The organism is Aetokthonos hydrillicola CCALA 1050, assembly GCF_017591665.1.
GTDB classification, from domain to species: domain Bacteria; phylum Cyanobacteriota; class Cyanobacteriia; order Cyanobacteriales; family Nostocaceae; genus Aetokthonos; species Aetokthonos hydrillicola.
In genome coordinates, this window is record NZ_JAAKGC010000042.1 from 1 (window position 1) to 57,671 (window position 57,671).

Sequence of the window (57,671 nt, forward strand, 5' to 3'; positions counted from 1 at the left end):
CTCAGCCTACGGTGAACCAAAATGCGATCGCGCAAAGCGCAGGGGCAAAGGCGATCGCGCAAGTCGCCGAAGAAACGACCCAACAAGCATTTACTAGCCAGCCAATCGCAAAAACCATAGAACCAGAAACTGTTGTATCAGAGACTTTCCCTGAACCAGTTCTCGAAACTGTAGCAGTAAAAACAGAACCAGAGGTTATTGTTACTCCAGTATCGAGTGGAACTATAAATTTAGCTGACTTGGGTAAAAACTTGTTAGCTATCACAAGTGAGAAAACTGGCTACCCAGTAGAGATGCTGGATTTAGACATGGATATGGAGGCTGACTTAGGAATTGACTCCATTAAGCGGGTAGAAATTTTAGGGGCAATACAAGAAATGTACCCTGATTTACCCAAACCCAATGTCGAAGAACTTGGAGAATTACGGACTATTGGTCAAACTGTTGAGTATTTGCAATCCCAAGTTGCTAAATCCATGTCTGTAGAAAGTACTGTTTCTACACCTGAGCCACAGATAGAAAATCATACCGTCGCAGCGGATGTAGAAAGTAAAGTCATGGATTTTGTGAAAGATCTAGCGCAAGCTTCGTCGGTAGATTTCACAGATAAGCCATCTGTTGTTGCTTCTGCTTCGTTTGAACCTATCACAGATGATTCACCTGCTACCAATGACTTAACTGATTTAGGTCAGACGTTGCTAGCAATCACCAGTGAAAAAACAGGTTATCCGGTAGAAATGCTGGATTTGGACATGGATATGGAGGCTGATTTAGGGATTGACTCCATTAAGCGGGTAGAAATTTTAGGGGCGATGCAAGAAATATACCCCGATTTACCCAAACCCAATGTAGAAGAACTTGGAGAATTACGTACTATTGGTCAGATAGTACAGTATCTGCAAAAGCTAGTTGGTGGTGAAAAAAAAAAGCCTCAGCAGCCATCTTGTGACCAGCCAATACAACTAAATAATAATACTCTACGCCGCCAAGTGAAACTTAAAACCCTACCTCAACCAGATTTTCTAGATTTCACTTTACCAGAAGGTTACATCGGCTTAGTTACAGATGATGGTACTCTCACAACTTCTAAGCTAGCGAAATCGTTAATAGACAAAGGCTGGAAAGTAGTTGTTTTAAGTTTCCCTCAATCCCTGATCCCACAACAAGCACCGTTACCAGCAGGAGTTAGTCGCGTGACGCTTTGTGAACTTAGTGAAGAGCATCTACAACAACAACTGTCTGCGATCGCAACTACCTACGGTTCAATTGGTGCTTTCATCCATCTCAATCCTGTATTCGGGGTGAGCCATAACGGTAAAATTCCCTATCTCGAAGAGGAAAAACTAATTGTTAAGCATGTTTTCTTCATAGCGAAACATCTAAAACAATCCCTCAATCAAGCGGCGCGTCTTGGACGCAGTTGCTTCTGCACCGTAGTTCGTCTTGATGGAGCATTTGGGTTAGGAAGATATGTTAACTTTGGTCCCATTAGCGCTGGTTTATTCGGATTAACAAAAACTCTAAATTGGGAATGGCAACAAGTCTTCTGTCGTGCCATTGACTTGAACCCTACCATTAACGCTGACGAATCAGCGCAAAATATCGTTGCTGAACTACACGATCCTAATCGTCATCTTACAGAAGTTGCTTACGGTTCACAAGGACGAGTTACATTAATCAGCGCACTTAAGTAAAAAGAGTCAGGAGTCAGGAGCCAGGAGTCAGAATTCAGGAGTCATTATTCTCCCCCTGCTCCCTTGCTCCCCTTGCTCCCTTGCTCCTCTGCTCCCAACTTTTGACTTTTGACTTTTGAACGCCAGGTGCTTTAAGCCGGGAAACCCGTCCAACGCACTGGCTCCTTTTGACTTCCCCCACAGGGGCTGCTCCCCTCATTTGAGCCCATGCCAAAAAATCAAGGAATTAATTTTCTTGGTCGAGTTGTTGATCAACACAAACACGCTCCAATTAGTGGAGCTAAAATCTTACTTAATTTCCCTGGTGCTCCATCTGTTGTTTACTCAGATTTAGAAGGCATTTATAGATTTACAGCTAAATTTAATGGCAACAGTAGCCTTGATGGAAAATTAACCATAGAAGCTAAGGGATATGAAACTTATGAATCTTTTATTACACTACTACCTGATAAAAAAGATCTTGTTGATATTCAGCTTGTCAGCGGCAATGTAAGGAGTAGGACGGTAGAAACTAGACCAGCAGAAACTAGACCAGCAGAAACTAGATCAGCAGAAACTAGATCAGCAGAAACTAGACCAGCAGAAACTAGACCAGTAGAAAACAGAACAGTAGAAAATAGGGAAGTAAGGTCTAACGAAAGTAGTATGCTACTACCAATATTGCTGACTGTTTTAACAGCATTAGCCCTACTTGTTGTAGTAGCAACTAAACCTTCAAATCAGCGACCAAGCCCTGAAGAAACACCTCAAGAAATACCTCAAAAAATAGATAAAAAACCACGGAAATCTCGAAAAAATCGTAATTATGTATCTGATAATTTAGTTTCTCAAACAACGATTGATCAAGAAAGAGTAAAGAACAGGGAATTTCCATAATTACGAGGATATTTCAGCATCGATACATTTTTTGTACTAGGCAATTTCTGTTAATTACACACTTTATTTTCCCGTTCCCTTAACCCCCATCACCCACCCCCCATCCCCGAGGAGAATTTATGACACTAGCCAACCAGATTCGTTCTTCATCAGTTTTTCTGGTAAGCGGAGGTGCAAAAGGTATTACAGCAAAATGTATTATTCGATTAGCACAAAACTATCCCTGTAAATTTATCCTTTTAGGTCGTTCGGAACTCTTAGATAAGGAACCAGATTGGGCTCAGGATTGCTTTGAAGAACCAGCACTAAAAAAGCGCATTATGGAAAACTTGCTCTCCCTTGGAGAGAAACCCACACCTATAAGCGTACAAAAGTTGTATAACAAGATTATCTCTGATCGGGAAATCAAACAAACACTAAAAGCAATTCAACAAGCTGGTGGTGAAGCAGAATATTTAAGTGTTGATGTTACTGATGTTCAGACACTACAGCAGAAACTTGCTACTGTAATTCAAAAAACGGGAGCAATTACTGGGATTATACATGGTGCTGGTAATTTAGCTGATAAATTAATCGAAAAGAAAACAGAACAGGATTTTGAGAAGGTTTATACAGCTAAAGTTAAGGGGTTAGAAAATCTTCTGTCTTGTGTAAAACCCAGCCAGCTAGAGTATTTAGTTTTGTTTTCTTCTGTAACGGGTTTTTACGGTAATATCGGACAGTCTGATTACGCGATCGCCAACGAAATCCTCAACAAATCAGCCCATCTAGTAAAGCAACGCTATCCCTCTTGTCATGTAGTCGCAATCAATTGGGGCGGATGGGATAGTGGTATGGTAACACCAGAGTTAAAAAAAGAGTTTGCTCGCCGAGGGATTGACATTATTCCAGTAGACACTGGGACACAAATGCTCGTTAACGAACTCCACCCCACAAATCACGAAACTGCACAAGTCGTCATAGGTAGTCCACTCTGTCCACCACCAGCACCATTAGATCCTGAACTGCGAAGCTACCGCATCCGTCGCCGTCTTTCACTAGAAGCAAATCCATTTTTACAGGATCATGTGATTGCTGGTAAGGCAGTTCTACCAGCCACTTGCGCTGTATCATGGATTGTCGATGCGTGTGAACAACTTTATCCTGGTTATAGATTCTTTAGCAACACAGACTTCAAAGTCTTGAAGGGAATTAATTTCAATGAATCCGTAGCCAAGGAATATATTGTAGATTTGCAAGAAATTGGTAAAACAGATTCTCAAGAAATCCTGTTTCAAGCCAAAATCTGGAGCCAAACCCCAGAAGGGAAAATCAATTATCACTTCAGTATTGATAAGGTTCAGCTTTTGCGAGAGCTTCCCACATCTCCTACTTATGAACCTTTAAATCTCAAAGAAGATAAAATCATCACCAATACTGGTAAAGAATTTTATCAACACGGGAAATCAACACTATTCCCATTATTTCACGGTGCTTCCTTTCAAGAACTAAAAAGAGTCATCAATATCACTCCTGAAAAAATCACGACTGAATGTGTTTGGCACGAAATTACAGATGAACAACAAGGACAATTTCCCGTTGCGTGGGTAAATCCTTATTCAATTGATTTAAGTACTCACCCCTTATGGATTTGGATGCAGTATTTTCATCAAGAAATTTGTTTACCAGCAGGGATTCAAAAATACGAACAGTTCTTAGAAACCCCTTGCAATACTCCTTTTTACGTTTCTTGCGAAGTTAAGACGAAGACAGCTACTAGTGTCATTGCCGATTTCATCGTACATGACGGGCAAGGGAAAGTCTACTCGCGCCTGTTAGGAGGTAAGGGAATTATTATACCTACTCAATCCTTGAAAAGTTGATAGAGTTTTGGATTTTGAACCCCAGAAGAAATTTGTTGTATCGGGAGCATTCTAAATGCGTGAAAACCTTGATAACCCTCATCCCCTACCCCTTCTTCCAAACTTGGGAGAAGGGGAACAAGAGCCATTTCACCCCTCTCCCATATTTGGGAGAGGGGATGGGGGTGAGGGCAATACTGGGGTTGTCATTAAAATAAGGAAATAAAAAATGGAAAAAATAGCGATTATTGGATATTCATGCCTTTTTCCCGATGCTAAAAATCCTGAAGAATTTTGGCAGAATCTCATTCAACAAAAAGATTCAACAGTAACACTGAGTATCGAAGAAACAGGAATAGACCCGAATGTTTTTTACAATCCAGAAAAAGGTCAAGCAGATAAAATCTATTCCCTTAAGGGAGCGTTCATCCGTAATTTTAAGTTTGATCCCACTGGATATAACCTGCCAACAGAATTTTTAGAGAGCTTAGATAATACCTTTAAATGGTCACTTGATGTTGCTAAACAAGCTTTGCAGCACAGTGGTTATTTGGGTAAAGAAGATATTCTTTCAAAATGCGGAGTCATATTAGGGAGTCTTTCTTTACCTACTAAATTCTCTAATCAATTATTAAGCCCCATTTATCAGGAAGTTCTATCATCAGCAGTTAGAGAACTTTTGCAGTATGAAGACTTTGATTTGGCTTCTTTGAGAAGTTCTGCAAATGCTTCTACTTACAATGCTATGATATCAGGCTTGCCAGCAGCTATTATTGCCCAAGCCCTTTCTTTATCAAGTATTCATTTTTGCTTGGATGCTGCTTGTTCATCACCACAGTACGCTATGAAGCTAGCATCACACTATTTGTGGACGCATAAAGCTGATTTGATGCTGGCTGGTGGAATCAGTTGTGCAGATCCTCTGTTTATACGGATGTTATTTTCTGGTATCCAGGGGTATCCAGAAGACAATGACATTAGCCGTCCGTTCGATAAGTCATCTAGAGGATTAATTACCGCCGATGGTGTTGGGATGGTGGTACTCAAACGATACAGTGATGCTGTTCGAGATGGCGATCGCATTTACGGTACGATTTGCGGCAATGGGCTATCCAACGATGGTAAAGGAAAACACCTGCTTAGCCCTAATTCTAAAGGACAAATCCTCGCATTTGAGCGCGCTTACCAAGAAGCACAAATCACTCCTAAAGATATTGATTACATGGAGTGTCATGCTACCGGTACATTGTTGGGAGACACAACCGAATCCAGTTCTGTAGAAACCTTCTTTGGTAAACATCAAGCAACCCCATTAGTAGGTTCTGTCAAAAGCAATGTTGGTCACTTGCTCACTGCTGCAGGTTCGGTGAGTGTGATTAAAGTACTTTTGAGCATGTCTAAAGGTGTTATTCCAGCAACTATTAACGTCGCTAATCCTATAGGTGACCAAAATAGTGTTATTTCACCTCAACGAATTGTCACTAGCACTACAAACTGGTCTAGTAAAACATCTATCAAACGTGCAGCTATTAGTGCTTTTGGTTTAGGTGGAACCAACGCTCATATGATTCTGGAGGAGGGAACCACAGGACAAATCGTAGGCTCAAGCGAGCCTCTACAACCTGTAAAAATGGCAATTGTGGGTATGGATGCCTTTTTTGGAGGTTGCAATGGATTAGATGCTTTTGAACGCAGTATTTATGAGGGTAAACAGCATTTTATTTCTCTTCCCCCTAACAGATGGTATGGTATAGACAATCAAGAAGACTTACTGAAGAAGTATGGTTTAACAGACGGTAAACCGCCAGTAGGAGCATACATTCAAGAGTTTGAAATTGATACCATCTCTAGCAAAATCCCTCCTAACGAGCTTTCTAAACTGAACCCACAACAACTGTTACTTCTCAAGGTAGCAGAACGTGCTTTGAAAGATGCGGGAATTAAAGAGGGTGCAAATGTAGCAGTGCTTATCGCCGCAGAAACAGAATTTTCTGTTCACCAGCTACAACAAAGGTGGAATTTATCTTGGCAAATCGAGCAAGGTTTGAAGAGTGATGGAATTTCACTACCAGCAGAAACAACATCACAACTTGAAACCGTTGTCAAGGATGGTATTCACAATCCAGTAGAAAGCAGCGAATATGTGAGTTATATCTCCAACATCATGGCGAGCCGTATTTCTGCTTTATGGGATTTCACTGCTCCTTCTTTCACTATCACCGCTGGAGAAAATTCTACCTTTAAAGTATTGGAAATCGCTCAGCATTTACTGACAACTGGGGAAGCAGATGCAGTGTTAGTAGGTGCTATTGATTTAGCTGGTGGGGTGGAAAATGTATTATTGCGGAACCAGTTAGCTGCAGTGAATACAGGTGTTGCTACCTTGAGTTATGATCAAAAGGCGAATGGCTGGATAGTTGGTGAAGGTGCAGGAGCAGTAGTTCTCAAGCGTCATGAAACTGCCAAGAAAGAGAGCGATCGCATTTACTCGGTTATTGATGCAATCAGTTTTGCTCAAGACAATCAAAAATCTGAGAACCTGCAAAATCGCCTAACAACACCCGACGCAAACGCTATTAACTCTGTATGTCAACAAGCTTTGCAAACGGCGGGTATTCAAGGGACAGACGTTGAATATCTAGAAGTATTTGGTAGTGGAGTTAAGAGTGAAGACGAAGCAGAAATTCAAGGTTTACTCCAAGCTTACCCGGGAGATAGAAATAATCTAAGCTGTGCGATTGGGAGTGTAAAAGCTAATATTGGTCACACTTATGTAGCGTCGGGAATCGCTAGCTTGATAAAAACCGCGCTGTGTCTTTACTACAGGTATATTCCAGCAACTCCTAAATGGTCTGGGGTTAAAAACACAGAACAATGGCAAGATAGTCCTTTCTATGTTGCTACAGAATCGCGACCTTGGTTTTTAGCGAAAGATGCGAATAAGAGAGTCGCTGCAGTTAATAGTATGGGAATAGATGGCAGTTATGCCCATTTAATTGTATCAGAAGAACCAGACCAACAACAGCGCAATAGTCGGTATTTGGAGCAGATGCCTTTTTATCTGTTCCCACTTGCTGCTAGCGATCGCGCTGAGTTATTAGAGCAACTGAGCGCACTGCAAACGACTATTGAAAATTCTACATCTTTAGGTGTTGCAGCAAAGCAGACTTTTACCACCTACAAACAGCGTTCTGATGCTAATTATGCCTTAGCGATTCTTGGAAGGAACAAAAACGAATTAACGAAAGAAGTTGAAGCTGCACGTAAAGGGGTAAATAATGCCTTTGAGCGTTCTGAAGATTGGCAAACACCTCTAGGTAGTTATTTTACAGCTAAACCACTTGGTAAAAAGGGAGAAGTTGCTTACGTCTATCCGGCTGCTGTCAATTCTTATATTGGCATTGCAAGGAATCTTTTTCGTTTATTTCCCAAAATCCATGATGATATAGCGATCAAAAGTCTTCCCAGCTTGGTTGCTGATATTTCTAAGCTTATTTTCCCTAGAAGCTTGAATAAATTATCAACTAGGCAACTAGAAAGCCTTGAAAAACAGCTACTAGATGATTCTTTAGCAATTTTTGACACTGACATGATATTCACCAGATTCATCACTGCGATTATGCGTGATGATTTCCAAGTCAAGCCAAAATTTGTTTTTGGCTATAGCTTAGGTGAAACTAGCATGATGTCTGCTGCTGGGGTATGGACTCATTTTAGCCAAGGAATTGAAGCCTTACACGCATCTCCTCTGTTTGTTGACAGGTTATCTGCTGATAAAAACGCTGTACGTGAGTATTGGGGATTGCCATCAGTACAAGAATTCCCGGACAATAATTTTTGGAGTAACTATGTCATTTTGGCAACTCCTTCTCAAGTTCTGGAATATCTCAAGCATGAGAATCGCGTTTATCTAACTCAGATTAATACACCAGAAGAAGTTGTTATTGCTGGTGATCCTACCGCTTGTGAGAGAGTTATTAAAAAGCTAGGTTGTAATTTCTTCCGCGCACCGTTCGATCATGTGATCCATTGCGATGCGATGCGCTCAGAGTATGGGGAAATTGCTAGAGTTAACACTCTACCGGCTAATGATAAAATCTCGGATATTGTTATTTACTCTGCATCTGAGTATGCGCCGATTAAACTGGAGAGTCAGGCGATCGCTCACAGTATAGCTAAATGTTTGTGCGAACAACTTGATTTTCCACGATTGGTTAACCGAGTCTACGAAGATGGAGCCAGAATATTTATCGAAGCTGGTGCTGGCGGTGTTTGTTCTCGATGGATTGATAAAAACCTTGAAGGTAAAGAACATATCACCGTAACTCTCAACAGAAGAGGTGTAGATGACCATGCTTCTATCATCAAAGCACTAGCAAAACTTCTGAGCCATCGAGTTTCTTTAGATTTATCACCACTTTATACTCAGTCTCAAGAAGCCAGTCGCCAAAGTAAATTGACAACAAGAACAGTGGTTTTAGGCGGAAATTCGATTACATCCAAGATTTTGAATGAGGAAAATCTCAAACTTTTTGAGAATATCTCAAACAACCTACAACTTTATCGTTCTGCCGTTCCACTGACAGATTCTCTTCACAAAACAAGCAATGTTGCGGCTACTGATAGCAATACATCTCCACTAAATAGTCAGCAAGAGGAAGTTAACATGAAACATGCTTTCGATAACAGTTTTGAACCGAAAGAAGAATTACAATTTGATGAGTCATATGTAAATCAACACCTAGATGGTGTTACTCAGCAATATGGTTACTCAGTTACCTCACCAGAATTTATTGATTCTCATTATCAAAAACTAACTACTAACAATTCTAGAGTTACTAAAGCTCATGCAGCATTCCTAAAATCTAGGCAGGAATTTAGCCAGCAAATTAGTGAACTTATTCAATTGCAAATAATTTGCGCTCAGAATTTACTAAATCGATGAAAAAGGAGTCAGGAGTTAGTAGGTTGGGTTGTAGCTTGCTTCCCCGTAGGGGTACGGAGTGAAACCCAACTAGATCCCAAAAATGTTGGGTTTCGTTCCTCAACCCAACCTACTACTGGCTCTATGTAAATTTTGGTAAAACGACTTGAAGGCTTGCAGTTGAGCTTGAGTGCGCTAAAGCGCAACTACGAACAAACAAAATAAATGAAGGAATAGCTATCGTGATGACTGTAGATGTGGGAATCAATGAACACGATAATGGTCTTGGGTTTTATAGCAATTTCAATAACAACCAAATCTGGCAAGGCTCTTTAGAGAGAGTATCTTTTAAGCGCTCGGATATCAAGGATAAATTGCTCAATATAGATAAACCATGTTACGTCGTTAAAGTAGGAGACAAAATCGGCGTTACTCATGAAGGTTATATTGCTCCTGTAGAGAATGGTAAAGTAGGACAAGTAAAACTGCTGACAGCTATTCCACCAATCTCCACTCAAAATTTAGGAGACCCAAGCTTTCTAGACTTTCACAACGTAAAATATGCTTATAGTACTGGTGCAATGGCTGGCGGTATTGCTTCAGAAGAAATGGTCATCGCACTAGGAAAAGCGAAAATTTTAGGTTCATTTGGTGCAGGTGGTTTAAGTCCAAACCGGCTAGAAGCAGCCATTAACAACATTCAAGCACAACTAGGATCTAATCCTTACGCATTTAATTTAATTCACAGTCCCAACGAACCTGCTATTGAACGCGGTGCAGTTGATCTATACCTTAAATATGGCGTAAGAACAATAGAAGCTTCTGCGTTCTTAGACTTAACTCCTAACATTGTCTATTATCGTGCGGCTGGACTTAGTTTAAATGCAGCCAACCAAATTGAAATCAAAAACAAAGTTATTGCAAAAATTTCACGTCGAGAAGTTGCGACTAAATTCTTACAACCAGCGCCAGCAAAAATCCTTAAAGAACTTGTTGAACAAGGACTCATCAGTGAGTTACAAGCGACTCTCGCAGCAAAAGTCCCTATTGCTGATGATATTACTGTCGAGGCAGATTCGGGAGGTCATACAGACAATAGACCACTAGTTTGTCTTTTACCTTCCATTCTGGCTTTAAGAGATGAAATTCAGCAAAAATACCGCTATCCAAAACCAGTGAGAGTTGGAGTAGCAGGAGGAATTGCCACTCCACAATCAGCCTTAGCTGGTTTTATGATGGGTGCTGCTTATGTAGTTACTGGTTCAATTAATCAATCATGTGTTGAAGCTGGGAGTTGTGAACATACCAAGCAGTTATTAGCACAAGCAGAAATGGCTGATGTGATGATGGCTCCGGCTGCTGATATGTTTGAAATGGGTGTAAAACTTCAAGTACTCAAAAGAGGAACAATGTTTCCTTTACGAGCCCAAAAATTATATGAGCTATACAGAACTTATAACTCAATTGATGATATTCCTATTGCAGAAAGGGAGAAGTTAGAAAAACAAGTTCTTCGCAAAACTGTCGACCAAGTATGGGAAGAAACTGTGGCATATTTATCCCAAAGAAATCCTGAGAAATTAGGAAAAGCAAGTAATAATCCTAAAATGAAAATGGCTGCGATTTTCCGCTGGTATTTAGGATTATCTTCTCGTTGGTCGCATTCTGGCGAAAAGGGTCGAGAAGTTGATTATCAAATTTGGTGTGGTCCAGCGATGGGTAGCTTCAATGACTGGGTGCGCGGTTCCTATTTATCTGAACCAGATAATCGTCGGGTTGTTGATGTCGCTAACCACATTATGACAGGTGCAGCATTTTTATACCGCATTCAAAGTCTGAAAATCCAAGGATTACAAATCCAGGATGACTACAGTCAATATTGCCCAGTTCGATCTACGTTAGAGGTGTGTGAATAATGGCTATAAAACAGTCTCATACAGCAGAAGAAATTCAAGAATGGTTATTATCTCATCTTGCCAAAGCACTAAATATAGAACCTAGTGAGATAGATATTACAGCATCTTTAGACAGCTACGGTTTAGATTCAGCACAAGCAATGTCTCTTGTGACTCAAACAGAAAAGATGCTGGGGTTTGAAATATCGCCTACTCTACTTTGGCATTACCCAAATATTGAAGCACTTTCTCAACGTCTAGCTGAAGAATCACAAGAATTAAAATCACCTGGGCAGAAAAACGTTGCTGTTATTAAAACTACAACCCTCAATTTAGCTGCTGAAGCTGTTCTAGAATCGAGTATCCGTCCTAGCTCGAAATCTTTTGAATTTACAGCTACCTTGGATAATGTCTTTTTAACAGGAGGAACAGGCTTTTTAGGGGCTTTTATCATCAACGAATTGCTCCACGAGACTAATGCAGATATATACTGCCTAGTACGTGCTTCTCATCAAGAAGAAGGTAAGCAAAAGCTCAAACAAAACTTACAAAGATATTTTGTTTGGGAAGAAGAGTACAGTCCGAGAATTATCCCAGTTTTAGGAGACTTAAGTAAACCCCTCTTAGGCATTAGTTCTGAAGGGTTTGAAATGCTAGCAGCGAATCTGGATGCTATTTATCACAGTGCTGCTATGCTGAATTATGTTTATCCTTACTCAGCACTCAAGGCTGCTAACGTTCTAGGAACACAAGAAGTGTTGCGGATGGCGAGTCTGTATAAGGTTAAGCCTGTACATTACGTTTCTAGCGTCGCTATTTTTGAATCACCAGCTTATGCTGGCAAGGTTGTTAAGGAACAGGATAATTTCGACCATTGGGAAGGTATTTTTCTGGGATACTCTCAAACGAAATGGGTATCGGAAAAGTTAGTTAAGATTGCTAGCGATCGCGGACTTCCTGTGACTATCCATAGACCACCTTTAATCTCAGGACATAGCAAAACTGGTATTTGTAACACGGATGATTTTATCTGCTTGATGATTAAGGGCTGTCTCGCCATGGGGTGTTTTCCAGATGTGGAATACATGATGGATATGTCACCTGTGGATTATGTGAGTAAATCCATTGTTCATCTATCAAAGCAGAAAGAATCAATAGGCAAGGCTTTCCACTTACAACATCCTAACCCTGTTCCTTTCAAGAAGTTAATTGATTGGATGCGCTCTTTTGGTTTTCCACTTGAATTGATTCCTTATGATCAATGGCAAGCGCAATTAGTTAATATTGCTTCTGTGGAAAATCCTCTCTATACACTGCGACCTTTCTTACTTGAAAGATGGTCAAAAGAACAACTAACAATCCCAGATTTGTACTTGCAGTCAAGAAGACCTATCATCAGTTGTCAAGATACGTTAGACGCACTTACAGGCAGTTCTATCGTCTGTCCGCCGATAGATTCGCAATTGTTTATGACGTACTCGGCTTACTTGATTGAGAGCGGGTTTCTGAACGTTTTCTAATAGACATTTCTATAAATGATGTAGGGGCGTTCCCCTTTAAGGGTTCGGTGCAGGGTACAACGTACTCTGCGAGAAGCCAGAGGCTACGCCCTTAGCAAGGATTTCAAATAATAGCTATTTATTGGTTGGGTTGAGCCAAAGCAAAACCCAGCCATTTTTGTATGGTGCGTTAGGACGAAGTCGTAACGCACCATTTAATTTTGATAAAAACCTTTGATAACGGTGCGTTACGACTTTCCGTAAGAGCGCACCCTACCAGATTTACCAGATCTTATCCGTTATCTAATCCATTGGTATACTCCCAAAGCTTTAACTCCAAACCAATACCCTCTGCAGCAACAGCAGCAACGGTATTTTTTACAGGTACTAACTCAAATAGGCTCCATTGTTTATCTATATTGAGCTTTGCTGGTTCTGTTGGAGTCAGGAAGACCTCTATCTCCTCTAGCTGTGCAATCCCTGCTCCAGTCGCTTTTAAATAAGCTTCTTTGCAAGTCCAGTAGCGGAAAAATACCTCTTGCATTTGGTGAGAAGGAAGCGATCGCATAACTGAATATTCTGCTGGTGAAAAGTACCGTTTGGCAAGGTTGAGAACATCAGAAATTGGTCGGAGATATTCCAGATCTATCCCAACTAAGCGATCGCAACTCACTACACACAAAGCTAAACCTTGAGAATGTGTTAGATTAAACTGTAGCTTACTCTGACGCAAGTTTTCAGCTAAAATTGGTTTCCCAAGCGATTCATAGCAAAACTGCAACTGTTGCGGTTCAATACCCAAGTACCGACTTAATATAGTCCTGAGTATACCGCGACCAGCAATAAAACGATGTCGATGCTGCTCTTTATAGAAGCGCTTAGCTCGACTCAGTTCATCACTCGATAAAATTTCTGTCAAATGTTGCAGTTGTGTTTCTGGTAAGTCAAGGTTGACGCGCCAGATATGTACATCATCTTGCAACAAAGTTAAATCCGCCGCCCCAGGCAGCCACTGATGATTCACAGCAGTCATTGAGTTAGTTACACAGTAACAACAATTGCGTGGATTTTGAATGCCGGGATTTTGGAGGAGACTAGCGAGGTATCCCTCACTCGATGCCGTTTGCTTCCCCTGAAAACTACCTTCCCCTACCAAATCTCCGATGCTTTACTATTCCTACAATAAGATATTTAGGATAGGTGAGATGCTCTCAACTTCCTCATATCAGGGTATTAAGTATGGAAACCCTAATCTCAAATCTCAAATTGTTGGTTAAACAGCGTTATCGGTTTCAAAATCAAAAGTGCGTCGTCAAAATCTCTTATGCTTTTTGACTTTCCCGTAATTATACAATTTTTCAAGGGGTTATTCTCACCATCAATTTATAAAGGATTGTGAAGTTTTCCTGGGAACTGTGCCTTGTAAGAGGGCTCTCTGAGCAGAGGAGCAGAGGAGCGAATAATACTCAGTCCTCCATGCCCCAATCCCCAATCCCCAATCCCTTTTTGCCTATTTCCTCGTGCCTATTTAGATTCTTCTTACTCTCTGGGAAAGAATTGTGATATTTTTGCCAGAGTACGGGTGTGGGGAGTTGCTGGTAGAACAGCAAAAGGAATTTAAAAGCATGAGACGTGCTTTTTCTAAACGTCGTGGGCTTCATCTTCTACTGCTGTTGATTTGGACAGTAGTCGGTTTCAATTTACGCTTTACGAATCTTGCAGACAAACCACTATGGACAGATGAGTTTTCTACTATCGTGTTCAGCTTGGGTAACAGCTTTCTGTCAGTGCCATCGGATCAGATTATCACACTAAAGGAACTGCTAAGCCCTCTTGTGCCTGATCCTCAAGCAAATGTCAGGACAGTGATCAATCACTTACTCGTCGAGAGTAACCATCCCCCTTTGTATTTTATCCTTTCTCATTTCTGGCTGAATTTATTCGCGACCTCAGATGGAATAATATCAGTATTCGAGGCTAGAACTCTACCTGCGCTTTTAGGAGCCGTTTCAATTCCACTAACCTTTCTTTTAGGATGGCTAGCATTTCGCTGTCTTATAGTAGCGCAAATTGCCGCCGCGTTTATGGCCGTATCTCCTTTTGGAATTTACTTAGCACAGGAAGCGCGTCACTACACTTTAGCGATTATTTGGGTCATTGTTTCTCTCTACTGTATGTTGAGAGCAACTCAAACGATTCACAATCGCATTCCACTTCCGCTCAACATCTGTGTAACTTGGGTTGTTGCAAATGCGTTGGGGCTAGCTACCCATTACTTTTTTAGCCTAACCTTAGCAGCGGAAGCTCTGGTGGTGGGCGGTTTAGGAATTGTTCAAATTTGGCAACAGCGTGGGAGTGTGTATACTGGTACCCATTGGAAACGAATTTGGGGAGTAGCCGCAGGAACGATCGCGACGGTATTGGTTTGTTTACCTTTTTTCCTACCTACACTTTCTAACAATGAGCTAACCCAATGGATTTATCACACTAATCGCTCAGGACTAGAGTGGTTAAACCCCATCATACAAGCGATCGCGGGTTGGATTACCATGCTGTATTTGCTGCCAATCCAAGCCAAATCTCACTTAGTCGTGATTATTTCAGGTGTGGTACTCGTATTATCAGTGATTTGGACGGTTCCTAAACTCTGGTGGGGATTAAAAGTTCAACTGCGCAAGCAAGAGAGCCAGCGCTTAGCAGTCTATGTTCTTCTAAGCTTTGTAGGGGGAGCCGTTCTCCTGTTCTTTGGTATTGTCTATTTTCTTAGTATTGACTTGACCAGTGTGTTTCGCTACCATTTTGTGTACTTTCCAGCAGTCATCGTTTTAGTTGGGGCTGGACTGGCAAGTGCTTGGAAAACTCCTCAGGTAGCTACCAATGGGTTAGCTAGAGTGTTATTGAGGCTCATCAATATTAGTGATAAGAAAACTGTCATTCTCATTTGGTTACTGAGCTTACTAGGCGGATTGACTATTATTACAAACTTAGGCTACCAGAAAACTCACCGCCCAGATGTAGTTGCTAAAGCAATTCGACAGGAATCTGAGGGAACAGTTTTGATAGCGATCGCTCATCACCATCATGGGCAGACAGGTAGACTGATGGGTATTGCACTCTCATTACAGCAACACGCTTCTAATAAAGCAACACCCCTAAACCCCTTATTCTTGTTAGTTCATTCTGGTGAAGATTCCCATTCAGCAATTAACACACTCAATAAATCCCTAGATCAGTTACCCCATCCTTCTGATTTGTGGCTAGTTAATTTTCAACAAGTACCAGACGAACTGCTCAATACATTTCTCAATCAACACAATTGTATTCCTGGTAATCATCCACGATCTGTCGATGGCTACCGGTACCGACTTTATCGTTGTGAGTGAATAGAAAAGAATTGGAAACTTACAACTTGATTCATAAATAACGATAAAAATATTTTTAAGGTAAGGTAAAGAGCAACAAAAAATACCTTCGCTATCCTGCGGTAACGCGAAGCCCGAACAAATCCTCTTAATTTATTTATGGGGATTTTTTGTTGCCTATTTGCCTTGAAGACTTATGATATTAACATGATGAAGATTCTCTATTAAACATAGGGGTCTAAGGTTATGGGGGTGAAACCCCACGAATGAATTGGCTCTTTTTCAAATAAGATTACTATTCTATTAGTCAATTATTACCGCTATTTTCAATTAATAGAGTGAGGGGTGAGTGCCTATCTGTTAAAACATTTTGAACAAGAATTTATCTGATTTTCCTGTTTATCTTACTGCGAGCTGTAAATGGAATTGAGAGAACTTTTATTAGTCAGGGAGCATTACGTGAACATCGACGAAGATCGTGGTAGTGGTAGATTTACTGTTCTAAACTCTACACTTTAAATAATTGCTTGATTTGGCAATTTGGCAACATCTTGTGTTTAGGGAAAAGTATTGTGTAAATCAATGAGTCTTAAATAACAAGACGCATAGCAAAAAACAGAAATCTCTTCTCCTGGTTGGCTCCCAGGAGATCTTTTAGATACATCCAAAAATTATCTCCAGGCTGACTACCCTACCTGGGGATTTCCTTTGGAATACTAATTGAAGGATCGATGATCCAAACCTTCAATCCATTGTAAAATCCGATTCCATGCCCACCAAGGGTCAGGGTCTTTTGTTAGCTGCTGACCCAATGTGCTACTTAAATAGCCAATATGACCGCCGTGACGAGTCAGTAACAAATCTATTGTGCTGGAGTTTGCGCAGGCAGCTTGCAAATCAGGCAAAATGGCTGGATCAAACAACGGATCGTTTTCAGCATATATAATAAGGGTGGGTTTCTCTAACGTTGGCAGCAAATGTAAAGCACTACTTGCCTCGTAATACTCTTCCACAGAGTTAAAACCCAACCGATCAATCACTAACTCATGGTCAAAACTCCAGATGCTATGAATCCTTTGAATTTTCTCTGGATCGATACTTCTAGGATGAGCATCGTGAATCCGCCATGCGAGTTTTTTTAGTGCTATAGCGATCGCTTTCTCAATATACTTACCCACTGGTTGTTTGACTAAGTAAGCAAGCGATCGCTTAGAATCTAAGCTCGGACAAATTACTGCTGTACCACCGATGTCGTTGTCTTTTAATCCTAAATTATCATCACCCCTTGTTAGCTCCACAGCAGCTTTAATAGACCATAGCGCCAACTGTCCCCCAAGGGAATATCCTGTAAACCAAAATTTCCCTGGACACCCCATAGCTTTGGCAGCAGCTGCAATACGAACAAAATCTTCTCCCTCGTATAAACCATCGCTAGTTAGGGTTGGTGATAATTCTGCCGTTTTGCCATGACCTCGCCAGTCAAACAGCACCACAGCGTACCCTTGAGCGTATGCTTTGCGCCCGAATAGACTTAAATACCATTGATTAGCCAATTCACCTGTAATACCATAAGTGCCCACAACTGTTCCACGGGCGTTTTCGGGAATGGCAACCAACCCAAAAATTGGCACTCCTTGAGCACCGATAAATATTTTTTGCTGATAAGGTGGTTCTGGATGCTTTATAGTACTTTCCCAGTTACGCCTTCCCCAAAAAGTAGTATAGAGAGTCATTGCTACACCGTTTTTGAGAAACCAGGGCGCTTTGTATGAGGCGTAACACATGGTAATCTAAAAATTTAGTACAGTCTTGTCTTGGTTTTACAACTAAATCTTAATCTTTATGTTATATTTTAGATATTTTTTATAATCAATGAAGCAATCTTTGTATCTACCAAAGGTTCTTCCTTATCCTTCACAAGCCGTCACATATCTTAAATAATGCCGAGGATTCTTGTCATAGACGACGACCCAGCGATTTCAGAACTCGTTGCCGTTAACCTAGAAATGGCTGGCTATGATGTTAGCCAGGCAGAAGACGGCATCAAAGGGCAAGCGTTGGCTCTCCAACTACAGCCGGATATGATTATTCTTGATCTGATGTTGCCTAAGGTAGATGGATTTACCGTATGCCAACGTCTACGTCGGGATGATCGCACCGCTGAAATTCCTGTACTAATGCTAACGGCTTTAAGCCAAACTCAAGACAAAGTGGAAGGTTTTAATGCTGGTGCAGACGATTACCTGACCAAACCATTTGAAGTCGAAGAAATGCTAGCAAGAGTGCGAGCGCTTTTGCGGCGTACCGATAGAATACCCCAAGCCGCAAAACACACTGAGATTCTCAATTATGGACCATTAACCTTAGTTCCAGAACGGTTTGAAGCTATATGGTTCGCTCACACAGTCAAGTTAACTCACTTAGAATTTGAGCTACTCCACTGCTTACTGCAACGACATGGTCAAACAGTCTCGCCTAGCGAAATCCTTAGAGAAGTCTGGGGATACGATCCTGATGATGACATAGAAACGATTCGAGTACATATTCGTCACCTACGAACTAAGCTAGAACCAGATCCACGTCATCCCCGCTACATCAAAACCGTATACGGTGCTGGATACTGTCTTGAACTTCCCAGCGCCCCTGCTTCAACTGAAGACGCTTCAACAGCAGGAGGAGTTGAATAACCTCTTAAACCGAAAACAGGATCTGACTTTTCACGACATGTGGAAAAATCGGAGGGAAATCGGAATTGGACTTCCCTAAACCCTCCAAGCGAATCATAAAAAACTCCATCCCCTTGTGGGTGGAGTTCTTTATTTCTGGGTCAATTTCTGCAAAGAAATAGCACAATAAACGGTAAAATAACTATACCTATGAGTGATTTGCGATATGTCCGCACGGGATATTTATCATGATGTCGTGAAGACTGCACTGATCAAAGATGGCTGGAAGGTGACGGCTGATCCATTGACATTGAAATTTTCGACGCGCTACAAATTGCAGATTGATTTGGCAGCTGAGGCTTTGGTTGCGGCAGAAAAGGACAATCAGTTCATCGCTGTAGAGGTGAAGAGTTTTCTAGCACCTTCAACCATTTCAGAATTTCATGCGGCGCTTGGACAGTTTATTAATTATCGGATTGCATTGCGATTGAAACAGCCAGAACGGGTGCTGTATTTGGCGGTGCCACTGTTTACCTACGAAGAGTTTTTTCCAGAAGAGGTCGTCCGAATAAGCATTGAGGAAAATTCAGTGAAGTTGCTAATTTTTGATCCAGATTTACAGGAGGTTGTGCAATGGATAAGCTAGAACAATACCGGGTTTGGATTAAGCGGATTTTGACGGAGCATAGTCGGTTGAAGTCTTCCTATGGCGAGATTGAGGAAGTTGTGTTCTTTGATGATGAGCGCGATCACTATCAGTTGTTCAGTGTGGGTTGGGAGAATCGGCGACGGGTGTTTGGTTGTACGATTCATATCGATATTATTGAAGGGAAGATTTGGATTCAGTATGACGGGACGGAAGTAGGAGTAGCGAATGAATTAGTGGAATTGGGGGTGCCTAAGGGGGAGATTGTGTTAGCGTATCAGCCTGTGAGTGGGCGGAAGTTAACAGAGTTTGCAGCGGGGTGATGGGTTGGCTCGCGCTTGGCTTGGTGAGACGAAAACAGCCGAATTATAAATTTGAACCTGTCGTATATTCATTTCCTGAATGGGCAAAGGATAAACCTGCACTTTGGAGAGTTATACCTAAATAGTCATCAAGGACAAATTTGGAGTGGAGTACTCAAGACGATAAAAAATTTACATAAAATCTGGTAACGAAATATACCATATCCGCCTCAAAATCCCTGGGTACAGCTATAGATTATTACTCCAAATAAGAGTGGTGCGTTAACGTAGTTTAATGCACTATTAATACCGTTTCTATACTGTTTGATAAAAGTCAAAAGAAAAAGAAAGTAAATTGGTAGAAGTTCCAGAACGGTTTGAAGCTATATGGTTCGCTCACACAGTCAAGTTAACTCACTGTTTAAATGTGGATCCTGTTTTCTGTTGCTTGACCAATAGTTCTTGTAAAGAATTACAGTTTTTTTAAGACGTTAAATTTCAGTCAAGGCGGAAACAGAAAAATCCTTTTGTTATGTTGATAGCACTACACTTTAAAAGTAATTAAAAACTTGCTCTAATTTCACGTCAGAATGTGACCAAAGTGTACTAAAGTAATTCTTACCAGATGAAGAGAAAGTTCTTGATGAAGGTTAAAAGCTTGCTATTATTCTGCTTGGGATTCCTACTGACAGCATTTTCCTGTGTATCAGTAACCGCAAATCTCCCAACCAGAGTTACAGTTACCAAAACTAATTACCAAGGCTGGGAAGATTCTTATATTAGTACATGTGTACGCTGCGTAAGCCCTAAATTGTTACAGAGGGCTGACCAATAAAAAAAAGGGATGCAAGCCCCTTGATTTATTTATGGGGTTGTTACTTTTGAACGCCAGATTCCTACGGAGGGAGACCCTCACTTCGACAAGCTCAGTGCACACACAGCCTGCAGAACTGGCTCCTTTTAACTTGCAACACAGCGTCTCCGTAAGGAGAACCAACTGACCCTGGTATGATTCATTCTGATTAACAGAATCGAAGTATCCAGGTTGCTCTGGTTTTGCAAAAATTCTGGAAGGTTAGAGAAATTCGAGTTCTGGTTTATGAAAAAGAGTTGGCAAATATTTTTATTCTTTTTGTTGTTATTCGTTGTATTAACAATTCCATTAGTAGACAGTTGGAATGACAAATCTAGAATGGCAACAATTCAATCACTAGTTGAACATGGTACTTTTGCAATTGATAATTCTCAATTTTTAGGCACCGGTGACAAATACTTTTATCAAGGCCATTTTTATTCTGACAAACCTCCAATACTAGCAATGTACGGCTCAGTTTACTATTTTTTTCTGAAAATATTTGGTATAACTTTCAGCCAGTATAAAAACCTAACATACTATTTCTTGACACTATTAACAGTTGGAGTTTCAACATGTGTTGGTATGGTTTATTTCTACAAAATTCTCAATCTATTAAAAATAGAAGAGAAGTGGGCTGATGTAGTTGTACTAGTTACCGGTGCAGGAACTCTTTTGCTACCGTACTCAACGGTGTTTAATAACCATACTGTTTCTGGAGTTCTTTTGTTGATAGGTTTTTATTGCTTACTCAAAATAAAAATACAAAAAAGCCTGAAAGATGCATTTTTTATAGGTTTTATAGTTACATTGGCAGGTAGTATTGATATAACTACTTTTTTGTTTCTTCCTTTTTTCACTATTGCTTTTTTCAATAAGCAGATAAAATCAAAACTCGCCTTTATCCTTGGTTGTGTTCCAGTGGTGTTTGTTTATTTTGGGCTAAACATATATACTTCAGGTAGTCTAATACCCCCGGCAATGAATAAAGCTTTATGGAACTATCCAGGATCATATTTTGGGGAAAATAGCCTTTCTGGTGTAGCACATTTTTCTGACATTCCAAGTCTACTTAACTACGCTTATCATATGCTGTTAGGTAACCGGGGTTTAATTAGCTACACACCTATTCTAATATTTTCTTTTTATGGTTTCGTCAAGTTGCTCTTCAATCGAGAGTTTAAATACCGTAAAGAATATGTCTTAATGTTTGTAGCATCATGCAGCTATGTGCTGTTATACATTTTTCGCTCCAATAATTTCAGCGGATGGGCTTATGGAGTCAGATGGTATGCTGACCTGATGTTCCTTTTGTGTTTACCAATAGCACATATATATTATGAGATACATAACTTAAAGGCTGTCAGAATATTATTTTTTATAACAGCATCTATCTCCATTTTGGTTTCTTTTGTAGGTGCGATTTATCCGTTCACAGCAGCAGAAGTGCCTACTTCTAGCTCATTTCTCAATGCTTTTATTTATTATGTACTTGAAGCTAATCAATATATACCTGAAGGTGATATTAGAATTTTATTTAAACAGAGATTTATTATGATTACAATTGTAGCTTCATTCATCTTAGTCAAATTTATTTACAATTATAGAAAATTCATTAAAAGCTCTATAAAGACAATAAATCCATAAATTAGGAATAAACCAAATTTCCAGAATTCACGGGTGTAAGGATCGTCGCCCAATCATTATCTATACTGTGTGTGTTGGTTAGAGAATCATGTATTGTTAAGTATCAAAAAATATCAATATTAAGCGCGGTCACTCTTTTAGGAAAACTTTTTGGTTCACTGTGAATGTTAGTGTAATATAAAACTATGTTTTAGAAATAACCTATGAAGGCTAAAAGCTTGCTATTACTCTGCTGGGGATGCCGACTGACAGCATTTTGCTGTTTAGCAGTAAGCGCATTTATCCCGTTGCTACCCAGAAACTACTTGCATCAATAATACCATTTTGTAAGAGAAAGAGTAATGAGAATGTTGTATTTCAGTAAAAAAAATTACAATTATACGATATTATTCGTCATAATATTAGCAATTTGTGTTCGGTTACTAGGGCTTGATAAGGGAATATGGGGAGACGAAGACTTTTCCATAGCAATGATTTCTAACAAAAGTCTTTGGCAAATGCTTCAAGACTTAAGAACTGACACTCACCCACCTTTACATTATATATTTCTTTACTTATGGAGTAAAATAAGTCATAGAGAAGAATTTCTGAGATGTCTGGCATTAATTTTTGATTTAGGCACATTAATATTAGTAGTTAAATGGTTAGAGAAATATTCTTATTTAGCTGGTATTCTAGGGGGAATATTTTGGGCAACAACACCAATGTCTCTAAGATTTTCTCAGGAAATACGCTCTTACTCATTACTTGTTTTCGCTACAGCATTGGTATTTTTCTTTGCGTCGCGTTTAATAGATAAACCAGAAAAAAGCTCAGGATACATTGGTTTAGCATTCAGCTTAACAGTAGCTGTATCTACCCATTTGGTGGGAATTATGCTATTGGCTCCTATATGTGTATTTATTTTATTAATGAAAAAAGAGAAAAGAATTCATTTTTGCAAAGCTGTGATGGCATTGTCTATTCCAGTAATTGTATTTTTATTTTTCGATTTATTTTATCTTTTTCAGTTATCAAATCACACAGCCTACTGGTGGATGCCTAAAGTTTCTTTTCAGTTAATTCTTTCTAACATCGATTATGTTTTAGGATTTTCATCTTTAAATTTACCAAGTTATTTAGATCATATTAATGAGTTCATAATTTTTGGTTTCTTTAGTATTTTAGTAGCTTTTGGAGCATGGCAACGGAATTTTCCTTTTCTGATAACTGTCATAATTTATTGGTTAGAGGTTATTATCTATTCAATTGTTAAGACTCCAATATTTTGGTATAGAAATTTACTGCCTAGTCTAATACCATTAATCGGTTTCATTGTCTTGCAAATTACAACAATACAGAAAAAAAAGATAAAAATAGCATGTCTTATTGTGTTTATGACTTTCAGTTTAATTTTTCTTCAAAACTGGATAACTAATCAAGCATGGAAACCAATAGAAGATTTTAAACCAGTTGCTCAATTAGTCCAATCAAGATGGCAGAAAAGGGATTTAATTTTGTTTTATCCAGGCTACATTACCCACCAAATTGTACATTACTTTACCGAATTACCTTCTGAGTCTATCATTGAAGTCACCCCTGGTAATGACCTGAAGGAAGTTCAATTAGAAATTAACCAAAAAGTAGCTACAATAAATGAGATGTTGATACGAAATAATAATATTTACTTAATTATTCGGGTTGATTTACTAGTACCTAAAGAATTAGAAAAATATTCTCAGTTATTAGAGATTATTAAATCAAAACTAAAAAGAACATTAGAATTAAATGTTTTTTTGATTATTAGTCATGATTTAACGATAGTTAGAGACTTTGAGACAGTTCCCAAAATGTTAAACATTTTAGAGTCTAAATTTGGAAAACCATCATCCTATAAGGACTTCAAGTCTTATATAGAATCACACTACAAATTACCTTCCCAAAACATATCCTATAGCTGAATCAAATTGATTGTTAGCTCAGCGTTCTTTTATTAAAGCGGCGAGTTCCACCGCTTTAATGAGAATACCATACACGGCGAGCGCCTAACATTCGGTTAAAATCCCTAGAATCACACCATTGAGAGGGTTCGGGAGAATTCATTCATAGGTATTGACTTTAAACTGTCCCTATCAAAATAAAGGGTTATCAATAAAAAACTGAGTCTAGTTTCACATCAGCCTATTACTAGATTGTAGTAAAGTGATTATTATCCAATGAAGAGAAAGCGTTTTTGATGAAGGCTAAAAGCTTGCTACTATCCTGTTTGGGATTCTTACTCACAGCATTTTGCTGTTTAGCAGTAAGCGCAAATATCCCGCTAAAAATTACAGTTATCAAAACCAATTACCAGCATTGGCAAGAGTCCTATATTTTAAGTAACGGTCAAGTAGAAGCGGTTATAGTTCCAAAAGTTGGACGGATAATGCAGTTTCGCTTCAAAAATGGCGAAAATACATTCTGGGAAAATACCCAGCTGTATGGTAAATTACCTAACGTTAAATTCGAAGAATCGGGTTATTTTAATTCTGGGGGTGATAAAACTTGGCCCGCGCCCCAATCTGAATGGAAAACAATCACTGGACGAAGTTGGCCTCCACCAGATACATTTGATTCTGTATCAGTCACAGCAGGAGTTAATCGCAACGGGGTAACGCTGGTTTCTCCTACTGATCCGTTTTATGGCATTCGTGTATACCGTAAAATTACTCTTGAAGCAGGGAAACCTGTAATGGAAGTTATAACGACTTACGAAAAAGTCAACGGTAAGTCACAAGATGTTTCTGTATGGACGGTTACACAGTTAGGTGAGCCAGTTGCAGTTTACGCAGCACTACCCGAACCGTCGATTTTACCTGAGGGGTATAATAAGCAATCTGAATATTTACCGGCGAAATTAAAGGTAGACAAAGGCTTATTGTCTTTGAGACGCGATCGCACTAAATCTCACAAGATAGGTTGCGATGCTAGTACATTATTATGGATAGGCGAAAAAGTCGCAGTTCGCATTGACTCACCAAGAGTACCTGGAGCGAGTTATCCTGACAACAATAGTAGTGCTGAGATTTATACAAACTCAGACCCCACAGCTTACGTAGAATTAGAATTCCTCAGTCCCCTAAAAACACTACGAGTTGGTGAAAAAATCAGCCTTACGACTACATACACTTTAATTCCTCGCACAACTACCAACATTGAGCAAGAAGCTAGGAAAATCCTGGGAATATAATTAACCTATTGATTGCTGCTATCATAAACTGCTTGAATAAATAATACCAATTCTCTATGGGGTGGTGCTATTTTTTTCTATGAAAAGACGTTACATTTTATCGAAGAAGTTAATCTTGGTATCAAAGGTGCGAATTATGGATGGGGAAATCGCGAACGAACTTGGGTTGTAAAGAAGAGTAACGAGAAAGTTCTATATCCATTACCTAAAGATGATGCTAAGTATGGTTACACATATCCTGTTGCTCAATATGCACACCACATTCCACCTAACTACTCAGGATTTTATGGAATTGCGATCGCAGGAACTCAGATTCTTTGATGGCAAAAGAGATGCTTCTTTTCTAGAAATTATTGGCAGTGAACGTTCCGACGTTCGCTTTGGAGTTGATGAAGAAGGAGAAATCTATCTTACAACCAAGAGTGACGGGAAGGTAAGAAAACTGGTTGCATCACCACAATCAACTCATAGCCAAAACCCCGATAGGATACAAGCTATTATTGACAGTAACGCCAAGGTAGAAAAGTTGAAGAGTGGATTTCAGTTTACAGAAGGACCTGTTTGGCATCCAGATGGTTTTTTGCTCTTCAGTGACATCCCAGCCGATACGATTTATAAATCCACAACTGATGGTAAGATTTCCGTATTTCGTCGTCCTGCGGGCAATCCCAACGGAAACACATTTGATAAGCAAGGACGGTTAATTACTGCTCAACATAACCGCCGCCTAGTCCGCATGGAAAAAAGCGGTCAAATAACTGTCTTGGCAGAACGCTATCAGGGTAAGCGCCTCAATAGCCCAAATGATGTTGTGGTTAAGTCCAATGGTAGTATTTATTTCACAGATCCGCCCTATGGTATCGGTAAAGAAAAGGAAGAACTTGGCTTTTACGGTATTTATAGTTTAAAACCAAATGGCACTCTAACCCTTCTGAACAAGGAGATGGTACGTCCCAATGGAATTGCTTTTTCGCCAGATGAGAAAAAGTTATACGTTGATGATTCCGAAAAATTAAATATTCGCGTCTTTGATGTTAAGCCAGATGGGACATTAGCTAACGGTAAAGTTTTCGCAGAGTTACCAGGACCTACAGATAAGGGTGTACCTGATGGTATGAAAGTGGATGTCAAAGGCAATATCTACTGTAGCGGTTCTGGAGGAGTCTGGATTTTTTCACCAACAGGTCAACTGTTAGGCAAGATTATGGTGCCAGAGGTAGTAACAAATTTAGCTTGGGGTGATCAAGACCATAAAACGCTTTACATAACAGCAAATAAGGGAATCTACCGTATCCGACTCAAAATTCCAGGGATAACAGTAGGAAGTAAAGAGTAAGTAATAAATACTACATGTTTTTTGACAAGAGTGTGATGTCTTAATTTTCAGTCTAAATCTAGTTTTGATGAGGCAATATCCACATCACCAACAATTGCTTGTTCTCCTTGTGAATTACCTTTACTATCTCTGACTTGTAGGGCTTTTCCTTTGTCATGTACCAAGCACTCTAGTACTATTTGGTAATGCCCTAATTTTAATCCAGACTCAGTTTTTAACCTATGGACATCTCGTACAACTATACCTGAAGAAATCTGATTTAGAGAAAAATAATCATTGAACAGGCTTGTCTGGGAAGATTGCTCTACTTGTCCTTTTTCATCACGCAGGCTCATGCTAATCTTTGATTTTGGTGGCAGTGGCTGCAAAAATTTCCAGTACAATGCAAGTACTAATTCTTCACCGGGGTTTATTCTAGAACTGATTATGTCATAACCTAGCAAGTCTACCTGTTTTCCGAAAGATAACATAGGAAAGTATCAGCTAACTTGTCTTCAAACAAAAATTTGAAAAATAAGGTGCCGCGAGACAGCCAAGACACTTCATCTACATTCAGTGGGACTGTTATCTCAAAGAAACGTAGCGAAAAAGAGATAAAAAAAATACTGATTAAAAGTGGAGAGAATTTTATTTTGGAAAAAATAGACAAATTTCTCATACTCGAAAGACGTACTTTTAAAGACTGAGCCCAGTTTTAGCTTGGGCAATAGGGGGTTTACCTTCTGCTATATAGAAATTAATACGGTAAATACTGTTTAATGCTGTAATATGCGTTTTATAATCTGGTAGTACTCGATAATATAACTATTTATTGCTTTGCAATACCTTTTACAATTTTTTAAAAATATTTCTTCACGGTAGGCTTAAACCTGCTGTGAGCATTCATCCCCTGTAAGTAAGACAGGACTGACATCGGTGCATACGTACCCAGTACTCAGGAGTTTTCTCCATATTTATTATAAAAGTCACAGGAAAAAGAAAGTAAATTGGTAGAAAGTCCCTGAATTTATATATTTGTCTTGAGAAGCTTAGCCTAAAACGTATGGCATCGGCGGTTTATCCTCTTAAGAATTTAGAGGATCTATGCATCACTTTTTACTTTTAAACGCTGTCTACGAGAAACAAGGTATATACCAAGCACACTCAAACCTATGATATGTGTAGGTTCAGGCACTTGTCGCCGTGATGAAACCTTAGTGATTTTGGCGAAAAGATTTGCTGTGGTTCTTTCTCCTTCAAGAACACGGAAATCGTTGACATTTGTTTTACCGTCGTCTTGGCTAAAGCCAATTAGCTCAAGAGTATATTGGCCGTCATCAAACGTGAAAGTGCTATTGCTAACATTTCGGGTTATCAAGACGTAATCGGCGTTATCTAACGGATTTGCTGATGTGTTAGGTGTATTAACTAAGTTAAAGTTAAAGTCAAAAACTTTGTTAACACTAACAGGGTCATTAAATGACACACGGAGATTTAAAGGTACACTGTTAACATTTGTACCTTCAGGAACTGTGCCATTAAAGTACGCTAACTGACCTACTTTGAACACAGAGTCTGTTTCTGTCGAAAAAGACTGTCCTGTAAAAGTAAGTTGATTGGGAGGTGTTCCAAAATTTGGATCATCTGGTATGGCTTGTCCCCAAGTAAAGGAATTGGTTCCCACCCCTGTATAAACTGGGTTAGTATTAATACTCCCAGCAGTAGGTGTTCCCCATCTACCAGCCGAACTCCCTGAAAAAGTTAGAGCTTGAGCTTGATTGGTGAATCCCAATGCTGTTACAGCTGTAACAGCAAGCGTAGACACAACAGCACTAAAAACTGAACTAAATTTCATCGAGCTAGGAGCTTTTTTAAAGTAATCACCTGTCTACCTTAGTAAATTTACTGAAAAATTGCCAATAGATATTATATTTTTTTAGGACAAACTTAGCAAGCGCGTTGGCGTTCGCGTAGCGTCTCGTAGAGAAGCCCACCGAAGGTATCGCCCTTGATTAAGTTGGAAGGCTTGATTTGCCTTATAGAGAGGAAAATTTACGAACTAAGTACTAAAATTCACTTCAGTCGCTATTTTCTCGTATCATTGAGGCGTGGGTCTAATAAAAAGAATATTTGGCTTGAGATCTTAAGGTTTAGGAGAAGCAGCAATGTCTTCCATCGAAGAAAATAAAAGAATTGCTCGACGTTGGCTAGAACTGATAACCGAGCATAAGATCGAAGAGATATGCTCTATGACAGCGCCGAATTGGAGAATACACGGTGCAGCACCAGGACTTCCCCCTGGTGCAGATGGAGTACGTAAATTATTTGAAGCAATTGGACCTATTGATCAGGAATGGACGATTGAAGACGTAATTGCTGAGGGTGATAAAGTTGTCGTACGTGCGACCAATACCTGTGTTCAAGAGAGTTTCCTCGGAATACCTGGTGGTGGTCAACGACAAACTTTTTCGGCGATGTTTATACACTGGATTGTTGATGGCAAGATAATTGAAACGTGGCGAAACGCTGATGATTTGGGGCGACTTATTCAACTAGGCGCGCGCATTGAGCCAGGTAGGTCTGAGTAGTAGTCTTGTTTATCAACACTAATAAATTAAGCAATGTACTGCAGGACAGGAAGCTACACCTGCACTACTAGATATTCCCTAGAAGGAGGCTCGCGCCTCCTTGTGACGTCTTTAGGGAGCAAGGGCGTTACCGCGAAGTAAACTACCAATAGTTTTGGCAGTGATTTTTAACTGGGTGATAGGGTTAGCTGGTACTACTGTTTTATAAAGGTAGCTATCAAAGGTTAGCTTTTGCACATCGCGGTCAGCACACATTTCCACGAAGGCTTCACGGGTAGCATCAGAACGGTAGAATACGGTTTGTAGAATGTCCAGAACTTTATAAGTGAGACCGTATTTCTTATCCCAGCGCTTGATATAGAGCTTGAGCTCAGATTCTGTGGGGATACGGGTACCACTGTTGGAGATTTCTACAATGGTTTCAGCGCACATTCTACCTGATTTAGCTGCGAAGTAAATACCTTCTCCAGAAGATTTGGTAACATATCCAGCAGCATCACCAACTAAAGCTACACGACCAACTACGCGACGAGGACGTGGATGTTCAGGAATTGGGTGAGCTTCTACTTTGATGATTTTACCACCAGCTAGTTTTTTAGCAGCACGAGCGCGAATACCCGCTTGCAGTTGTTTGATAGTGGCTTTATGAACTTGCATTGTGCCAGTACCCACAGCTACGTGATCGTATTTGGGGAAAACCCAAGCGTAGAAGTCGGTAGAAACGTCGTCGCCAACGTACATTTCGGCTAGGTCGTTGTAGTATAGCATTTTGTCTTCAGGGAGACGAATGCGTTCTTGGAAGGCGATCGCGTAATTGTAATCTCCTGCATCAATTTCTTTAGCAATGCGAGAGTTAGCGCCATCTGCACCAATAATGAGATCAACCTTTAAGGTTTTGGCAATACCTTGCGCTCCACCTTCTGTATGGTCTACGTAGTGGATGGTATACGGATCTGTCTTGTTTGTGGGAATATCAAGTTTATGAACGGTGGCGTTAATTAAATTTGCCCCTAGCTTTGAAGCGCGATCGCGTAGGAACCCATCAAGCACCTCGCGACGACACATACCAATATATTCTTCTTCATTGTCGAGATTAATATCCACCTCGCGATCAGAAGGCGAAATCATTTTCATCTTCCTCACCCGACGGTCTATAATATTTTGCGGCAAGTCGAATTCACTTACCATACACAAGGGAATTGCGCCGCCACAAGGTTTGGCATTGTCCAGCTTGCGTTCAAACAAAAAGGTTTCAATACCAGCTTTTGCCAGTGTTTCGGCAGCAGATGAACCAGCTGGTCCTGACCCAACAACAGCAACCCGTAGTGTCAAAGGTCTTCTCCCAATCTAAAAAATTTACCCAAAGCATCGTATCATGGACTTTTGGCTGATTTCTCGCTTGGACTCCCATTTTTGACACAAATGCAATATTCCTTAATATTTCGCTAAGAAAATTAGGTTTGCTATTTAAGCTTTTCTTTAGCTTTGCGGAAAATTCGCCTTATTGCCAACCCTACTTGCAACAGGGAGCTAGATTCTTTCCCCTCTCCCAATTCCCAAAGGGTTAGGGAAAGGGTCAATGGTTTGACAATCTGCCAAAACCATTGCTGACCAAAGCAACGCTCAATTTTGAAACCATCCTGCGATCATCTTGCTTAATATAATCAGCGAGCAAGATGCTCGCACTACCAAATGATAAATTTCAGTAATTGGGAACATCCGAATTGTAGTAGCGAGTCTAGACTAAAGCGCTTTGCAGGTGCGTCAGGTACATTTATTAGGGGCTTTCCGGCGTACCCTCCGGGAACGGCTAAAGCCGAACGCTCTCACACTGTCGGTGTACCTCATTTATCTGAAAACTGCTGTAATTTGTTAGTTACAACTTAATCAGTCAATTAGTTTTAATATATAATTTAGCTACACATTAACTTACTTGAGAAGTTTTAAATGAAATCCACTTTCTTCGGGACTCTTACATAGGTACTCTCGCTCATTGTTATCTTTAGCGTCCTTGGAATTTTTAACTACTTGAACGAGAACAGCTTGTTGATTAACAGGCTCACCATTTTGGAATTGGAGCGAGTATCCTGAAGTTTCTCTTGGGTCAAATTTGAGGGACTTCAGCTTGTCTAATACTGCTTCTCTTGAAGGATTTTGAGACTCTGGTATAGCTTTGATAGCTTCGATGAAAGCCTGAGTTGCATCATAACTAGAAAAAGTTCGCCAGCTCACACCACCTCCCCATCTTACACAAGTTGTGTCTACAAAATTATTGGAATTAGCGTCTCCGGTAGAGAAAGGAATTGCTATAACTAAGCCTTCAATAGTCCCTTTACCTAGTTTGATAATATCGTTTCCAAATAATACATCTCCTCCTAATATACTGACATTTTGACGGAGATTTGCTCTAATTTTTTTAATTTCCTCAGCAAGTTGAATTACAGTCGAAAATAACTCCAAATTTGGAAGAAATACAACTCCATCTGCTTGATTTTGAAAAATGCGGAAGGCTTCATAAGATGGATTTATCTCTGGATTTGCTAAATTTGTGGTAAGTATTACATTTCCCCCATCCTTTTTAAATAACTTTTCAAATTCTTTCTTTACGCTTTCACTATAAGAATCTCCCTTTTTATAAAAAATCACAACTCTTTTCAACTGATTATTTTTAGCATAGTCAGCTAATTTTTTCGAAGTTTTTACATCTGAAGTAACTGTTCTATGGAAAGCTTTTGTATGTGATTCGTTCCAGCTTAATTTTGTGCTAGTACTAGTAGGAGATATCATTGCTAAACTTACTCGATCATACTTAGTAAGTGCGGCTGCACTAACAGAGCTAGCACTATGTCCAATCACTCCTAAAACACTGTTATCTTTAACAAACTCTTGGGCAATTGTTTCAGCTACTTGCAGATCTCCATGATCATCTGCAATAATGATATTCAGTAATCGACCATTGAGTCCATTGTTTTGATTAAAATTAGACTGTGCTAGTGCAACACCTCTCAGTATTTCCCTTGCGATTTCCTTTCTGGCATTTATATCGTTTATAGGTACGGCAACCGCTAAAGTTAGATAGTTTCCTTTTTGATGAGCTATAGCATTATTATAATAAATTTCTACTTCGGGATCATTCTTATCAAGATTTTTAGCTTTTTCTAACAATTGAACTGCTTTTGGATAATCTTCATTTTTAAAGGCTTCAACTCCCTGTTTGAGAAAATAATTACCATTGCCAAGAAAAAAAGAGCGCTCGCCTTCGCTAAATAACATCGGTTCAGAAATATAAGGAGTATATATGGATTGAAATTTTTCCTTTAATTGAAATACTGTTGCACCAGTTACAATAACCATCGTTGTAGCTATTCCTGCAAGCCATTTCTGTACACGCTGAGATTTTAGTATCTTTTTTTCTAAATTAGCTATTTGCCCTTCTTGGTTAGCTTTGAGGTAATTTATTTCTAATTCTTGGCTAGAAGTAATAAATTGATAATCTTCAATTGTCAAGATTTTACCATTACGCCATTCAATTGCTTTCTGTAATTTCTCACCTTGTAAAAGATAAGACTTATCTTGGCGTTCAGAAGACAACCATCCTAGTAACTCTTCTTCATAAGGCTTTTTGTCTGCTAGCATTTTAGCAACCCATTTTGAATCAAAAACTGATTCGTAAATGGGATTATAAACTCTTAATTTTCCGTTATTTTCTAGTACTAAACCTGACAAAATTAATTCACTTTGTTCCAGGCTATTATTATCTGGTAATTCTTGATTTTGTAAAATTTTTAGGTAAAATTTAAGCAATTTAACAATAGGTTGTTTACTTTTAATAATCCGCTGGCGAATCGTCCTTAAGTGCTGCGGTTCATCCTGAGATTCCCAATTTTCAATGATACGGGATTTGACTAATTCTTCAATCCACTCACATAGCGCCTTTTTATCACTGGGAATAATATCTTCATGATCTGAAATAATTTTACAAATTTTTTGCGTTAGAAACGGTTGACCCCCAGTCCATTTTAAAACCTCTTGCAGAACTTCTTCAGTAATTTTCGAGTTACTGACTTTACTTTGTAATCCTTGTGCTAGAGGTCGAGCTTCCTCAAATGAAAAAGGATTTAATTGAATTGGGTTACCGATATTAAAGGGTGTACGCTGGGTATCTTGAATTAATTGCGAAGGTGTAGCTACTCCTAACAGAGCAAAGGTAACTCGGTTGTAGCTTTGGTTGTTAGCACGCTCATTATAGCAATATCGGATAAATGAAAAAAAATCATCTATTGGAAAAGCTAAACTGAGAACAGTGTCAATTTCATCTATAAAAATAACAATAGATGCGGAAACTTCTAGTAGTAATTTTTCTTCAAAAAATTTACTCAATCTTGCCAAATAAGTTAGCCTTTTGTGTTCCTCCCACCAAATTTCTAATCGATCCGTCTCTAACTGAAACTTACGAGTCAACGCTGTGATGAAAGTATAATACCATTGGTCTTCGGTGACTGCTTGAGTCCCAATACCAGATAAATCGATGACAACACAGGCAAAGCCTTCATTTTTTAACTTTTGACTGACTCTTACCTGCAAGCTAGACTTACCCATCTTGCGTGAGTTGAAGACATAACAAAACTTCCCAGCTTTTAGTTTCTCATAAAGATTTTTGTCCGCTTGTCGCTCTACATAACTAGGAGCGTCTAGTTTTAAAGTGCCTTCCACTTCATAGTATTCTCGTCCTGTCTCCATTATTGATTTTCTCCTGTTGCTTATCTGTTAAGTAATCAGACAGAATTAATTACACAATCAATACTGCTTGATTAACAAAAAAAAGTTGAAAGGCTTGTAGTTGTGCTGTCTTGGCGCTATAGACACGCAGTGGCTTCCCGTAAGGGTAGCGCAACTACGAACCTATTCGTAGCGACCTAGTTGCTGACGACTAAAGGTAACGGCGGAAATATTGACGATACAATTGGCAACGTGGGTTAGCAAAATCTCGATCTAACTTCACTAGTCCCAAACGTTGCAACGATTTTGCTGGTATAGGATTTAACTCAACAGTGTTATCTTCATGAGCGTTTACAACCTGACTGAATGCTGCTTGCAAGTCTGGCTTCTGTTGAAGAATTTCTAAAAGTTCGCGCAGATGGTCACTGAATGGTCCAGCTACGGTAGGTGCTTCTTGCAAAAGTTCTTCAAGGGTAATTCTGTGACGCTTAACGTAATCAGCAGCCATTCCCAGCAGAAGAGGATGTCCTCCTAGCATAGCCATCAGTTGCTCAACTTGACCCTCTGACCAACTTAGTCGATGACGCGTAACCAAACGCTGCACCTGTTCCAGATTTAATTCGGGTAAGTCAACTACTTTCCCAACACCACCAAGAGGTGAAGTATTAATATCTAGCTCAGCATAAAATTCGGTGGAGTGGACAATTATCAAACGGAGTTTGTCCCAAATCTCACTATCTAAATCACTGCGCCTTGCACGATCATACCAATTTCGCAGCATTATACAAAACTGGTTGGCGATTTTAGGCTGTTCAAAAACCAAATCAGCATCATCTAGAGCTAATAGCAAAGGTTTAGGAGTTTTTGCCAAGAGGTGTCTTTCAAAGTAATCTCCGGTTTTATATATGGGATCTGGTGGATTGTTCCAATACTCATCCAAATGATCAGGTAGCTTTAGCTTGCTACTAACAACAAAACAAAATGACTTTAAGAATCTCTCCAGATCATTAGAAACTAGAGAATCTACTAAAGTATGACAGCTTAAAGTCACTATTTGATAATTATGGTTCTCTCTTACATAACTGACAATCCTATTCATCAGCGATGTTTTACCCATATTGTCAGGTGCTTTGATCCGGATCAGAGAACCTCCCTGTAAAACCTTCCTGAAACATTCCCTTTCAATAGAAAGGTGTGGTACATAGAGATCAGCACGGTATTTGTCTACTCTTTTCCGGAGAAATGGAGTTAATTCTTCTGGGATACCTTTTAACTGAATCTCAGTACGACCAAACTTATATGCGTCTTCAATCGAGCAATTTGCAGCCAGTGCTTTGTAAAAACCAACAGCAAACGCGATCGCCGCATTATCCCCGATCTCTTTTCTCATGCCAATTACGAAGGGGATATATTTAACAATAGCCCTTGCCTGAATATCTGAATAACAAGCATTTAGAACCACACACTTAACTGTATCGGCTACTAATTCAAACAGCGCAGCCAAAGCCTTAGGTGTTAAGGGGTGCTGTTGACCCAACTCATTTTCAATGTAAAGCTCACCAGTACTGTTACCATGCCCAGAAAAATGAACAACATCAGGCTTAAAATCGTGTATTGCTTGGCTGATATCTCCTGAACGTGCAGAAAATACGTAATCGAATAAAAATCTTTGTGAGTGGTTAGGTATTCCCAGCTTGATATCTCGTAACTCCTGTTGTAGACGCAGCCTAGTAGTATCGGTAGGTTCTGCAGTCAAGAACAGAATTCTTATCGGGCTATCGTTCCACATTCAGAATTGTTCCATAAGCTAGCTAAAAGCAGTGTAACAAATTCTCATTATTCCCTGTTTGATATAGTACCGAAGATAATTAGCTGGTCGATACCAGTTTTCCTGTTATACCAATTTTCTGTGAAGCTGCACATTATTTTTACCCCTCCTAACCTCCCCTTGGAAAGGGGAGGAAAGAAGGCGGTGGGGTTATTTCTATGTGTCTTCATATAAAAATGGTATTACCTAAAAATGTGACGCTTGGAGGTGCTGTAAATAGTTGGAAACAATAGTAGTGCGGGCATCTTGCCCGCTAATATCTTCACATACCGCCCAGAAGCCAAGAATTCCGCGCATCCCTTATATTTTTATTATCATCCCAATGCAAAGGCACTTCAATTATCGAATCCCGTGGAAAGCAAATTGATTCACCATTTTCAACATATATGATTTCCCCCTCAAGAAAATGGCGGTAAGTATCTTGGACAATTCCAACCAAATCCAGACCGTCTACTGCGGTGACTTGCACATAAATTCCTTCGGAATAAACCGAACCGTGATTTACAGAAATTCTTACAATGTTATTTACAGTAATTGCGTTCCGAATCTCTGGATTCAGTAATTTTCCATACCAATCATAAACATCGGCTTGGTGAGTAAAAAAGACTCCATCTTTCATTTGAATCTCTTTAGTTGTTAGTATTAAAAAATACTACTGTAAGCTTTATAATTTAATCTTTGAAAAATAAGGGTGTTGCTAAATAGAAATATCAATTCCTTTCACCCGGATGCGCAGAGAGTAAGAGTTTAATAAAAATTATGGATTATCTCCTTTTGGGTTAAACACATAGCAATACCTTTTTCGTAGTAAGCTGCTTCGTTAATAAAAACTGGGTACACGGTTGATTCACCTTGGTAGGTAATAGTCTCTCCGTCAAAAGTCAAAAATATAGGTTCACCTGGAGCAAGTGGCTGATAATCTTGAAACTGAAGTTGTGGATGGATCATCGCTTGCAGTTCACCAGATTCATTTCTGGGGTAATCAATGGTTCCAATATGGCGATAAACAGTGAGGCTTTTGTCAAAAGATGGTATTTCTCCGCGATTATATTGCTCGAAGTAATTTAAAGCATTGATAACCAAAGCTTCAGTTTTCCGAAAAAAATCAGCTTGTAAAACTCCTTGAGGTACTGCTCCAACTTCAATGGTGCAGCCTAACTCACAAATAGATGGCAAGCCAAAATATTCTTCCGATTTCCGTGATAGATAAATATTTATCGAAGGGTTTAAGCTCTGAAGATAGGTAACTAATTGCAGGTTGAAAGAGCGATCATCGGTCATTAAAGTTAACCCCATATTTGCAGTTGAGCTATGAAGGTCTAAAATGACATCAACCGGCGTTTTGCCATTTGCACCAAATAAATTATTTATTTCTCTAGCTCGGATATCTTCATAACTAGAGCGTGTCAAATCTTGTAAGTCAGACTTTTTAAAACTACGGTTGAGATCTTGATCAATATATCGACGCACTGCTGCAAATGCTTTGGGATTTGCCAAGAAAGTTAAAGTTTCAAAGTTGTCTCGCTGTATCAAATAAGGATGGTTTTCGAGTTTTTTGACCACATATATACCAGTGAACTCGTTTCCGTGGACTCCCCCAACTATCAATACTCGTTGAATTGAATTTATTGTCATTAAATTTTTCTGCCCCTGTGGTTGTTACAATCAATCTTAACAAGCGACAGTCCCTAAATAATCGTCGTTTTTCGCTACCCTAGCTAGAATAGAAAATTTTTGTCTAAGGAAGTGATAGTTGCTTTCCCTGAGTGCATTTTCGTCAGCACCCCCGGCTTGAAGCCCGAACAGTGCTGAGCGAAAGTCAGACGTCAAAAGTCGGATGAATCAGGACTTCTGGCTATTTGAAATGGTTGGGTTAATTCAACTTCGTTCTGAAATTTGGCTGTTATTCTCTCAAGGCGTTCATTAGCTTTTTCAAGGCGATCGCTAGCATCTTTGGCAAGCTGGATGAAAACCATACTTGACACAAACCCGCCAGCAGTCGTCACATTTCCCTCCGAAGCTTTCCCAGATAGTAACAATCCAACCCCCACAAACCCTACAATGGCACTTGCTCCTGTCATAATTAATGCAAGTACAAAACTATGATGAGCCATGTTAAAAGTTTGTTGTGCTTGGCGTAACCCTTCCTCTGTAATACGAGCCATTAATACTAAATCAGAGTCAGGGGTAACACTATCAACGGATGCAAACTTATTATTTCTCATGTCTTTATTATCTGATGTAAGTTAGTCGCATTATCCTTGCTTTTCTATTACCATTTCCTCACAAGGATCCCAGTACTATTGTTTCTGTGTAGAAAGACTAACAAGCTGACTACTGTGTATAAAATTTATGGATCATACTTGTTACCCTAAGCCCTATCCTCCCAGGAATAGAAAAATTGATGGTGATAAGTCTATAGTTTCTGTATTTGTTTAAATTTTTCAACACCTGCTCTGACAGCCTGGTTGTTAAGTAAAGTTAGAATGGAAACCAATTCAAAAAAGTGAACTTACTCTAAGTACAGATGGATCAGGAAACATTTGACACAATCCTAGAGAAATTAACCAAGCAGGAAGAAAAAGTTTTACGGCTGTTCTTAGAGGGGAAAGATGATAGAGCGACCGCTGAGGTTCTATATTGTACACAGGAAAATGTTAGAGCTCATCTTGCTAATATTTGTAAAAAATTTTACTTAACACAAAGCGAAAATACCCGTGGTTGTTCTCACCGAGATGAGTTAATAATTTTGTGCTGCAAATTTAAACCAGAATGGGTTGCTCCGCTATCTCGCCAGCGAGTCGGGTGTCCTTCGTTTGAATATCCCAATGGCAGAGTCCCGCTAGAGTCTTATTTTTATCTACCGCGAAATAATATTGAATTGCACTGCTCTCAAGCAATTCTCCAATCCGGTGCGTTGATTCGTATTAAAGCCCCAAAGTTGATGGGGAAAACCTCATTGATGACCCGAATATTTGCTGAAGCTAAAAAGAAAATGCAAATTTGTGCTGTGGAGGTTAACCTTGCAGAAGCAGATCGAGAGAAGTTAGATGATTCAGAAAAATTTTTGCGTTGGTTCTGCACTATTATCGGAGAACAGCTAGGATTAGAACAGCAATTGATAAATTATTGGAAATCCTCTTCTGAGCTAAGACATAATTGTACAACTTATTTTGAGCGATATTTATTACCTCAAATTAATTGTCCCTTAGTTTTAGGTTTGGATGAGGTCGAGCGTATTTTTCCCTATGCTGTCGCGCAGGATTTTTTAACGCTATTGCGGCTCTGGCATGAGAAAGCAAAAACTTCACCTATTTGGGGCAAGTTGCGGTTGATTATTTCTCATTCAACAGAGGTGTACGTCAAACTGAAAGCCACTCAATCTCCTTTCAATGTTGGCGAACCTATCGAGCTTTCCGAGTTTAGCGTAGAACAGATCAAGAATTTAGCCATTCGTCATGGATTGGGATGGGCAGATTCCCAAGTAGATAAATTGATGATGATAATTGGGGGACATCCCTATTTAATCCGGTTAGCACTTTATCATTTGGCAACTCAATCTATAAATTTGGAACAATTGTTACGACAAGCACCCACTGAAGCAGGAATCTACAGAGATCATTTGCGGGGTCTATTAGCAATTTTGCGTCAGGATGCAGATTTGGCAAAAGCATATAAAACAGTTGTCACAGCGTCAAGCTGGGTGGAATTAGACCCAATGAAAATTTATTTATTGTGGAGCATGGGATTAGTAAGTAAACAAGACAACAAAGTAATGCCTCGTTGTCATTTGTATCATCAATATTTCCGGTCTGTATTATGAATAACAATAAATATTACGTAGGAGGCAGTCTGCCGATTAACTGGCCAACATATGTCATACGCCAGGCAGACGAAGACCTTTATCAAGCCTTAAAAGAGAGTTGCTATTGTTATGTTCTAAACTGTCGCCAAATGGGCAAGTCGAGCTTAGGTGTGCGGACGATGCAAAGACTGCAAAACGATGGAATTGTCACTGCTTTTGTGGATCTCACTCAGTTCGGTAGTCAAAGCGATACGACAAGAGAAAAGTGGTACTGGAGTCTTATAGATAGTTTGTTGAGTGCTTTTGAGTTATGGGAACAATTTGATTTGGAAAAATGGTGGCACAAACGTGAATGCTTGACGCTAGCCAAACGATTTAGCGATTTTGTTGAACAGATACTTCTCAAAAAAATTGATAAACAAATTGTGATTTTTATCGATGAAATTGATAGTATTCTAAGTCTAGAATATTGCCTCGATGATTTTTTTGCCTTAATTCGCTATTTTTATAACCAGCGGTCGATCAATCCAGAATTTAAGCGTCTCACCTTTGCTCTGTTAGGAGTAGCCACTCCTTCAGATTTAATTCAAGATCGAACAGAAACACCTTTCAATATTGGGACAGCAATTGAACTGCAAGGTTTCCAATTGACAGAAGTCCAGCCATTAACCGAAGGATTACAGGAGAAAGCAGACGATACTCAAGCGGTTATGAAGGAAATTTTGCGATGGACTGGCGGACAACCTTTTCTAACTCAAAAAATATGTAAATTAGTTAGTCAAATTGATGTGAGATTAACTACAGGTTATGAGAAAAGACAAATAGAAGAAATAGTTATATCAAAAATTATTAATAATTGGGAAGATCAGGATAATCCTCCACATTTAAGAACGATAAAATACAGAATTTTAGAAGATGAAAATTACCAGATAAACCTACTGGAAACTTATCGAAAAATTTTGGAAAAAGACGAGATACAAACCGAGGAAATAGATCCAGAGATTCTTTTAAAGTTAAGATTGTCTGGGTTAGTAGTCCAACAAACAAAAAAGGTTAAAGTTTATAATAATCTTTATAAAGCTATCTTTAACTCTCAATGGATTGATAATCAATTAGCAACAATTCGCCCTTATGCTCAATCGATGAAGGCTTGGTTTGTTTCTCATAGCAAAGATCGCTCTAAACTTCTAAAAGGAAAAGATTTAGAAGAAGCTCTTCGATGGAAAGATAATAAAAACTTGAGTCAGAGAGATTATCAGTATTTGAATGCTAGTAAGGAATCAAAATACAATAGAAATTTAACAATTATTTTATTAACAGTGGGCAGCTTTTTTCTAGGAACTATCGGATCAGGATTTTGGTTTTATGAAAAATATGGTTCCTGTCCTATTGAAAAAGGAGTTGTAGGAGAAAAAATCAAGGATATCGAAAAAGGCAAGGACATCTGTTTTAGAACATTGATTACTAGTGGAGAAAAAATAGCCTTTCTTTCTAGTAATAATTTTCATCTTTCTCGGGGGACTGAATATTTTAAAAAAGGAGACTACAGCCAAGCTATTAAATTATTTCAACAAGCTATACAAAGTGATGTTACCGATCCAGTATCTCAGATCTATCTCAACAACGCTAGAGCTAGGCTCAAGGGTAACCCTTTAAAGCTAGCAGTTGTTGTTTCTATTGACTACTATGAATATGCAGCCAAAGAAGTATTAAGAGGTGTGGCTGATGCTCAAACTGAATTTAATGAACGTGGCGGGAAAAATAATCGTTTGCTAGAGATAGTTATTGCTAATGATGGAAATGAACCACCAGTCGCTGAAAAAATTGCAAAAGAATTGGCTGATAAAAAAGATATTTTAGGAGTTATAGGACATCATGCTAGTGAGAGTAGTTATCAAGCATTACCTATCTATAAAGAAATGCGAGTAGCTATGGTTTCTCCTACAAGTTCTAGTAGTAAATTAAAAGGAGATGTATTCTTTCGGGCTGTTAACTCTACAAAAGAATCTGCTCACAAATATGCTCAATATATTAAATATCATTTAAATTTAGATGAAATAATTATTTTTTATGACAAAACAAGTCTCTATAGCAATAGCCTCCAGAAAGATTTTAAAGATGCTTTCAATAAGTTAGGGGGAAAAATAGTCAATAATGATAATGGTATTTCAATAAGTGATCCTAATCTAGATATTGAAGAACAGATAGAAAATATTGCTAAACAAAAAAGCAAAGCAGCTTTTTTAATAGCTAGCGTAGAAACTAATTCCGTAGCAATTGCATTCAATAGAATAAATGGTCAGCTACCATCAGAGCAAAAAATACAACTATTAAGCTCTATGTCACTATCCGAAGAAGAGACTAAACAAAAGGGAAAAAACTTCATTGAGGGAATGGTTTTTGTCAGTCCTTGCTTAGCAGAAAAATCTGACTATATGAAGCAAGCTGCAAAAAGATGGGAAAAAACAATTTATTGGCGTGTTGCTACTAGCTACGATGCAACACAAGCTTTTATTAAAGCAATCGAGTTATCAAAAGAACCAACAAGGGAAGAGATTCTTCAGAATTTGCACTCAGTTAGACTTCCTGTGAATAAAACTTCGGGATTTGGACTGAGTTGGAATTCAGATAATTCTAATACCATGAGGAAATTTTGCATAATTAAGATTCATAACCATAAATTTGAAGAAATTTTAGAAAAAAAATGATGTCGGTGTAGTCACTTGAGAAGGCACAAAGCAGGTAAGATATTATCAAAGCCTTGGTGTGACTAGTTTATAGGAAAAAATGCAGGCATTTTACCACAAAACATTACTATTTCGGAGATGTCTATTGGTGTTCCTAGAACCGTCGGGTTCTGACAAGACTTGCTAAGGGAATTCTAATGAGCAGATTACGTCCAAAACATAAAAGATTAATTGCCTTGGTGCTGTCTGTTACCTTGTTGATGTTTGGTTGTGTGCCAAATCTGCTGCGATCCCCCTCCGGGGGCAGCGCTTCGCTATCGCCACATGGTAACGGGATCAACGTTATTTTAATGATTGGCGACGGGATGGGTTGGGAAATGGCTCGCGCTGCGGCAGTAGCGAAAGGCTTGACCATGTACACTAACGATAAAGGACAAGGTTTGAATTTTCAAAAGCTTTCTGGTTACACCTTAGCAACTACATACGGTACCACTATTAAAGGTAGTGACGGTAAGTTTTCCACTAATAACTCTGCACTGGATGGAACTAACCCCGCAACTGCTCAAAGTCCTATTCGTGCTGGCTTTAATTTCAACCCTACTTTTAATCTTGATAATTCCGGGAGTGGAAGCAGCACATCAGAAGGTAATCTTGTAGGCTATGATGTTGCTCGCGGTGGTGTGAATCCTTGGACACCTGGTAACGACAAAGAGTACATTAAACAAAACTACCCCGACTCTGCTAACACAGCTACTGCTCTCTACACTGGTGTTAAGACTTATAACAATGCCCTAGGTGTAGATATTTATGAAAAACGCCAAACAACTATTTTAGAGAAAGCTGCACTCAAAGGCAAGTCTACAGGCTTAGTCACCTCAGTACCAATTAGCCATGCAACTCCTGCTGCTGCCACATCCTTTGTGAACCGTCGTAATAAATATGACTTGGCAAGCCCCGATCTAGATAACATTCTCCAGCAATCTCTACGGTTATTTAAACCAACTGTTTTACTGGGTGGGGGTCACCCTTTGGATTTGGAAAACAAGACTAACGTTGGAGGAGTCTATAATTACACCTACATCAACCAATCAACTTACGAAAAACTCAAGAGCAAACCTACTTCTAACGAATACGGCTACACGTTTCTAGAACGATCTCCAAACGCAACTGCAACGTTGTTGAAAACTGCCGCTAAACTTGATCCCAGAACAGATAGACTACTAGGGTTGTATGGTGCTCGTGGGCAAAACGGTAATCTTCCCCTGGCTACAGCTAACGGCGATTACAGTAGCACAGGATTGAGTAACTCCTCCTTACACTCCACCGCAGAGAAAAACAATCAAATTCCTCAACCTGACACTATACGTCCTTTGTCTCCCGGCGAAACTGATGCTCAATTCATCGCCAGAGAAATCAATGAAAACCCCACCTTAGCAGATCTAACAAAAGCTGCGCTTACGGTTTTGGGTAAGGATCCAGACGGCTTCTGGTTGATGGTTGAAGGCGGTGATATTGACTGGGCTTGTCACGACAATAATATGGATGATCTCATCGGTACCGTAAATAGCTTTGACAAAGCCGTTGAAACTGTACTCGATTGGATTAATAAAAATGGCGGCTGGCAGAAGAATTTGCTGATTGTCACTGCTGATCACGATCACTATCTGACGCTGAATCCCAATTTTCCTCAATTATTAGCTGAGTTTGGTGCACAAAATTTGACTTATAGCAAGCACAAACCTACACAAGCAGGTCATTATTGGGGTTCAGATTCTAATACGAAGTACGCTTGGGGTACTCACACTAACCATTTAGTACCAGTTTATTATCAAGGTGGCCCAGTCAGCTTAGCTAAGTATATAGGTAAGGAAGTTACTTTTGTTGATTATCCTCCTAAAGGTGCTGCCAAGACTTATTCGATTACTGGCGTTCCTGGTGTAGTGGATCAAACCCACATTTATAAGGTTATGCTTGAAACAATCAATGCACCTGCTGCACCTCTGAGATGAATGGCAAATCCTCAGACCGCAGATATTAATAGCTTATGTAATACAATTGGTAGAAGCACCCTGATTGGAATATGACTATTGCCTATTCCCTTTCTCCATGAATGAATTTAATTTTGTCCAACTACTTAACTGCTCTTTTAACAAGTTGCTTAACTGATTTGCATCCAATGTGTTGGTGGTGGAACATTATCAGGTAGACGAGTAGTGCGATCGCCCAATGCCATTGTAATCTGGTGTGGTTCCAAGTTTTTGACCCCTGTAAGAATTGCCCCGTCTAGTTTGACATCACAAAGGTTTGCCTCATGAAGGTTAGCAGCCGTGAGATTTGCCCCACAGAAATTAGCTTCATCGAGTATTGCTCTTTGTAGGCTAGTTCCTATAAGGTTTGCTCCACCCAAATCAGCTTCTCTCATACTCGCCTCAGAGAGGTTAGCAAATAAGATCTCTGTATGTTGTAGTTTTGCTGCGTTCAAGTTTGCTTGTTGCAAATTGGCTCCATTCAGGTTGGCTTGTTGTAAATTAGCCCCTATCAAACCTGTTCCTTGCAAATTTGCCTTACCCAGCTTTGCGCCTTGTAGGTTTGCAAGAAAAAGCTTTGCTCCAGAAAGGTTAGCAACCTTGAGATTTGCCCCGTGTAAGTTAGCCTTATAGAGGTTAGCATCACACAAATCTGCTGCACGAATACTAGCTCCAGAGAGGTTAGCTGCACGGAGGTTGGCATTGCACACCGACGCCCGATTCAGGTTTGCTCCACTGAGGTTAGCTTCATGTAAATTGGACAACTCCAAATTGGCTTCACACAAGATAGCTCCAGACAGATTAGCTTGCTCTAGATCTGCTCCAGACAGATTGGCTTCGCGCAGATCCACTCCATAAAGATCAGCTTTTCGTAGATCCGCCTTTTGTAGGTTGGCTTGTCGCAGATCTGCACCACAAAGATCAGCCCTTCGTAGATCTAGTTTGTAATTTTTGGGATCCTTCTCCACGTTACGCCTACCAATCACAGTCAGCGCAGCTTGAATATCAGTTGGGATCTTTGCTCTAGCTTCAGTTTGCCGTTCAACAAACCTGAGCTTAGGTGTTTCTATCTCCGTACTTACGTTGTCGGGCGAGATATCTTCGGCACTAATGTTCTCTTGTTCAAGTCTACTGGCAGTATTTTCTCTTATAAAGGCAGTGAGAATTTCCATTACTGTCCAATACTCTTGAGGAGAATCTTGAGCAACTCTCTCTAACGTATAAATTGCGCCTGTCCGTGTTGCCACATTGTGATGCCCAAGCTGTGTAATTGCAGTCATCATACGTTCTGCAATCAAATGCTCTTGAGCTAGCTGAATATTTTTCATGCCAATTTCAATGTTTTTCTCAGCAGTAAGCGCATTCTTGTGCATAGCTTCTGATCGTGATCTTGCATAATAAGCATTAATCATGACTGCTAATCCCAAGAAAAGTGTTGCAGTAGTTGCTAATGCTTGAGTTCTACTTTCTATTTTTTCCTGATCTGACAATCCCTGACTTTTGGGAAATGCTAATAAAATTACAGTCGGTGATAGACTAAACAGAAGTGTTATTACTATCAACCAACCCCTAAGTACGTCTGTCTTCTTAGCAGACATAATTATTGTATCCCTCGCAACACAGAATGATTACGTAAAATATTGGGAATTAAAGAGTATAGCATTTGTCTCAAAATTTCAATACCTGTCACAAGAACGAGTGAATTTTCTGTCACTTAGCTGCTAGATGTTATGTAATTTTCTGAGCTTTTTATGTATATGATCCAGCAAAGGATTTTTGCCAAGCAATTGGATCAGTAAGCTTATTACAGAACCCCGCATATAGATAACTGCTACTCTCATTTTTGGCATTTAACTTTCCTAGAGTCTATTCGACAAACTACGATTCTGACCTCTTGCCCGGCGCGAATAGAGTTGTTTAAGTATAAATTTTTTCCGGGGGAACTTTGTACCTCCTGTAGTCTAAACGCAGTATTATTTTGCACAAAGTGAGTTATAATCTTCATAAATTTCTAGTCAATTTGAAGATAATCCTCGCTTATTTGTTTTTCAATCGTAGACTGCACCCAGACAAATTTGTATTCGTTTTATATCTACTTGTGATGAGCGCTACTTAATAGTTGAATCTAGCCACTTAGCTTGTCTTTTTTGACTCTTACCCTGCTCAGTAATACTCAAAGAAGATTCTACTAACCAGATTCTAAAACCAAGCGCGTCGTTGTGCATCAGATGTTAATCATTAATAATGACTACCTACAATAGCAACTCACAATTTATAGAGAATCTAATTATAGACCAAGAATGTTTAATTAGGGGATAGGGGATAGGGGAACAGTTCTGCAGCCAGGTTTACCAGTATAGGAATCCGGCGTGCATAGGAGTTACTTTACAAGTACATATAACGTGTTAACTGCTCTCTACTTTTATGAAGATGCTGCAAACTTTAGAACCGGTTTTTAAAGATTTAGTATTGATTGGTGGCGGTCACAGCCATGCAATTGTTCTGAAAATGTTCGCGAGCAAACAATTACCTGGAGTACGTTTAACTTTGATTACTGAGAGTAAAGATACACCTTACTCTGGAATGCTACCGGGATATATTGCAGGATTTTATACTTACGAACAATGTCATATTAACCTGCGATGGTTAGCAAATTTTGCCCAAGCACAGTTATATATCGACCGAGTTGTCGGTCTAGATTTGAAAAACAATAAAGTTCTTTGTGCCAACTATCCTCAGATAGATTTTGATGTTTTATCGATAGATATTGGTAGCACTCCAGCGATGATATCTGTACCCGGTGCAGAAGAACATGCTATTCCAGCTAAGCCAGTCCCACAATTATTAAAATATTGGGATGCTCTGTCCAGAAATGTTACGTGTGAACTTAAAACAAATATTCAACAGGCAATTAGCATTGGGATCGTGGGTGGTGGTGCAGGCGGTGTAGAATTGGCGCTGTCAATGCAAGCAAGATTGCATAAGATTTTGAATCCGGGTTATCCAGAAATTCATTTATTCCAACGTCATGCTGAATTAATGCCTGATTATCATCACTGTGCACAACGCCAAGTCAAACAACTTCTACTGCAGCGCGGTATTAAGTTGCACTTGGGAGAAACTGTGTCTAGAGTTGAACTACAGCAAGTTATCTGTGAATCCGGCTTAACAGTAGAGTGTAATCCGATTTTTTGGGTGACACAAGCGTCTGCACCTCCCTGGTTAAAAACTACCGGACTATCTACTAATGAGCAAGGTTTTATTCTTGTTGAGGACACCTTGCAATCTCAAAGCCATCCCCACGTATTTGCGGCGGGGGATATTGCTACAATGATCAATCATCCGCGTCCAAAAGCGGGAGTGTTCGCTGTTAGGCAAGGTAAGCCTTTGTTTGAGAACTTACAACGGATGATGTTGGGTAAAGTTCTCAAACCTTATAAACCACAGAAACAATACTTGAGTTTAATCGGTACAGGGGATGGACGTGCGATCGCCTCACGCGGAATTTTCACATTACCACCTCACAAGCTATTCTGGCGCTGGAAAGATTGGATTGATCGTCGATTTATGGAGCGTTTCAGCTAGTAGAGACCCAACAAAATCCTATAACTGCTGGGTATCTACCGTCAACTAGCCTTTATTTCCTGCTTGATCCCCTACCAGAAGGAGGTAGAGCGTTCCGAGATACAAATTCGCCTACAGCAATACCTGTTGTAATACCATCTTCGACAGCAGACGGAAAATGCACTCCACCATAAATACGACTAGCACCAACTTCTTGAGCTAACTGTGTAAAGCTATTGTATGAATGAAAAACACCAGGTAGCTCTTGTGAAGTGGCGGTAAAACTAGTGTTCTCACCAAAGAAGTCAGACAAAATTTTACTAGCTGCACCACCAAACACAGCATGTGCTGCTAAGTAATCAGGATGTGATGGAGTGACTAATAGAGAGTTCCAGGTTGGATCGGGAACAGTATTTGGATTCGTAGCAGTGTCCGCTTCCTGAATTGCCGTAATTGGTCGCCATCTATTAAATGTATATTTAGCATCATAGGCAGCAATGCCAGCATCAGCTTCTGCTATGTTCAGTAAAGCAAATAACCTAACATTTTCTTCTAGTGTATTACCATGGTGCAAAGCTATTCCTTCTGCAAGGGAATTCAATGCACCAGGGGTAGCAAAAGTGTCTGCGCGTCCATAAGCCCAGAACTTAGCAATTTCTGTTTGTTCTGGAGTGCGGATAGTGCTGTTTGCAGCACCCAAAGTTTTAACTGTATTGAACTCTTGTGCATATGCAATACTTTCAAGAGCAGGAAAACCACTTGGACGAAATGCGGAACCACTTGGTATAGCAAACGGAGTCACCTTACCCCAATTAGGGTTTGCTGCTACTGAAAAATTAGGAGGGGTTGGTCGCCATATACCAGGTGATGGTGGTAAGCTGTAAGGAGGTTGAGTTGCCTGAGCTGATCCATCGTTGCTACGCAAAGCTATAATTTGATCGGCAACACGTTTGCCTAATGCAATACCAGCATCCTTCGCTGCACCATCAGGAATTTGTGCTAAAGATATAAGTTGCTGCTGATCCAGAACAGCTTTTTGTGTTGGATACAGATTAACTAACACTTCGTAAGCTGCTTCAACCACTGCTGCTTCAGGTGAAGCGTTTCCAACCTCTGATGGATCTACATTCACAAGATAGGGTTTGTGAGTTTGATAGATCGCATTAGCAGCATCATAAATAGCCGTATGCACTATTGCTAAATTGCGTGAAACAAACAAAGTTGGTGTTAGAGTAGCCTGTATAGTGTTTAATGCTATTGCATTCCATCTAATAACTGCATCTGTGCCTTCCGTTGAAATAAACTCAACGGCTTTATTCGTTGTATTGCTTTGGTTAATAGTGTTGTTTGAATCAACTGCAGCAATTAGATAATAAGCTCCTGGCGCAACAACAGAAGGTGTTCTAATTTCAGAATTGGCAAACTGAACAATGAGTGTTTTAGACTGACCAGATCGTAAATTATTAGTTCGAGAATGTATAGTACCTAGCAACTCATCTTTACCTGCTAGATTACCCTGATTAAGAGGTAAGTCAAGGACTGAATCTGTTGATGCATAAAGATTAACATCGAAAGAACCTTCAAAGTTTCCACTTCCTTCATTAGTAATAATAAGTTGGAGCTTACCTTGTTTTTCAGGAAAGATAGTGGGCGTCTTTATAGTCTTAATTTTGATTGTAAGATTTGGTAATCCAGATTGATCACAATTTTTGTTGTTACAATCCCTTGAAGCAAGTTTTGAGCGTAATCGTTTATTATGCCATGGTGGGACTGGCTGCTGACCACTAAATGAAATGCTGTGAGACATTCGTGGCGAAAATTGTGATAATATCGAGGCATCAACAGCTGGTTGCATGAATTTTACCTATCTAGCTTTTACAAATAGAACTCACTTTTCACAGGTAGTAATCAAAGTATGAAATCGGGTGAGTTTTCCATTTCCCATTGCCGATAATTGGAGATTATTGATAATGAGCAGCAGAAAAATTAGGGATTGAGAATCCCTAAAAAAACTCTTTTCAATATGCTTTGATAAGCGACGACTTAGGCAGTTATAACAACTTAATTTTTCCTGAAGTTTAACGCACTAACAGGAATAAAAAGTTGCATTATATTAGACCCGTATGCAGATATTTTTAGAGTTTGAATTCTACTACTTTCTGCAAGTTTTTACGAGCATTTTGTCTAAGATTTGTCACTTTTTACTCTATCATAGAGTGGGTAAAAAAATCAAAAAAGTTCTTCAGTAGTTGTTATGCCAAGTTACTAGTAAAATATCTCAAAAAAATATACTTTGCATTTAAAATGATGTTAATAGTTAGTAGCCAAAGCTAAAAGTAACATCGTGATTGCTACTGCAGCTAAAGCTAATGGTGCCATCAATCTAAGTAAGAGTGCTTCACCTTTATAAAGTCCTACAGTAGTAGCAGCAAGAATCATGCGAGCAGGTGCAATTATTGTTGCGTGAGCACTAGCACCGTTCTGCGCGCTCATTAACCAATCTAATGGTAGTCCAGAGCGAGTACTTATCGCTAGCTGTAGTTGAGAAAACAAGGCATTACTACTTGTACTTGAACCAGTAACCCAGCCACCTAATGCAGCTAGCCAAGGCGCTACCCACTTGTAATTGTGTCCAAGGGTTGCTGCTGCTGTACCTATTGTTGTCATCATACCACTGGTTTGCATAACCTGAGATGCCATGAGAAAACAGGCAATAGCAACTCCTCCAGGTAGAAACTGTCGCCAAGCTGACATTACTCCAACTCGAAATTGCGATCGTCCAACACCGAGAATTTTAACAGCCGCGAATACTGTCACGAATATGGTAAAGCCAGGGTTGTATAGTAAAGCTAAATTTAGATTGATAGCGGGAATCGATAAGACAAAATGGCTCTGAAGCCAGATTTTGATTGGTAGGATTAAGCGAGACACAAGGAGCAACGCTGTTAAAAATATGTATGGTGCTAATACTTGCCAAAGGGATAGTTTAACAGTACCTATTTTTTGGTCAGTAGAATTAACGTTCGATTGAAAGCTAATTGTTTTTTTTGGTCTATTGCTACTAGTAGACAATACCCCTTTTTGACGATTCTTGCGAACCTCTACATACCCACAAGCTAGCAAGATACATATAGCTATTACACTTGCAATGATCCCTGCAAGTTCAACTCCTAGGCTTAAACTGAACACGTATAGACTTACAGATAATATAGCCCCCACTGCGATCGCAGCTGACCATTGATGCTGGCAAGACTTTTTACCACCAGCAACCGCTAATGCTACCAGCCCATAAACAGAGGGTAGAGGAGCTGTTAACAAAGCTGTATGGGCTGCTAATATGCTTGGATCTAAGTTGGTTAGCTGTGCTCCTAGAATTGTACCTATCCCTAATCCACCCCAAGGTATAGCCATTTGACCTAGCATCCCTAGGATCGCTGATTGGGTTAAGCTAAAATCAAGTGCAACAAAGATTGGAATAATCAAGATAGTACCTACTCCAAAGCCAGTTACAGACTCTGCAAAAGGTGCTAACCCCATCACCAAGAGTAAGACTTGTATATCTCGATCAGGAACTAGACGAGCAATACCCCACCCTAAAACACGCATTCCACCTGTAGCTTGTAGCAGATGGTAAAGTAGCAAGCTAGGAAGTAGCAAGTAAAAAACCAACAATGAAGCAGAGACACCCTTACCCAACGCAATGAATAGTTGTTCAGCAGATAGGTGAAAAAAGGGAAAAATGAGTGTTGGAATAATACTAGATATTAATGTAGCAATCCCAGCTTGTTTGCCACCTCGTTGCAGTACCACCAGCATTAGTATAGAAACCCCTAAGGGTAGGATAGCTAGGAAAGTTTCCAACAAATTTCCCTCCTTAATAAAGGATAGAGTGCGTTGCAGAATAGAGGTATTCTGCATGGATGCAAATAGCAATTTTTTTGCTGCTAATTAAATGACTGGTTGCATTTTTTCAGCGATATGAGCAGCTGTGTAAACATTATTCCAGAAGGTATCCCATTTATGTTTAGCTTTTTGGTAACCAGCAGCTAAATCCTCTACACAAGATGGATTAATATCAGTCATCTCATTAATCGCTTGTCTAACCAATTGACGGTGGATAATATCTGCTTCACCAACGTGGAACTTCCAAAATTCCCAATCAATATTTGCTTTATTGTCTTGAATGTAAGGATTTTGAATAAGGTTCTTATACATTGTAGATAAATAAATTTGGCACAGACACTCCCCTCCCATACCACATAAACCTACAGCATACGCAGGAGATTGGCTTATTGTTAGCTGCTTAATTTCCTCGAGCAAAGCTTTATTCTCTGAGTTAATTGAGCTTTCAAAAACACTATCGCTAATACCAATACTAATCAGAAAGTTATCCCAAAGTTTTAAGTGTGCCTTTTTTTCTTCACCTTCCCCTAACTCTTCTGCCAAAATCTCTGCCAGCAAGCTTTTCAGCTTTCCATAAGGAAGCTTGGCAATCAAAATCCCAAGGTTATTGGGAAATTCTTTAGTAAAGTATCGATACTGAAGACATATACGCTGCAAAGTTTCTAAAGAAGCCCTTTGTAAATAGTGCAGTTTCTCGTCGGCTAAATATTCAGTTTCTAATCGAGCTTCATCAGCCATCATCCAAAATTCATCCCGACTTATCATGAAAGGCACCCTCTTAGTATTCGATAAAATCTCTGAGCGTTTTTTTAATTCTGTGACTAAAACGCACATTTTTACAAAAAATCGATTATTAATAACTAACTAGATTAGGTTAGTTAATTTGTTCGAGATTGTTCACACTAATCAAGCAATTAGAGAGAATTCATTACAAACATATTTGATCTACATGCATAATCGAGTCTACAAATGAATTTGTAAATTTCTCTCTTCAATTAGAACAAATTAATGCATTACGGCTTCCCCGTAACAAATTCAAAGAATCATTTTGATTTTTTGAGACTTAATTTTACATGTTTAACTCTACCATCGAGTAAATAAAATAGCAATACAATATGAAAAAATTATCTCATCAATTAGGTAGAGTTAAGGAACTATATCTGCCTGTCAAAATGCTTTGAGGATATGCCCTGAATCCCTTTTTTTGTTGACAGTTATGTGATAATATCTCGACCCAATATTGATGCAACAAAACTCTAAGTAGCCTGGGAGATGATCATACTAATATACTATTAATTTATAGATTAACCGATCTTTTATGTGTTGACGTTGTTCGTATAATGGGCTCAGCTAGATAAAAAAATACTTTTAACCGTTGCCTTTGCGTGGTCAAATAGAGATCATTCAATCAGTGCTTTATCATCAATCCATGAAAAAAACGGCTACTTTGACAACCGCATTACTTGCAACTTGCGCTATGGTGCTATCAGCTTGCAGTAGTAATAGCACTAATACTGCAACTAACACCTCGGCAACAACAACTACATCTGATACTATCCCCATTGGTATTGCTTTGGCACAAACGAGTAATGTAGCGTTACTTGGTCAAGAGGGATTTGTGGGAGCCAGAATGGCTGAAAAGTATTTTAATGATCAGGGCGGTATTAATGGGACTAAGATTAAACTGGTGATGCAAGACACTGGTGGTGATGAAGCTGGAGCTATTAACGCTTTTCAAACTCTGATTAACAAAAATAAAGTGGTAGGTATTGTCGGTCCTACTTTATCACAGCAAGCTTTTAGTGCTGACCCAATTGCAGACCGTGCTAAAGTTCCAGTTATTGGAGCATCAAATACAGCCAAAGGAATCCCTGAGATCGGCGAATATGTTTCTCGTGTGTCTGCACCTGTTTCTGTGGTAGCACCTAACTCAGTCAAAGCTGCACTTAAGCAAAATCCTAAGATTAAACGAGTTGCAGTCTTTTACGCTCAGAACGATGCATTTAACAAGTCAGAAACAGAAATTTTTCAGAAAACAGTTAAAGACCAAGGGTTGGAAGTCGTGACAGTGCAACAGTTCCAAACCACGGATACTGATTTTCAAACCCAGGCTACCAATGCTCTTAACTCAAAACCAGACTTGGCTATCATATCAGGTTTAGCTGCAGATGGAGGTAACTTAGTTAAACAATTGCGGGAACTAGGTTATAAAGGCATAATTATTGGTGGCAATGGGCTGAATACACCAAATATTTTTTCAGTTTGTAAAGCGCTTTGTGATGGGGTGTTAGTTGCTCAAGCTTACAGTCCTGAGTCCCCAGGAGAGATTAACAAAGTATTCCATAAAGCCTATGTAGACCAATATAAGAAAGAACCTGCCCAATTTAGTGCTCAATCTTTTACAGCTGTACAAGTGTATGTGGAAGCGTTGAAAGCTTTAGATAAAAAGACTAAAGTTAGTACAATGCCTCTTGATAAACTGCGTACTGAATTGAATAAGCAGCTATTAGCAGGGAAGTACAACACTCCTTTAGGAGAGATTTCTTTCACCCCAGCAGGTGAGGTGATTCAGAAGGAGTTTTACGTATCTCAAATAAAAATGGATCCAAGCGGAACTAATGGTAAATTCGTATTTCTAAAATAGTTCCAAGATGAATATAACACTATTTTTACAACAATTTTTGAACGGGTTATCTATAGGGAGTGTCTATGCTATTTTTGCTTTAGGATACACCCTTGTTTACTCGATTTTAGGGATTATTAATTTAGCTCATGGGGCTGTTTTTACCTTGGGTGCATATTTGACTTATACACTCATGGGTAACGCTTTTGGATTTAATGGGTTGCTGGCTAATGCAAGTGCACCGATAAAATTACCGTTTGCGATCGCGTTAATTTTAGGAAGTATTCTTGCAGGATTCGTTGGAGTTGCAGTAGAACGTATTGCTTTTCAACCCCTACGGCGTAAGGGATCTGAGTCGTTACTGACAGTTGTTTCTAGCTTAGGTGTGTCAGTCGTCATTGTTAACGTGATTCAATATTTAGTAGGGGCAGAAAGTTACACATTTCCTGCTGACACTTACGGAAACTTGCCAGCCGCTATCAACTTTGGTACAGCAGAAAACCCTATACCTATTCGGACAGTTCAACTGGTGATTTTTGCTGTATCGATGGTGATTGTCGGGATACTCACCTATTTTATCAGTAGTACTAAATATGGGAAGGCAATGCAGGCGATCGCAGAAGATCCCACAACTGCTAGCTTGCTAGGAATTAATACTGACCGATATATTATTCTCACATTTTTCATCAGCAGTTTTTTGGCAGGAGTAGCCGGGACTTTGGTCGCCTCCAGTGTTAGTATTGCTGGACCATATTTTGGTATTGGTTTTGGTTTGCGGGGTTTAGCAGTGATTGTCTTGGGTGGTTTAGGGAGTATCCCTGGTTCGGTACTGGGAGGTTTAGTTATTGGACTAGTCGAGGCATTTGTCCCAAGTCAATACTCTGGCTATAAAGATGCGGTTTCCTTCGGCATTTTGTTTATTATGTTATTAGTTCGCCCTCAAGGTTTACTAGGTCGTCGGTTTATTCAAAAGGTGTAGTGATTAGAGAAATAGTAATTGCAGGAGCGAAAATTGTGTTTTCAGTTTTCGGCTAAATTTTAGGCAATAGTGCTTAAAGAGAGATTGAAGAGGATGCAAAGACACGGAGATCCTCTACTTCGAGAGGATAGCCTGTGTCGCATACCCTTTTACATTCATCCGATCATCAGGTGATGCTTCACTAGTCTCGCAACTCCATAGTATCCCCTCATTTTTGTAGATGGAATCGGTTTTAGTTAGGGAAAGATAATTTTTTAACACAACAAAATTATTGTGTTAATATACAAAATATAAGATATTTACACACCTAAAAAATGTGTATTTTTTTTATACAAACCACGAGTTAAAGGAAAATTGGCAGGGAGCTTATGATTTTTACAAATTTCAAAAATAGAGAAATATGTCGACTCTACCAAAATTTAACGAATACGGAAACTTGCCACCAGGCATCCATATTGTTAGTTGGCAAGATGTATATGACTGTTTAGCTTTTAACGAGAGGCGTCAAGAACTTTTAGCTGGACTGAAGCGGGCTTGTGAATCCTTAAAAAAAGCTGGTTGCTGTAGAGTTTATATTGGGGGTAGCTTTGTTACTGACAAAGAATATCCTGGAGATTTCGATGCCTGCTGGGATGATAATGGAGTAGAATTAGAACTTTTAGACCCAGTATTACTAGATTTCTCAAATAAACGCGCAGCACAAAAAGCAAAGTACGGTGGAGAACTATTTCTTTGTAGTAGTCAAGCTGATTTTTCAGGGAATACTTTCTTAGAGTTTTTTCAGAGAGACCGTAATGGAAATCCTAAAGGGATAGTAGCAATTGACCTTTAAGAAAACTGTTATATGGGGTCTACTATTAAAACTTTTATGTTTTTATCTCGTGAAAAATCAGATTATGGAGTCAATCTAATTTCACGATGATTTTAAACGAAAGACAGTACAAAATTACAAAAGTACAAATCAAAAAATTTGAAGAGGCGATAGAGCAACTAAACAATAGTGCTTTAGCAAATGATGAAAATCAGAAATTGCGCTACCGAGTTCATCTAGAGTCTCTTCAGAGTCAACTTGAAGAACTTCGCGAAGAAGTAGAAGAATATGAACAAATCAAAGATGGTAAAATAAAATGTTTAAAATTAAGCTTTGATCAATTACCAGAAGCACTGATTAAGGCGCGCATTGCTCGTGGTCTTACACAAGAACAACTGGCAGAACTTTTAAAAGTTAAAGCCCAACAGGTTCAACGTGATGAAGCTAGTAAATATGCAGGTGCTAGTTTTACCAAACTTCTGGAACTGATAAAAGTTCTTAACATCGATGTCCAAGAGGAAGTTATCTTTAAATAGTTAAAACTTAATGTACTCTAATTGCAAAGTGGATGGGGTATTAGAAACCTCGTTCACTGGTGCGATCGCCTTTGGCGGCTCCGCGCATGAGCATCGCATAACTCATCGGAGAATGAAATAGCCTGAACTATATTAGTAATGACTGAATTTTTTACCACTTACGGATCTTTAATCGTCTCTATGGTACTAGGGGCGTTGCTAGGACTGTCACTGTACTTACCAATCATGGCTGGACAGTTGTCTTTAGCTAGTCCTGGGTTTTATGCTTTAGGTGGGTATATAGCAGCAATTCTCTCCACAAAAGTGTTTACCTCTACCAGTGGGTTATTTCCAATTCCACTGCTGTTATTAGAGATGTTAATTGCTGGTGTAGTTTCTGGTTTGCTGGGTTTAGCGGTGGGAATTCCGGCGTTGCGGCTGCGGGGGATTTATCTTGCGATCGCCACTATTGCGTTAGTAGAAATACTACGAGTTTTATCCCTAAATCTAGAAATCACAGGTGGTGCTGTAGGCATTTTTGCTATTCCTCAACCTTTCCAAACACCAATAGAATATTTATGGATTGCGTTGCCATTACTGATAATTAGCATGGTCTTACTTTACCGTTTAGAACGTGTCCGAGTAGGTAGAGCATTTACAGCGATCCGCGAAGATGAGTTAGCTGCTGGTGCGATGGGAATTAACCAGACTTACTATAAAGTCTTGGCTTTCACTTTAGGCGCGATTCTAGCAGGCGTTGTTGGTGCAGTTAGCGCCCATTTTCTCAATACCTGGAATGCTCGTCAAGGCACCTTCGATGCTAGTATTATCTACTTAACTTTTGTATTGATCGGTGGTTCTAGAACTTTTTTAGGGTCAGTAGTTGGAGGTATG

38 protein-coding genes and 1 pseudogene (1 of these 39 running past the window's edge) are annotated in these 57,671 nt (G+C 39.4%); 25 read left to right on the top strand and 14 right to left on the bottom strand.

Going from position 1 to position 57,671, the window contains the following annotated elements; all coding sequences use genetic code 11:
• From G4P69_RS20490 to G4P69_RS20515, 6 genes are all read left to right on the top strand, one after another.
• Positions 1-1,694: phosphopantetheine-binding protein (locus G4P69_RS20490; protein ID WP_243903003.1), on the top strand; the 1,694-nt coding region annotated here is incomplete at its 5' end.
• 207 nt (positions 1,695-1,901) lie between these two features.
• On the top strand, positions 1,902-2,570 hold the full coding sequence (locus G4P69_RS39345) for a carboxypeptidase-like regulatory domain-containing protein (RefSeq protein WP_243902132.1): 669 nt from the start codon (positions 1,902-1,904) through the stop codon (positions 2,568-2,570).
• Positions 2,571-2,689: 119 nt separating this feature from the next.
• Positions 2,690-4,432 (top strand): SDR family NAD(P)-dependent oxidoreductase, encoded by a 1,743-nt coding sequence (locus G4P69_RS20500; RefSeq protein ID WP_208339158.1) that lies wholly within the window; start codon positions 2,690-2,692, stop codon positions 4,430-4,432.
• A gap of 208 nt (positions 4,433-4,640) precedes the next feature.
• Complete coding sequence (locus G4P69_RS20505; RefSeq protein WP_208339159.1) at positions 4,641-9,356, top strand: PfaB family protein; 4,716 nt, start codon at positions 4,641-4,643, stop codon at positions 9,354-9,356.
• Between the two features lie 221 nt (positions 9,357-9,577).
• Positions 9,578-11,251 (top strand): PfaD family polyunsaturated fatty acid/polyketide biosynthesis protein, encoded by a 1,674-nt coding sequence (locus tag G4P69_RS20510; RefSeq protein ID WP_310834086.1) that lies wholly within the window; start codon positions 9,578-9,580, stop codon positions 11,249-11,251.
• Positions 11,251-12,750, top strand: coding sequence for a thioester reductase domain-containing protein (locus G4P69_RS20515; protein WP_208339160.1), 1,500 nt, complete (start codon positions 11,251-11,253; stop codon positions 12,748-12,750). The genes G4P69_RS20510 and G4P69_RS20515 overlap by 1 nt, the downstream gene beginning before the upstream one ends.
• A 271-nt stretch (positions 12,751-13,021) precedes the next feature.
• Here G4P69_RS20515 and hetI read toward each other — a convergent pair whose 3' ends face one another.
• On the bottom strand, positions 13,022-13,762 hold the full coding sequence (hetI, locus tag G4P69_RS20520; RefSeq protein WP_208339161.1) for a 4'-phosphopantetheinyl transferase HetI: 741 nt from the start codon (positions 13,760-13,762) through the stop codon (positions 13,022-13,024).
• A gap of 526 nt (positions 13,763-14,288) precedes the next feature.
• Here hetI and G4P69_RS20525 point away from each other — a divergent pair.
• Complete coding sequence (locus tag G4P69_RS20525) at positions 14,289-16,112, top strand: glycosyltransferase family 39 protein (protein ID WP_310834087.1); 1,824 nt, start codon at positions 14,289-14,291, stop codon at positions 16,110-16,112.
• Positions 16,113-16,807: 695 nt separating this feature from the next.
• Here the strand turns inward: G4P69_RS20525 and G4P69_RS20530 are convergent.
• Positions 16,808-17,875: a YheT family hydrolase gene (locus G4P69_RS20530; protein ID WP_208339162.1), complete on the bottom strand. Its 1,068-nt coding sequence runs from the start codon at positions 17,873-17,875 to the stop codon at positions 16,808-16,810.
• 156 nt (positions 17,876-18,031) lie between these two features.
• Here G4P69_RS20530 and G4P69_RS20535 point away from each other — a divergent pair, with 156 nt between their 5' ends.
• The 8 genes and pseudogenes from G4P69_RS20535 to G4P69_RS20570 all read left to right on the top strand — a co-directional run bounded on the left by G4P69_RS20535 (position 18,032) and on the right by G4P69_RS20570 (position 26,749).
• Positions 18,032-18,778 carry a response regulator transcription factor gene (locus G4P69_RS20535; protein ID WP_208339163.1) on the top strand — a complete coding sequence of 249 codons (747 nt, stop codon included), beginning with the start codon at positions 18,032-18,034 and terminating at the stop codon, positions 18,776-18,778.
• A gap of 205 nt (positions 18,779-18,983) precedes the next feature.
• A complete protein-coding gene (locus G4P69_RS20540; RefSeq protein WP_208339164.1) occupies positions 18,984-19,403 on the top strand; it encodes an element excision factor XisH family protein in 420 nt (139 codons plus the stop codon).
• Positions 19,391-19,726, top strand: a complete 336-nt coding sequence (locus tag G4P69_RS20545; RefSeq protein ID WP_208339165.1) for a XisI protein — start codon at positions 19,391-19,393, stop codon at positions 19,724-19,726. The genes G4P69_RS20540 and G4P69_RS20545 overlap by 13 nt, the downstream gene beginning before the upstream one ends.
• A 334-nt stretch (positions 19,727-20,060) precedes the next feature.
• Positions 20,061-20,156 (top strand): annotated as a pseudogene (locus G4P69_RS40480) (DNA-binding response regulator); the annotation flags it as partial.
• A 648-nt stretch (positions 20,157-20,804) separates the two neighbouring features.
• Positions 20,805-22,205, top strand: coding sequence for a hypothetical protein (locus tag G4P69_RS20550; RefSeq protein WP_208339166.1), 1,401 nt, complete (start codon positions 20,805-20,807; stop codon positions 22,203-22,205).
• A 347-nt stretch (positions 22,206-22,552) separates the two neighbouring features.
• Positions 22,553-24,145: a glycosyltransferase family 39 protein gene (locus G4P69_RS20555; RefSeq protein WP_208339167.1), complete on the top strand. Its 1,593-nt coding sequence runs from the start codon at positions 22,553-22,555 to the stop codon at positions 24,143-24,145.
• Between the two features lie 275 nt (positions 24,146-24,420).
• The gene (locus G4P69_RS20560; protein WP_208351008.1) at positions 24,421-25,413 is read left to right on the top strand and encodes a DUF4380 domain-containing protein; all 993 of its coding nucleotides are present in this window, start codon (positions 24,421-24,423) and stop codon (positions 25,411-25,413) included.
• 223 nt (positions 25,414-25,636) lie between these two features.
• Positions 25,637-26,749 (top strand): SMP-30/gluconolactonase/LRE family protein, encoded by a 1,113-nt coding sequence (locus G4P69_RS20570; RefSeq protein ID WP_243902133.1) that lies wholly within the window; start codon positions 25,637-25,639, stop codon positions 26,747-26,749.
• 47 nt (positions 26,750-26,796) lie between these two features.
• Here the strand turns inward: G4P69_RS20570 and G4P69_RS20575 are convergent, their stop codons facing one another.
• Entirely contained in the window at positions 26,797-27,219 is a 423-nt protein-coding gene (locus G4P69_RS20575; RefSeq protein WP_208339170.1) for a hypothetical protein, read from the bottom strand.
• A 611-nt stretch (positions 27,220-27,830) separates the two neighbouring features.
• Positions 27,831-28,583 carry a choice-of-anchor K domain-containing protein gene (locus G4P69_RS20580; protein ID WP_208339171.1) on the bottom strand — a complete coding sequence of 251 codons (753 nt, stop codon included), beginning with the start codon at positions 28,581-28,583 and terminating at the stop codon, positions 27,831-27,833.
• Positions 28,584-28,893: 310 nt separating this feature from the next.
• Between G4P69_RS20580 and G4P69_RS20585 the strand changes: the two genes are divergently transcribed.
• Positions 28,894-29,316 (top strand): ester cyclase, encoded by a 423-nt coding sequence (locus G4P69_RS20585; RefSeq protein WP_208339172.1) that lies wholly within the window; start codon positions 28,894-28,896, stop codon positions 29,314-29,316.
• 111 nt (positions 29,317-29,427) lie between these two features.
• On the opposite strand, the gene chlP is transcribed toward G4P69_RS20585, so the two are convergent.
• The 6 genes from chlP to G4P69_RS20615 form a co-directional block, all read right to left on the bottom strand.
• Entirely contained in the window at positions 29,428-30,648 is a 1,221-nt protein-coding gene (gene chlP / locus G4P69_RS20590; RefSeq protein WP_208339173.1) for a geranylgeranyl reductase, read from the bottom strand.
• Positions 30,649-31,245: 597 nt separating this feature from the next.
• Positions 31,246-34,056: an AAA-like domain-containing protein gene (locus G4P69_RS20595; protein ID WP_208339174.1), complete on the bottom strand. Its 2,811-nt coding sequence runs from the start codon at positions 34,054-34,056 to the stop codon at positions 31,246-31,248.
• A gap of 190 nt (positions 34,057-34,246) precedes the next feature.
• Positions 34,247-35,791: an AAA-like domain-containing protein gene (locus tag G4P69_RS20600; RefSeq protein ID WP_208339175.1), complete on the bottom strand. Its 1,545-nt coding sequence runs from the start codon at positions 35,789-35,791 to the stop codon at positions 34,247-34,249.
• Between the two features lie 334 nt (positions 35,792-36,125).
• Positions 36,126-36,482, bottom strand: a complete 357-nt coding sequence (locus G4P69_RS20605; protein ID WP_208339176.1) for a hypothetical protein — start codon at positions 36,480-36,482, stop codon at positions 36,126-36,128.
• Positions 36,483-36,610: 128 nt separating this feature from the next.
• Entirely contained in the window at positions 36,611-37,492 is an 882-nt protein-coding gene (locus G4P69_RS20610) for an aspartoacylase (protein WP_208339218.1), read from the bottom strand.
• Between the two features lie 197 nt (positions 37,493-37,689).
• Entirely contained in the window at positions 37,690-38,088 is a 399-nt protein-coding gene (locus tag G4P69_RS20615; protein ID WP_208339177.1) for a TRADD-N-associated membrane domain-containing protein, read from the bottom strand.
• A gap of 302 nt (positions 38,089-38,390) precedes the next feature.
• Between G4P69_RS20615 and G4P69_RS20620 the strand changes: the two genes are divergently transcribed.
• The 3 genes from G4P69_RS20620 (at position 38,391) to G4P69_RS20630 (ending at position 44,364) form a co-directional block, all read left to right on the top strand.
• A complete protein-coding gene (locus G4P69_RS20620) occupies positions 38,391-39,686 on the top strand; it encodes an AAA-like domain-containing protein (RefSeq protein ID WP_208339178.1) in 1,296 nt (431 codons plus the stop codon).
• A complete protein-coding gene (locus tag G4P69_RS20625) occupies positions 39,683-42,376 on the top strand; it encodes an AAA-like domain-containing protein (RefSeq protein WP_208339179.1) in 2,694 nt (897 codons plus the stop codon). The genes G4P69_RS20620 and G4P69_RS20625 overlap by 4 nt, the downstream gene beginning before the upstream one ends.
• A 176-nt stretch (positions 42,377-42,552) precedes the next feature.
• Positions 42,553-44,364: an alkaline phosphatase gene (locus tag G4P69_RS20630; protein ID WP_208339180.1), complete on the top strand. Its 1,812-nt coding sequence runs from the start codon at positions 42,553-42,555 to the stop codon at positions 44,362-44,364.
• Between the two features lie 149 nt (positions 44,365-44,513).
• On the opposite strand, the gene G4P69_RS20635 is transcribed toward G4P69_RS20630, so the two are convergent.
• Positions 44,514-45,980, bottom strand: coding sequence for a pentapeptide repeat-containing protein (locus G4P69_RS20635; protein WP_208339181.1), 1,467 nt, complete (start codon positions 45,978-45,980; stop codon positions 44,514-44,516).
• 832 nt (positions 45,981-46,812) lie between these two features.
• On the opposite strand from G4P69_RS20635, the gene G4P69_RS20640 reads away from it, so the two are divergent.
• On the top strand, positions 46,813-47,967 hold the full coding sequence (locus G4P69_RS20640; protein ID WP_208339182.1) for an FAD-dependent oxidoreductase: 1,155 nt from the start codon (positions 46,813-46,815) through the stop codon (positions 47,965-47,967).
• Between the two features lie 52 nt (positions 47,968-48,019).
• Here the strand turns inward: G4P69_RS20640 and G4P69_RS20645 are convergent, their stop codons facing one another.
• The 3 genes from G4P69_RS20645 to G4P69_RS20655 all read right to left on the bottom strand — a co-directional run bounded on the left by G4P69_RS20645 (position 48,020) and on the right by G4P69_RS20655 (position 52,614).
• Positions 48,020-49,801 (bottom strand): CARDB domain-containing protein, encoded by a 1,782-nt coding sequence (locus G4P69_RS20645; protein ID WP_208339183.1) that lies wholly within the window; start codon positions 49,799-49,801, stop codon positions 48,020-48,022.
• A 455-nt stretch (positions 49,802-50,256) separates the two neighbouring features.
• The gene (locus tag G4P69_RS20650; protein ID WP_208339184.1) at positions 50,257-51,864 is read right to left on the bottom strand and encodes an L-lactate permease; all 1,608 of its coding nucleotides are present in this window, start codon (positions 51,862-51,864) and stop codon (positions 50,257-50,259) included.
• Positions 51,865-51,894: 30 nt separating this feature from the next.
• Positions 51,895-52,614, bottom strand: coding sequence for an iron-containing redox enzyme family protein (locus tag G4P69_RS20655; protein WP_208339185.1), 720 nt, complete (start codon positions 52,612-52,614; stop codon positions 51,895-51,897).
• Positions 52,615-53,278: 664 nt separating this feature from the next.
• Between G4P69_RS20655 and G4P69_RS20660 the strand changes: the two genes are divergently transcribed.
• The 5 genes from G4P69_RS20660 to G4P69_RS20680 form a co-directional block, all read left to right on the top strand.
• The gene (locus G4P69_RS20660; RefSeq protein WP_208339186.1) at positions 53,279-54,493 is read left to right on the top strand and encodes an ABC transporter substrate-binding protein; all 1,215 of its coding nucleotides are present in this window, start codon (positions 53,279-53,281) and stop codon (positions 54,491-54,493) included.
• Between the two features lie 7 nt (positions 54,494-54,500).
• Positions 54,501-55,451, top strand: coding sequence for a branched-chain amino acid ABC transporter permease (locus tag G4P69_RS20665; RefSeq protein ID WP_208339187.1), 951 nt, complete (start codon positions 54,501-54,503; stop codon positions 55,449-55,451).
• A gap of 400 nt (positions 55,452-55,851) precedes the next feature.
• Positions 55,852-56,283 carry a DUF6932 family protein gene (locus G4P69_RS20670; protein ID WP_208339188.1) on the top strand — a complete coding sequence of 144 codons (432 nt, stop codon included), beginning with the start codon at positions 55,852-55,854 and terminating at the stop codon, positions 56,281-56,283.
• An 86-nt stretch (positions 56,284-56,369) separates the two neighbouring features.
• Entirely contained in the window at positions 56,370-56,798 is a 429-nt protein-coding gene (locus G4P69_RS20675) for a helix-turn-helix transcriptional regulator (protein ID WP_208339189.1), read from the top strand.
• Positions 56,799-56,936: 138 nt separating this feature from the next.
• On the top strand, positions 56,937-57,671 hold the 5' portion of the coding sequence (locus tag G4P69_RS20680; protein ID WP_208339190.1) for a branched-chain amino acid ABC transporter permease. The gene runs 195 nt beyond the window's last position; only the first 735 of its 930 coding nucleotides appear in the window; the start codon lies at positions 56,937-56,939; the stop codon falls past the right edge of the window.

Excerpts from the sequence above, each read along its gene's own strand:
- G4P69_RS20515 (WP_208339160.1), top strand. The coding sequence starts at position 11,251 with ATGGCTATAAAACAGTCTCATACAGCAGAAGAAATTCAAGAATGGTTA.
- G4P69_RS20655 (WP_208339185.1), bottom strand. The coding sequence starts at position 52,614 with ATGATAAGTCGGGATGAATTTTGGATGATGGCTGATGAAGCTCGATTA.
- G4P69_RS20570 (WP_243902133.1), top strand. The coding sequence starts at position 25,637 with ATGGTTACACATATCCTGTTGCTCAATATGCACACCACATTCCACCTA.
- G4P69_RS20635 (WP_208339181.1), bottom strand. The coding sequence starts at position 45,980 with ATGTCTGCTAAGAAGACAGACGTACTTAGGGGTTGGTTGATAGTAATA.
- G4P69_RS20575 (WP_208339170.1), bottom strand. The coding sequence starts at position 27,219 with ATGTTATCTTTCGGAAAACAGGTAGACTTGCTAGGTTATGACATAATC.
- G4P69_RS20555 (WP_208339167.1), top strand. The coding sequence starts at position 22,553 with ATGTTGTATTTCAGTAAAAAAAATTACAATTATACGATATTATTCGTC.
- G4P69_RS39345 (WP_243902132.1), top strand. The coding sequence starts at position 1,902 with ATGCCAAAAAATCAAGGAATTAATTTTCTTGGTCGAGTTGTTGATCAA.
- G4P69_RS20550 (WP_208339166.1), top strand. The coding sequence starts at position 20,805 with ATGAAAAAGAGTTGGCAAATATTTTTATTCTTTTTGTTGTTATTCGTT.
- G4P69_RS20630 (WP_208339180.1), top strand. The coding sequence starts at position 42,553 with ATGAGCAGATTACGTCCAAAACATAAAAGATTAATTGCCTTGGTGCTG.
- G4P69_RS20585 (WP_208339172.1), top strand. The coding sequence starts at position 28,894 with ATGTCTTCCATCGAAGAAAATAAAAGAATTGCTCGACGTTGGCTAGAA.
- G4P69_RS20500 (WP_208339158.1), top strand. The coding sequence starts at position 2,690 with ATGACACTAGCCAACCAGATTCGTTCTTCATCAGTTTTTCTGGTAAGC.
- G4P69_RS20540 (WP_208339164.1), top strand. The coding sequence starts at position 18,984 with ATGTCCGCACGGGATATTTATCATGATGTCGTGAAGACTGCACTGATC.
- G4P69_RS20580 (WP_208339171.1), bottom strand. The coding sequence starts at position 28,583 with ATGAAATTTAGTTCAGTTTTTAGTGCTGTTGTGTCTACGCTTGCTGTT.
- G4P69_RS20645 (WP_208339183.1), bottom strand. The coding sequence starts at position 49,801 with ATGCAACCAGCTGTTGATGCCTCGATATTATCACAATTTTCGCCACGA.
- G4P69_RS20560 (WP_208351008.1), top strand. The coding sequence starts at position 24,421 with ATGAAGGCTAAAAGCTTGCTACTATCCTGTTTGGGATTCTTACTCACA.
- G4P69_RS20505 (WP_208339159.1), top strand. The coding sequence starts at position 4,641 with ATGGAAAAAATAGCGATTATTGGATATTCATGCCTTTTTCCCGATGCT.
- G4P69_RS20605 (WP_208339176.1), bottom strand. The coding sequence starts at position 36,482 with ATGAAAGATGGAGTCTTTTTTACTCACCAAGCCGATGTTTATGATTGG.
- G4P69_RS20545 (WP_208339165.1), top strand. The coding sequence starts at position 19,391 with ATGGATAAGCTAGAACAATACCGGGTTTGGATTAAGCGGATTTTGACG.
- G4P69_RS20595 (WP_208339174.1), bottom strand. The coding sequence starts at position 34,056 with ATGGAGACAGGACGAGAATACTATGAAGTGGAAGGCACTTTAAAACTA.
- G4P69_RS20675 (WP_208339189.1), top strand. The coding sequence starts at position 56,370 with ATGATTTTAAACGAAAGACAGTACAAAATTACAAAAGTACAAATCAAA.
- G4P69_RS20535 (WP_208339163.1), top strand. The coding sequence starts at position 18,032 with ATGCCGAGGATTCTTGTCATAGACGACGACCCAGCGATTTCAGAACTC.
- hetI (WP_208339161.1), bottom strand. The coding sequence starts at position 13,762 with ATGACTGCTGTGAATCATCAGTGGCTGCCTGGGGCGGCGGATTTAACT.
- G4P69_RS20625 (WP_208339179.1), top strand. The coding sequence starts at position 39,683 with ATGAATAACAATAAATATTACGTAGGAGGCAGTCTGCCGATTAACTGG.
- G4P69_RS20660 (WP_208339186.1), top strand. The coding sequence starts at position 53,279 with ATGAAAAAAACGGCTACTTTGACAACCGCATTACTTGCAACTTGCGCT.
- G4P69_RS20650 (WP_208339184.1), bottom strand. The coding sequence starts at position 51,864 with ATGCAGAATACCTCTATTCTGCAACGCACTCTATCCTTTATTAAGGAG.
- G4P69_RS20620 (WP_208339178.1), top strand. The coding sequence starts at position 38,391 with ATGGATCAGGAAACATTTGACACAATCCTAGAGAAATTAACCAAGCAG.
- G4P69_RS20670 (WP_208339188.1), top strand. The coding sequence starts at position 55,852 with ATGTCGACTCTACCAAAATTTAACGAATACGGAAACTTGCCACCAGGC.
- G4P69_RS20640 (WP_208339182.1), top strand. The coding sequence starts at position 46,813 with ATGCTGCAAACTTTAGAACCGGTTTTTAAAGATTTAGTATTGATTGGT.
- G4P69_RS20615 (WP_208339177.1), bottom strand. The coding sequence starts at position 38,088 with ATGAGAAATAATAAGTTTGCATCCGTTGATAGTGTTACCCCTGACTCT.
- G4P69_RS20530 (WP_208339162.1), bottom strand. The coding sequence starts at position 17,875 with ATGTGTTACGCCTCATACAAAGCGCCCTGGTTTCTCAAAAACGGTGTA.
- G4P69_RS20665 (WP_208339187.1), top strand. The coding sequence starts at position 54,501 with ATGAATATAACACTATTTTTACAACAATTTTTGAACGGGTTATCTATA.